We start from the raw sequence: 53,314 nt of genomic DNA on the forward strand, positions 1-53,314 counted from the left end.
TGCGCCAACGCGCTGCGCACGGTCGAGCACCGCGGTGGCCTCGATGCGTTCCTCGTCAAGTCCAAGGACGACGAGCTGAGCCCCCGGGCGCTGCTGCTCAAGAAGGAAGTGCGCGCGGCCCTCGCCGCCTAAGCCACATTTCTCATACAGTTTCGAACCGCGCGGTGGCCCCGGGTCCCGCGCGGTTTGCTTTTTCCGGCCTTTGCACTAAGAAGGCCACCGCTGCGCCGGTCTGATGCCGGAGGGCAGCTTCAACAAAGGTGCGTCATGCTCGCTCGCTTTACCCACCCGAGGTTCGTCCTCGCGGTTCTCGCCATGGTCGTTGTCGTCACGGCCTCCAATATTCTCGTGCAGTATCCGGTGCAGTTCGATCTGGGCCCGCTGCATCTGGGTGACCTGCTGACGTGGGGCGCCTTCACCTATCCGTTTGCCTTCCTCGTCACCGATCTCGTCAACCGGCACGACGGCGCGGGCCGGGCCCGCATCGTCGTGGTCTTCGGCTTCGTGGTGGCACTGGTGCTGTCGGTCTACCTCGCCACGCCGCGCATCGCGATCGCTTCGGCGACGGCTTTCCTCGTCGGCCAGTTGCTCGACATCGCCGTGTTCAGCCGCCTGCGCGCCAGCCGCAACTGGCTGTTGCCGCCGCTCACCGGCTCGCTGCTGGGGTCACTGCTCGATACGCTGATCTTTTTCACGATCGCCTTTGCGCCGGTGCTGGGCTTTGTCGACCTGCTGTTCGGCATGGAAGACGGATCACTGGGGTTCGGCGCGCCCTGGCTGGGCCTCGGCCCCGAAGTGCCGCTCTGGACTTCGCTGGCCACCGGCGACTTCCTGGTGAAGTTCCTCGCGGCGCTGCTGCTGCTGGCGCCCTATCGCCTCCTGATGGGCCGCATCATGCCGCTGCCCGAGATCGGTGCGGCCGCAGCCAGACCCTAGGGCCTGGCGCTCAGGTGCTCGTGGACGATGCGCCAGCCGGCGCCGGTTCGGGCGAGCACCGTGGTGCCGCGGCCTGATCCGGACTGCGTGCCGGCGCGCCAGTTGAAGCGGTAGGTGCAGGCAGCTGCCGTATCGCCTTCGGCAATCCAGTCGATCTCGTCGAGCCAGTAATGCTCGTCGCTGCCGAACGCGGCCCAGGTGCGCTCGAATGCCCGTCGGGCCGCGGCGAGGCCGCGATGGGTGCCGTCGGAAAACCAGAAGCTCACGTCGGGCGCCAGCAGATCGAGCAGCAGGTCGAAGTCATGGGCGTTGATCCGCTCGCCATAGGCGGCGAGGGTTTCACGGGCGTTCACGGCGTTTCCGGCAGCGAAAACTCCAGCAACAGGTTCCGCTCCCAGTCGTTGAAGTTGTTGTCCGAGATCAGCGTGATGCGTGTCAGCCCGTCGGGGCCGGTATGCACCGCGAGCCCCTCCATGTTGTCGATATCGCCGCCCGACGCATGCAGCAGCACTTCGCCCCGCATATGGGCGCCGGGGCGCACCTCGGCGGCGGGAATGCGCTTGAGATGCATGGTGAAGCTGAGCAGCACGACGCCGCGCTCGAGCACCAGCAGGTCGCCATTGGGCAGGAAGGCGCAGTCGGTGGGGTTGGTGCCGTCCGACGAAATATAGCTCAGCGGCCCCTTGTCGTTCTGTCCCAGCAGCCAGGCCGAGTGCTGGCCATCGTCATCGATCACGCCTTCGGTCAGCAGCAGGGTCGAGCCGGCAATCGGCGAGGCGGGCGGCGCGATGCAGAGCGATTCCAGGCTGGCATTGGTGCGCGTCTCGGTGAGCCAGTCGGGGATCGTCACCTCGCGGGCGGGGCCGGCGGGCATGGCATCGACAAGCTGGAAGTCGGCGACGCGCGTGAGGTTCTCGAAGCCCACGCGCAGCGCGGCCGGCTGACCGTCGCGGACAATGACGGCCAGCGCTTCGGCATCGCGGGCAAAGGCCCGCGGCAGTTCGTTGCCCTTGGAGTTCTGGATCGGGTTGACGCGCACGCCGACGAGGCTGAGTGGGCGGTGCTGCTCGTCATAGATCAGCTGGCCGGAAACGAAATTGCCACGGTCCGAGACCATGACCAGCCGGCCATCGGGGCCGGTAAAGCCGAGGCCCGACAGTCCGCCAAACGTGTCGGACGGGCTCTGCATCTCGATGCCGCCCCGCCAGATGACGCCCTGCACCGTCTCGCCGATACCGGCGCCCATGAAGCTGGTGATCGGCACCGCCACGACGGTTTCGGGCACCGGCTCGCCGGCGCCCTGCGCCTGCGCTGCGGACGTCAGCAGGGCCGTTCCGCCGGCACCAATCCAAGCTACCAGCAAACCTGCGGCAAGACTGCGCGCAAGGGGTGCCGGATAGCTCATCCGAAGCGGCCTCTCCGCTGCTTTTCGGCCGGCGGCTCCTCGTCAAACAGCGAGGCGAGTTCGTCGGTCAGCGCGCCGGCCAGTTCCTCGGCGTCGAGCAGGGTCACGGCGCGGCGATAGTAGCGCGTCACATCATGGCCGATGCCGACGGCCACCAACTGGATCGGCGAACGGGTTTCGATGTCTTCGATCACCTGACGCAAATGGGCCTCGAGATAGTTGCCGGCGTTGACGCTCTGGGTGGAATCATCCACCGGCGCGCCATCGGAAATCACCATCAGGATGCGGCGGTTTTCGGGCCGCGACATCAGCCGCTTGCGCGCCCATTCGAGGGCCTCGCCGTCGATATTTTCCTTGAGCAGGCCTTCACGCATCATCAGGCCGAGATTGCGCCGGGCATGCCGCCAGGGTTCGTCGGCGGCCTTGTAGATGATGTGGCGCACATCGTTGACTCGACCCGGATTGGCCGGCCGGCCGGCCTCCAGCCAGGCCTCGCGGCTCTTGCCGCCCTTCCAGGCGCGCGTGGTAAAGCCGAGGATCTCGACCTTGACGCCGCAGCGCTCCAGCGTGCGCGCGAGGATGTCGCCGCAGATCGCCGCAATGGTGATCGGGCGGCCGCGCATCGAGCCGGAATTGTCGATCAGCAGCGTCACCACGGTGTCGCGGAAGTCGGTGTCGCGTTCGACCTTGAAGCTGAGCGCCTGCATCGGGTCGGTCACCACGCGGGTGAGCCGTGCCGTGTCGAGCAGGCCTTCCTCGAGGTCGAACTGCCAGCTGCGGTTCTGCTGTGCCATCAGGCGACGCTGCAGCTTGTTGGCCAGCCGCGCCACGGCGCCGGCGAGGCTTTCCAGCTGCTTGTCGAGCGCACCGCGCAACTGCTCCAGCTCCTCGACCGGGCAGAGGTCGGAGGCCTTGACGATCTCGTCGTACTTCTGGGTGAAGATCTTGTAGTTGAACTGGTTAGCGAACTCGGAAGCATTGGCGCCGGGCGGCGGATTCGGCGCGTCCTCGCCGGCCTCGCTCGATTCCTCTTCCTCGCTCTGGTCGAAATCGGCCTCGGCACCCTCGACCTCGCCGGTCTCTTCGGACTGGCCCGGGGTCTGGTCTTCGTCGGCCTCGGCGTCTTCACTGTCGCCTTCGCCCTGTTCAGGATTCTTCTCGTCGTCCTTGCCGCGCTCGGGTTCCTGGTCGTCCCCCTGCTCGCCGTCCTCGCCCTCGGCGTCGTCGAGGTCGCTGTCGGGCACGAGGCTGAGGTCACGCAGCAGCTGCCGGGTGGCGCGCGAGAACAGGTCCTGGTCCTCGAACTGGTCGAGCAATGTGGTCAGCGAATTGCCGGCCTTCTGCTCGATTTCCTTGCGCCAGAGGTCGACCAATGCATGGCCCGAGGGCGGCACGGGAATGCCGGCGACGCGCTCGCGCAGGATGAGGCCAAGAGCCTCGGCGATCGGTGCATCGGCCTTGTCGTCGACCTGCGCGAAATTCTGGCGGAACAGCCGGTCTTCGAGCATCTCGTGGATATTACCGCCCATGCCGGGCATGCGCACGGCCCCCAGTGCCTCGACGCGGGCCTGCTCGAGCGCATCATAGGCGGCGCGGGCATCGGGCTCGGCCGGCGCGCGCTTGCGGTGCACGTCGGGGTCGTGGCTGGCGAGCCGCATGGCCATGGCATCGCCCTGGCCGCGGGCAATGGCAATGTCACGCCGGGTCGGCAGCCGCGGCAGGTTGGCGAGCCGCGCCTTGTCGCTGGTCAGGATCGGCCGGTCGGCCGAGAAGCTGACCTCGAGTTCGCGCTTGCCGCCGACGGCGCGCACAGTGGCGCCGACCGCGGCCTTGAACGGCGCGGTCGGATCCGGGCGGTTGCCTTTTCCGCGGGGAGGTTGTGCCATGATGCTAGGCGGTGACGGCCAGATTGGCGGCCGATTCCGGCAGGTCCTCGCCAAACACGCGCTGGTAGAACTCGGCCACAACGGGGCGTTCGAGCTCGTCGCACTTGTTGAGGAAGGTCAGCCGGAACGAGAAGCCGACATCGCCGAAGATCTGGGCGTTCTCGGCCCAGGTGATCACCGTACGCGGGCTCATCACGGTCGACAGGTCGCCGTTGATGAAGGCCGAACGGGTGAGATCGGCGAGCCGCACCATGTTGCCGACGATCTTCTTGCCGGCCTCGTTCTGGTACTGCTTGGCCTTGGCCAGCACGATGCCGACTTCCTTGTCATGTGGCAGGTAGTTCAGCGTGACCACGAGGCTCCAGCGGTCCATCTGGCCCTGGTTGATCTGCTGGGTGCCGTGATAGAGGCCCGAGGTGTCGCCGAGACCAATGGTGTTGGTGGTCGAGAACAGCCGGAACGCCGGGTGCGGGACGATCACGCGGTTCTGGTCGAGCAGGGTCAGGCGGCCCGATTGCTCGAGCACGCGCTGGATCACGAACATCACGTCGGGACGACCGGCGTCGTATTCGTCAAACACCAGCGCGATGTTGTTCTGCACGGCCCACGGCAGGATGCCGTCGCGGAATTCGGTGATCTGCTTGCCGTCCTTGAGGACGATGGCGTCCTTGCCGACCAGATCGATACGCGACACGTGGCTGTCGAGGTTGACGCGGACCAGCGGCCAGTTGAGGCGCGCCGCGACCTGCTCGATATGGGTGGACTTGCCGGTGCCGTGGTAGCCCTGCACCATGACGCGGCGGTTGAAGGCGAAGCCGGCGAGGATGGCGAGCGTGGTGTTGCGGTCGAACAGATAGTCCGGATCGACGGGCGGCACATGCGCGTCAGGCTCCGCATAGCCCATGACCTTCATGTCGCTGTCGATCTTGAACGTCTCGCGGACTGAAAATTCCTTGTTCGGCAGATTGGTGTAATCGGGCATTTTTCTGAGGCTCTTCAGGGAGAATAGGTCAAGGCGGCTGCCTCGAAGGATTGCGGGCTTCATAGCAGCTAGAGTGCGGCGGTGGTAGGGCGGATTTCGCGGCAGCGTTCGCCCCCTCCCTGACCTGGGCCGGTGGCCCTGGTCGCAGCAGAGAGGGGCTTGGCGGACGGCTATCCCTTCCGCGCCAGCCAGATCAGATGCCGCGAGCCGCCGCGCTTGCCGTTGGCGCGGGCCTTGACCTCTTCGACCTGGAAGCCGGCGCGGCCGAGCCGCCTGGTGAACGCGTCGTCGGCATGGGCCGACCATACCGCCAGCACGCCGCCGGGCCTGAGCGCCGCCCTGGCGGCGGCAAGGCCGGGGGCATTGTAGAGCCGGTCATTGCCGGGCCGGCTGAGGCCCTCGGGGCCGTTGTCGACATCGAGCAGGATGGCGTCATAGCCCGCCTTGCCGGCGGCAATCACCTTGCCGACGTCGGCCTCGATGATCTCCACCCGCGGGTCGTCGAGGCAGCCCTTGAACACCGGCGTCAGCGGGCCTCTGGCCCAGGCGACGATGCCGGGCACCAGTTCGGCGACGACGATCCTGGCGTCCGGGCCGAGCAGGGACTGGGCGCGGCGCAGGGTAAAGCCCATGCCGAGGCCACCGATGAGAATGCGGGCGCCCGGCCTGCCCGACAGCGGCGTGCAGGTGACGTCGGCAAGCACCTCTTCGGAGCCGCTCATGCGGCTGGTCATCAGCGGGTTGGTGCCCACCATGATCCAGAACTCGTCGCCGCGCTGCATCAGCTTGAAGATGTCGCCGCCCGGAACTTTGGCCGTATCGAGCTGAACCCAGGGAATCATGATGCACCTCGTGCTGAGGTCCCGGCATAAACCGTGACGGCGCCCGCGCCTAGCGTCCGGCGGTGCGGGTCTTCGGCAGTCTGGGGCGCATGCCCAGGGTCACCGGCACGCCCTTGAGCCAGAGCTTGAGGGCTTCCCAGTGGATGCCGGCAACCACCTTGAAGGTCATCAGCGGGTAGACGATCGCGGCCTTGAGCAGGGCGGTGTCGGTCAGCGCTTCGCGCCGGCCCTCGAACCAGGCAGTCAGCAGGCCGCCATCCTCGTCGGAGAGGGAAATGCCGGTGAAAACCTCGTCGGCGGGCGGCCGCACGGTGAAGCGATAGTGGCCGGCCAGCGTGTTGAACGGCGACACGTAGAAGGCCTTCTTGTTGGTGTGCTCGATGGCGGGCGCGTCGGGCGCCTCCACCACGTTCTGGTAGAAGTGGTGCTCGCCAAAGGTGTTGCGGACCTCATAGACCAGCATGATGGTGCGGCCATCGGCATCCTCGGCATAATAGACCGTCAGCGGGTTGAAGGCGTAGCCGAACAGCCGCGGATAGCAGAGCATGCGGATGCGGGCGACACGGTCGCCCAGTCCCGCTGCCTGTGCCTTGCGGCGGACGAAGTCGGCGGGGGATGTCCCGTCATGCGCACCGAAATCGCGAAAGGCGATGGAAAACAGGTTGAACCGGTTGGCCGAAAACAGCTTCAGCCGGTCCGACAGCTCGTCGATCCGGTCGAGGTCCACCAGCATGGTGAAGACGCTGTATTTGAGGCTGTGGCGCCTGGGCCGGGCGCGCTTGTGCGCAACCGTGCCGTGATAGAGCGCCCCATCCTCGTGGCGTTCGGTCATTCAGCTGCCATCACGGGTTCGTCCCAGTTGTGCGCAATGCGGTCGCGCTGGCCCTTGGCGGCCCAGGGGCGGCTGACGGTGCCGATGCGCTCGGCGACCTCGAGGCCGGCCTGCAGGCCGTCCTCGTGGAAGCCATAGCCCAGCCAGGCGCCGGCAAACCAGGTGCGCTGCACGCCCTGGATGCGCCACATGTCGCGCTGTGCCCCGACCGCCTCGCCATCGAACAGCGGATGCTCGTAGTCGATGACGCGCTGCACGGTGCCCGGCGCGAAATCGTGCATCGGGTTGAGCGTGACAAAGAGATTGGTCTGCGTCGGCAGTGGCTGCAGCAGGTTCATCCAGTAAGTCAGGCTCAGATGCGCTTCGGTGCCGCTGCCGGTGCGCAGGTAGTTCCAGCTCGACCACAGCTTCTTGCGCTGCGGCATCAGGCTCTCGTCGGTATGGAGCACCGCGCGGTTCTTGGTAAAGCGGAAGTGCTGCAGGATGGCGCGTTCGTCGGCGCTGGCGTCGGCCAGCAGGCTCAGCGCCTGGTCGGCGTGGCAGGCAAAGACCACTTGGTCGAAACGGCCCTGATCGCCGGTGGCGAACAGCACGTCGGCACCGGTGGCATCGCGGGTCACCGCGGCGATGTGGGCGTTGGTCAGCACGCGGACATTGCTCTGCCCCAGCATGCGCTCGACATAGGTGCGCGAGCCGCCCTTGATGGTGCGCCAAATCGGCCGCTTGCTGGAATCGGCGATCAGCAGGCCATGATTGGCGAAGAAGTTGATGAAGGTGCGGGCCGGGAATTCCAGCATTGAGCGTGCCGGTGTCGACCAGATGGCGGCGCAGATCGGCAGCAGGTGGTCCTCGATGAAGGCCTCTGAATAGCCGTGCCGCTTGAGAAAGGCACCGATGCCGACATCGGTGGCCAGCTCGGCGGCATGGCGCTCGGCATGCTTGAAAAAGCGCAGGATGTCGCCAACCATCTGCCAGTGGCGCGGCCGAAAGATGTTGCGGCGCTGGCCGAAGAGGCCGTCGACGTCGCGGCCGCAATATTCCATCCGGCCACTATCGGTGGAGACGGCAAAGCCCATGTCCGAGGGCGCCGTGTCGACGCCCAGATGGTCGAGCAGGGCGGTCAGGTTGGGATAGTTCTGTTCGTTGTAGACGATGAAGCCGGTATCGACGGGCACCGGCCCGTCAGGGGTCACGGCGTCGATGGTGTTGGTGTGGCCACCGACACGGGAGGCATTGTCGATGAGTGTGACATCGGCGCTGCGGGAGAGCAGCCAGGCGGCCGACAGTCCCGAAATTCCCGACCCGATAACTGCAACGCGCATGCAAACCTGCTTCTTTTCGTGCTGAACTTGATCACAGCAACGTTTGCTGAGGGGATAGAAGTTTCTCCTCGCGCAAAAAAACTGCTCAGGAAGCGGCGGTCGGGCGGAGGCGAAAGTGGCTGACGCCCCATTCGGTCCCGTTCGCATGACCGAAAAGTCCGGCCGTCGCAAGGAAGAACAGGCGCCAGCGTCGGCGCCAGAGAGGCGCCTGATCGCCATAGACCTGCTGCAGGATGGGGTCGATCAGGTCCCCGTGCGCATCGAAATTGTCGAGCCAGTGCAACGCCGTACGTTCATAGTGGCGGCCATTCCATTGCCATTCGCGCTGGACCGAAAACAGCTCCGGAAACTGCTTGATCAAATCGTGGCTGGGCATGATGCCACCGGTGAAAAAGTACCGCGCGATCCAATCGGCATCGTCGGTTTCGTCGAACCGGTAGGGGGCCAAGCGGTGGGTAAAGATGTGGATGAAGATCAATCCGTCCGGCGCGAGCCAGTTGCGGACCCGGCGGAGCAGCGTGGTCCAATTGCTCATGTGCTCGAACATTTCGACCGACACCACGCGGTCGAACTGACCCTCGGGGCAGAAGCTGTTCATGTCTGCGGTGATCACCTCGACATTGCCGAGGCCGCGGCGCATCGCTTCGGCAACGATATGCCGGCGCTGCGGGCGCGAATTGGAGACGGCGGTGATCCGCGCCCTGGGGAAGCGTTCCGCCATCGTCAGGGTCAGCGACCCCCAGCCGCATCCCAGTTCCAGGATGCGCTGTCCGTCATGCAGGTCGGCATTGGCCATGGTCTCTTCGAGCGCGGCCAGTTCGGCTTCCGCCAGCGTTTCCCTGCCCGTCGGATAGAGGCAGCTCGAATATTTGCGCCGCGGGCCGAGGACGTGGCCGAAGAACGCCGGCGGCAGCTCGTAGTGCTGCTGGTTGGCCGCGTCGGTATTGCGGGCCACCGGGTGCTGACCCATGGCGCTGGTAAAGGTCGCGAGATCGGGGTTTTCCGTCACCAGCCGGCGGCGGGTGGCGCCGACCAGAAAATCGATGCCGGCGCGGGTGATCGGATCGGGCAGGCTGATCCGTTCGGCGGCGCCGATGACGGAGGCGAGAAGGCTCATGGTGCTGCGTCTCCGGCCGCTGGCGAGGGCGTCTTGGGGATCGGCCAGAAGGCCCGGACGCGGCGCTTGTAGCGGGCAAAGGCGTCGGGCCGGGAGCGCATCATATGGGCTTCGAGCGGCGGAATGCCCGAGGCGTGCACCAGCAGCCAGTACATCAGGATCGGTGCCGCCAGCGCGATCCAGCCATAGCCATAGCCCAGCCCGATCAGCGGATAGGCGAGCCAGTAGAACCACTCGAAAAAGTAGTTCGGATGCCGCGACAGGCCCCAGAGACCCACGTCGCAGACCTTGCCCTTGTTGGCCGGGTCGCGCTTGAAGGCATTGAGCTGCGCGTCGCTGAGCGCCTCGCCGCCAATGGCGATGAGGGCCACCAGCACACCGAGCACATCAGGCAGGCCGAAGGGCTGGGGATTGTTCGCCGCCGCCATCACGGCAAGGGCGAGCACCAGGCCGCAGGCCGCCTGGATCTGCAGGAACAGCAGCAGCTGCGATCTGTAGCGGTCGCCCCAGTCGCTCCTCAGCTGGGCATAGCGCGGATCGTCGCCGCCCTTGAGCGTGCGGGCCAGAATATGGGTGCCGAGCCGCAGCGACCACACGGCGACGAGCCCCGCCACCAGCCAGTTGCGGATGCCGGGGGCGGTGCCCTCGATCGGGGTCAGCGCCGCGACAACGCCGGCAATGCCGACCGCATAGGACCAGAAGGCGTCGGTGAAACCGGAATTGCCGGTGACCAGCACCGTGCGCCAGGCGACGGCCATGATGGCGGCAAGCCCGACAGCCAGAAGAATGATCAAGAGGAGAACGCTCATGCGGCCTCGCCGTGGCCGAATTGTCGGCCGGCGGTTGCCTCTTTGACAAAGCGTTCAGTGTGACGGAAGGCGGGCGCGAGGAAGCGCAGCGCCGGGGAAAAGCTGCCGATCAGGCTCTCGTGGCTGACATGGGGATAGAACTCCGCGCGCACGCTGGCGCCTTCGGCATTCAGCCGGGCGGCGAGGCGGCTGGAATTGCCGGGATCGACCACCTTGTCATTGCTGCCCGACACCAGCAAGGAGGGTGGCGCGTCGGCGCGGGCAAAGCTGATCGGCTGGGTGCGCGAACGGTTGCTGTCGAGGCCGAAAATGATGCGGCGCGTATCGGTATCGGGGACGAAATCATAGGGGCCGGCAAGGCCGACCAGGCCGCGTACGGCGCTGCGGCCGATGCCGCTGGCCTGCAGCCATTGCGGGTCGAGCGCCAGCATGGCAGCGATATGGGCGCCGGCGGAGTGACCGATCAGCACCAGGCGTCCGGCATCGGCGCCGAATGCGGTGGCGTTGTCGCGGGTCCAGCGCACGGCCCGGGCGCCGTCCTCGAGAAAGCCGGGGAAGCGCACCTGCGGATAGACGCGATAGTCGGGAATGACGGTAACGATGCCGGCCTCGGCCAATGCCGCGCCGACGAAGCGATACATGTCGCGGTCGCCTTCTTCCCAGCCGCCGCCGTAAAAGAATACGGCCACCGGGAGGTCGCTGCCACTTCTGGGACCATAGATATCGAGCTTGTGGCGCTCGGTCGGCCCGTAGGACACGTCGGTGGTGGTCGCTACCGGCGCTGTCGCGGCAAGGCCGTTGAGCAGCGACAGCGGCGACAAAGCTGCGGTAATCGTCTTGAGCTGCACGGACACATCCTTCCCCAATCCCCTGCAATAACGGCGCAGGGGCGCGAAAGTTTCCACGCGGGAGCTCAAATGTGACGAATTCGCGGCGGCGCCGCGCTCGCCGCCCCTAGCGGGCGACGAAGCCCTTGGTCTTGAGGTGGGCGTAGGCGGCGATGATGGCGCGCAGACGCTCCTCGGACGACTTGTTGCCGCCATTGGCGTCGGGGTGGTGCAGCTTCACCAGCTTCTTGTAGGCCTGCTTGATCTCGTCCGACTTGGCGCGGCCCTGGATGCCCAGGGTCTCCAGTGCCACCCGGTCGTTCTCGTGCAGCGGCACGACGCGCTCGGGCTGCGGACCGCGCTGCTGGGCACGGGCGTAGCGGGCAAAGATATGGAGCGGATCGTTGATGCGCTTGGTGGGATCGCGGGCGTCGCGCCGCGGCATGCGCGGACCGGCCGAACCGGCCTTGGCGCCAAAGCCCCAGCTCGGGCGGCCGTCGGTTTCCTTCCAGCGGCTGACGCGCTCTTCCATCTCTTCCGGGCTCATGCCGGAGAAGAAGTTGAAGGCGTGATTGTAGTGCTTGACGTGCTCGAGGCAGAAGTTGTGGTACTCGCCTTCCTTGTGGTTGGCTTTCGGCGCGCGGTATTCACCGGGCAGGGCGCAACCCTCCCAGGCACAGCCGGGCGTTGCCACGCGAGGTTTTTCCTCGCGCCGGCCCTTGATCCTGATCTTGTCGAATAACTTGGATTCCAGCTTCATCAGTCCTAGTTACGTTTCAGCCAACCCATCACTCCGGAACCGGTATCCATATGTCCGTTCGCGATACGATTGTTGAAAAACTTTCCCAAAAATTTGCCCCAACCCATCTTGAAGTGCTTGACGAGAGTGACCGACATAAAGGGCACTCCGGTTCGCGGCCGGGCGGCGAGAGCCATTTTCGCGTCAGAATCGCGACCCCGCAGTTTGACGGAAAGTCGCGCCTGCAACAACACCGGGCGGTCATGGAAGCGCTGGACGCCGAGTTGAAGGGTGGCGTGCATGCACTGGCGATCGAGGTGTATGGAGCAGATGGACCGGTCGTCCCGGCCAGCCTCTGATGTAGGGATCCCCTACGAGAATCGCCACTGGCTTCTGGAAAACGCCCCGAATGGGGCATTGCTATGGCCTGCCGATAACGCCTTCCCGCGGTTTGCCGAATTGCCCCGGCTTCAGGTGACGCTCAAACTGTCGTGACCGAAGTCGGGCAAAGCCGTGGCACCCTGCCACGCGGCGGGCGAATTGTTGCCGTTTGGAGTTTCTAGCCCTTGTCTTGCAGACAGACAGGAGGGCGACATGTCCATTTTGCGGAAGGCGGCCATCGGCGCCGTGGCGCTGGCGTGCATGGTCTCCGGCGGGGCGATGGCCGGGGACAATGTGCTGATGCTGGTGATGGGGGGCGAGGCCTATGACGGCCCGCCCAAGTTCGAGGTGGCGTTCGGTGGCCATGTGATCGGCAGGGCCGCCGTGGAGTCGGCGATCGACACCGACAATGACGGCCGCTTCGCCGATACACGCGACAAGGCCGCGCATGTGCAGTCGTTCCAGTTCGACATTCCCGACGATATCTTCACCCCGGGTGCGGAAGTCAGCGTGCGGCTGACCAACGAGGCCTATGGCGGCGAGGGTTCGAACCGCGACCGCAATCTCTTTCTCGCCTCGGTCGCGGTGAACGGCCGGGCGGTGACGCTGTCGGGCCTGACCACCACCGATGCCAACGGCATTGCGCCCAACGAGACGCTGGGCGAGTTCCTGGTGCTGCTCGACGGCAACCAGCACGGCATCTCGAAGGCACCGCGCGGCGGCTGGCCGAAAGCGGTCGGGGCGATTGCGCCGGCCAAGTTCGTGGCCGAGCGCCTGCCGGTCAGCGGCCTGCAGGAACTGAGCGTCCCATCCATGCAGGAAGCCCGCACCCGGCAGGCGGCGGAGGGCAAGACCATGGAGGGCAAGACCATGGACGTGGCGCTGCTGACGCCGGACGCCAGTTGCCAGATCGACGACATCTACAATGTCATCGGCTTTAACGAGAACTCCAACGATCTGACACCGCGGCTGATGAAGCGGCTCGACCAGATCGCCGGCGCCATCGGCACGCAGGAATGCACGGCGATGATCACCGGCTATTCCAGCACCCAGGGCGATTACGCCACCAATGCGCTGTTCTCGGTGGAGCGGGCGCAGAACGTGCTGCGCTACCTGCGCCAGCAGGGCATCAGGTTCGCCAAGGCCACCGCCACTGGCGTCGGCGAAACCACCCAGTTCGGCGACGAGCTCAACGCCAACCGCCGCGTGGTGATCACCATCCGGCCCTAGGCAGGGCGCGGTCTAGCAGTAGGGATTGCCCGAGCGGCACGCGCTGTTATAGCCCGTGCCGATGGCGTTCACGCTGGTGATGAACTGGTCGAAATTGCGGGCGTCCTGGGCGCTGTTGGTCGAGGCGAAGCTGTCGCCCGAGCCCGACCCCGAGGAACTGCCGCTGTAGGAACCGCCATAGCTGCCGCCGCCATAGTGGGACATGCCGCCGGCCAGATCGATCATGAAATCAAGAAAGTCCGATACGGCGCCGGAGGCGGATGAATCGAACGTGCCGGCGGCGGCCTGCCGGTTGGCGGTTTCGGCATTCTGAATGTTGTAGAAGGGCTGGCAGGCCTCCTGATAGCCCTTTTCCAGGCAGCTGGTCATCAGCAGCGCCTTGGCACCGGCATAGTCCTCCATGCCGAAGCGCGCATAATACTTCATGTAGGCCAGGTTGAAGCACATATCCTGCTCGTCATAGCCGCAGTGCCGTTCGTAATAGTCGCGGGCCATGTCGATGTCGCGCTGCGCCGGCTGGGCCGCCATCGATATCGTGGCAATGGCGTGTCCGCGGCAGGAATTGGGGTAAGCCAGCAGGCAGCCCGAGCGGAAATCCTCCTGCGCCCGGCGATAGTCGCGCTTCAGCCCGTGCCGGCCCTGCAGCCAGTTCAGCCCCGAATTGTAGCAGGCCTCGTAGTCGCCGGCGACGCAGAGCTGGTCGAACAGCGACATGGCCTGGCCGATCTCGCCAATCTCCTGCAGTGCCAGCGCCCGCTCGTTGATCCGGTCCTCGAAATCCCAGAGCCGCGAACTCGCCTCGACCGACATTTCGCTGCCCGCCTTGGCGGCCCGATAGTAGCGCTCCGTCGCCGCAATGCTGACCGGCACGCCCATGCCGACCTCGTGCATATAGCCCATCGTCAGCTGGGCCCGGGCATTGCCCGCCTCGGCCGCCTGGCGGATCAGCGGCACCCCGGCGTCGAAGTCCACCGGCACGCCGGCGCCGGTGATCAGCATCTGCCCGGCATTGAACGCCGCCTGCAGGTCGCCGAGTTCCGCGGCGCGCCGGTAGTAGCCCAGCGCGGCCGGCGCATCCTTGGGGCCGCCGATCCCGGCATCGTTGTAGAGGCCCATGTTGAACAGCGAGACGAGGTCATCGTGCTCGGCGCCCTTGCTGTACCAGTGCCGCGCCAGCATCTTGGATTGGGCGACACCGAGCCCGTTCGAATAGAGGTGCCCGAGCATCGGAAAGGCCGGCGCATAGTCTTCCCTGGCGAGCGCATCGAGCACCTGGAACGCCGTCGCATAATCCTCCGCCTGATAGGCCGCATTGGCCGCCAGCGCCCGTTCCCGCTGCGCTTGCGGCTCGGCCGCGCCGGCCTGGGCCAGGGCAATCAGACTTATCAGGATGCAGGCAAGCAGGCGGCGCATGGCGGGCTCCGGATCGGACTTTACGCCAGCTAACGTCATTTCCGCAGCGAAGTCATGGTTTTCGACGATTTTCAGCTGCGCCCCGCGCCTTCACCCACCAGCCGTCGTGTCACCTCCCCCCTTGCGGGGGGCTTTTGGACCGTGGCGCAGGTCGGCTGCGTGAAGGCGGCGCTAAGCCCAAGGCAGGACTGATCTGACAGCCGTTTCCAGCAGGCAATTGATCGGGTGATTTCGTGACCTTGTGGAGAACAGTGCGAGGTCAAGTGTATTGCGAGCGAGCATGAGTTGCTGGTAGGTGATCGATCGTACAGTCTTATCTACATGGAGACCAATGACCCAATATCGAATAGATCTCGATCGGGACCTTGTCGACGAACTAACCGCTTTCTTCATCCGAATGGGGCCAGACGGTTATATCGTGAAACACTACGTTGGGTTAGTTGACGGAAAGGTCCGTGCCGAAGTGCGGGCGGACGAACACCCCCCGCCCCATTTCCATATCAATTACGACGGCGAAGATGCCAGCTACGACATCCAGACGGGGCGACGGCTACCCAATGTACGCGGGCTAGAGCGATACGATAGTGTGGTGCACGGATGGTGGAAGAGGAACCGCATTAGGATCGTGGAGAAGTGGAACTCCTCGCGTCCTTCGGATTGCCCGGTTGGGACCATGCAGATACCCGCTGGTTGGATCTGACGCCTAGCAAATGTTGGCGTATGGCGTGAGCGCACATGCAATATCCCGCTGCAAGCACTTGGTGTTGGCCGGTCGAGCCTAACCCAGCGCCAACTCAGCCCCTATCGCATCTCGTCCAGAAACTCCCGCACCACATCGGGCTGCACGTTCTTTTCGATGAACGCCTGGCCGATGCCGCGGGTCAGGATGAAGGTCAGGGCGCCGCGCACCACTTTCTTGTCCTGGGCGATGGCGTCCATCAGCACTTCGGTGGGTGGCAGCGTGCCGGGGATGTCGGCCATGCGGGTCGGCAGTCCGGCGGCCTGCAGATGGGCGGCGATGCGGCCGGTGTCCTGGCTGGGGGCGAGGCCGAGCCGGGCGGAAAAGCCGTGCGCCAGCACCATGCCGATGGCGACGCCTTCGCCATGCAGCAGCCGGTCGGAAAAGCCGGTGGCCTTTTCCAGCGCGTGGCCGAAGGTATGGCCGAGGTTGAGCAGGGCGCGGACGCCGGTTTCCTTCTCGTCCTCGATCACCACGCGCGCCTTGGCGGCGCAGCAGCGGGCGATCATTTCGGCGCGCAGCGCCATGTCGCCGGCAAAGATGTCGGCGCGGTGCTCCTCGAGCCAGAAATAGAACGGCTCGTCGTCGATCAGCCCGTATTTGACCACTTCGGCATAGCCAGCGGCGAATTCGCGCAGCGGCAGGGTGTTGAGGGCCGTGAGATCGGCCAGCACCAGCCGGGGCTGGTGAAAGGCGCCGATCAGGTTCTTGCCGTGCGGCGAGTTGATGCCGGTCTTGCCGCCGACGGAACTGTCGACCTGCGCCAGCAGCGAGGTCGGGATCTGCACGAAATCCATGCCGCGGCGGGTGATCGAGGCAGCAAAGCCGGCGAGGTCGCCGATGACGCCGCCGCCCAATGCGATCACCAGGTCGCCGCGTTCGAGCCGCGCGGCCAGCAGGCCCTCGACCGCCTCGCCGAGCCTCTCCCAGCGCTTGGTGGCCTCGCCATGCGGCAGGGTGATGGTCGAAAACTCGAGGCCGGCTGCGTTGAGGGAGGCGGCGAGCCGCGGCAGTTGCGCCTTGCCCACGGCATCGTCGGTGATGACGCCGAAGCGGCGGCCCGGAAAGCGGGCCTTGAGCAGTTCGCAGGCACTGTCGAGCACATGCGCGCCGATCAGGATGTCATAGGCGCGCTCGCCCAGCGCCACATGCACGGTGGCCAGGTAGGGGTCAGTCATGGGCGGGGCTTTCAAAGGTCCGGGTGGAGCCCAGATAGGTCAGCAGCGCGTCGATGACGTCACTGGCCACCTGGTCCTGTGGCACATCGGTCGAGACCACCGTGACATCGGCCTCGGCATAGATCGGATAGCGGGCATCGATCAGGCCCTTGAGCGTTTCGCGCGGATTGGCGGTCTTGAGCAGCGGCCGGTTGGAACGGCGCGAGACGCGGGCGAAGAGCAGTTCGAACTCGGCCTTGATCCAGACCGACAGCGCCTGCTGCTTGATCAGCGCCCGGGTGTCGGCGTTGATGAAGGCGCCGCCGCCGGTGCCCAGCACGATATTGGTGTCCTTGAGCAGCCGGGCGATGACCCGGGCCTCGCCGGCGCGGAAATCGGCCTCGCCATGGTTGGCGAACATGTCCTCGATGCTCATGCCGGCGGCGGTCTCGATTTCCTCGTCGCTGTCGACAAAATGGCGGCCGAGGCGATTGGCGAGGCGGCGGCCGACGGTGGTCTTGCCGGCGCCCATCATCCCCACCAGCACGAGGGGCCGGTCACCCAGCAGGCTGAGCAGCTCGTCGCGCTTCTGCTCGCGAATTGAGGGCGAATGCGTCACTCTTGATCTCCCGGCAGCGCGTTGAACCGTCAGCCACCGCCAAAGTCAAGCAAGAGCGATGTTTGCGCAGTTGACCGGCGCCCGCCCGCCCGGCACGATCATGGTCATGAAACAGCTTCTCGCCGCCGTTGCCGGACTGCTCCTTGCCTTTCCCGCCAGCGCGGCCGAAGGCGTGATCACCGATATCAACTGGTACCAGATCGATGCCTATTGCGCCCTGCAGCGGGCCGGCGCGACCTTCACCTACGATGACCCGGCGACCTGGACCTTCGTCTTTTTCTCGCAGCTCAAGGATGGCGAGGAGCCGGGCACCAGCTTTGTCTCGATCAACAGCCAGCTGCGCCAGCTCGAGCCGGTTGAAACGGTCGCGGGCAAGGACGGTGAAACGCGCCGCTTCCGCACCTTTGGCCCGAACCCGTCCGAAGTGACGCTGACCATCCATCTGGTGGCCAGCGGCGAGGAGGATTTCGACTATGCCGGATTTCTGGCTGTCGAGGGGCCCGAAGGCAGCGAAACCATCGATGTGCAGGGCGGCTGCGGGGTCTGACGGTTTCTCAACCAATGCCGGCTAGACTGTCTCGTGCCCTTGATCGCCTGCGCGAAACAAGGGACAACGTGCCTTCCAAATCAAACCCTGGTTTGCCATGCCTACCCTGATCCGCCTCGTCGTCGTCCTGCTGGTACTGGTCGGGCTCGCCTATGGCGCCATGTTCGGCATCGTCGCCATGGTCGATCCGGGCGAGAAGGATGTGACGGTGCGCATTCCGTCCCGCGATCTGGTGGCCTCGCCTGACCGGGCGCCCATCGTGCGGCGCGAAATCGACACGTCGCGACCGGCACCGGTCGAGCAACCCGCAGCTGGCGACAGCGAACCGGCACCGGCGCCGGGGACCGGCGAACCGCTTCCGGCCCCGTCCGACGCTGCCGCAGCAGATGGCGACGTGGTCACGATCGCGCCGCCCGGCGTCGAATGAGCGGCGCGCATCTCGTCGACGCCTTTCTCGAGATGATGAGCGCCGAGCGCGGTGCGGCCAGGAACACCATCGAGGCGTACCGGCGCGACCTGGGCGACTATGCCGGCTATCTGGCCGGCAAGGGCGCCGGGCCGCAAACGGCCTCGCGCGAGCAGGTGGTGAGCTATCTGGCGTTTCTCGACGCGCAGGGGCTGGCGGCCTCGTCGAGTGCCCGCAAGCTGTCGGCGATCCGGCAATTCCACAAGTTCCTCTGCGCCGACAATCTGCGCGCCGATGATCCGACGCGCATCGTGGCCAGCCCGCGGGCGCGCCGGCCGCTGCCTAAGGTGCTCTCGATTTCCGAAGTCGACCGGCTGCTGTCGCTCGCCGAAGCCGAGGCCAATGCGGAAATGACGGCGGCCAGACAGGCCTCGGCGCTGCGGCTCTATGTGCTGCTCGAACTGCTCTATGCCACAGGCATGCGCGTCTCCGAACTGGTCGGGCTGAAGCGCTCGGCGGTGATGCGGGACGCGACCTTTCTCACCATCATCGGCAAGGGCAACAAGGAGCGGGTCGTGCCGGTCAATGACCGGGCGCGCGACGCGGTGCGCGCCTATGTGGCCACCCTGCCGCCCGGCATCTGGCTGTTTCCGGCCAAGGGCGAGGACGGCCACCTGAGCCGGCAGGTCTTTGCCCGCGACCTCAAGGGTCTGGCGGGCCGGGCTGGCATCGGCACCGCCCGCATTGCCCCGCATGTGCTGCGCCACGCCTTTGCCAGCCACCTGCTGGCCGGCGGCGCCGATCTGCGCGTCGTGCAGACCTTGCTGGGGCACGCCGATATCTCGACCACCCAGATCTATACCCACGTCCTCGACGAGAAGCTGCGGACGCTGGTCGAGACGCACCACCCGCTCAGCGACAAGGGCTGATGCGCAAGCTCATCTACCTGCTCGTCGCCTTCGTCGGCCTGACGCTCTATGCCGCCGGACACCTCGGCTGGGTGATCTGGACGCATGCCGACATCAGCGAGGACGGCCCGGCCGATGTCGCTCTGGTGCTCGGAGCGGCCACCGACGGGGTGCTGCCGAGCCCGGTCTACGAGGAACGGTTGCGTCATGCCGTCGATCTCTATCAGCGCAGCCGGGTCAGCCGCCTGCTGCTCACCGGCGGCCGGTCCGCGGGCGATCCGCTGTCGGAGGCGGAGGTCGGGCGCGACTGGGCGGTGGCGCACGGGGTGCCGGCCGATGCCATCCTGCTCGAGACGAAGTCGCGCACCATCATGGAAAACATCACCTTCGCCAAGGCGCTGCTGGACGAAGCCGGCGCGGGCAAGGTGCTGATCGTCTCCGATCCGCTGCACATGCAGCGGGCGATGTGGATGGCCCGGGCCTTCAAGCTGGATGCGGCGCCGTCGCCGACCCCGACCAGCCGCTACCAAACGCTGGGCACGCAGCTGCCCATGCTGATGCGCGAGGCGTGGTTCTCGCTCAACTGGTTCCTGTTCCAGCACTAGCGGGCGTTCATGTGGCGTTCATCCACATGGCAATCAGGCGGCAAATTTCAGGCGCGGCGGCGTTGTCCCCGCTCCCGCGACTCAAGTTCGAGCATCAGGGCGTCGAGCTTGCGCAGGATATCGGTGAGCGAGGCAGCAGGCGCGACCGGGGCTGCATGCTGATGCGCCTGTTCGGCCGACTTGCGGCGGAGATGCCGCTCGCGCCGCGCCGCATGCGCCCGCTCGAGCATGCTGCTCATCGCGGCAATTTCCGGGTCACTGGGAAAAACATGTGCGCAAACAGGGCAGTAGACGGAGGCTTGCGGCTTCGTCAGGGACACGGCTTCCAGAAACGGGTGGTCGCAATGCGGGCAGGCCAGTTCCACCACGACGGTGCACATGAGGATGAACTCGTTCGGTGCGGGGGGCAGCCCCGCCATCACCATCAGGCTGCCACGGAACGATGTCGCATTGGTTAAGGCTATCAAACCCCTGCAGAAAAACGCCGTTCTTGACTCGGCGGGCCCGCATCGCCACTTTCCGGCCATTCTGAGGCGTCACACGGGGCGCCTCAATTGTGGCAGGGTGGCATGCAGTCCTATCTCGATTTCGAAAAACCAGTCTCCGACCTCGAAGGCAAAATCGCCGAACTGAAGGCGCTTGCAGCGACGGATCAGGCGGTTTCGATCGATGAGGAAGTCTCGCGGCTGACCTCGCGGGCCGATGAGGCGCTGGTCGATATCTATCGCAAGCTGACGCCCTGGCAGAAAACCCAGGTAGCGCGGCATCCGCAGCGGCCGCATTTCTCCGACTATATCGCCGGGCTGATCACCGACTGGATGCCGCTGGCCGGCGACCGCAAGTTCGCCGAAGACGCGGCGCTGCAGGCCGGTGTCGGGCGCTTCAACGGCCAGTCGGTCGCCATCCTCGGGCAGGAAAAGGGCTCGTCGACCGAGACCCGGCTGCGGCACAATTTCGGCATGGCGCGGCCTGAAGGCTATCGCAAGGCCGTGCGGCTGATGGACATGGCCGATCGCTTCAACATCCCCATGCTGTCGTTTGTCGATACGGCGGGCGCCTATCCCGGCATCGGCGCCGAGGAACGCGGTCAGGCCGAGGCAATCGCGCGATCCACGGAGCGCTCGCTCGAACTGGGCGTGCCGAATCTGGCGATCATCATCGGCGAGGGCGGGTCGGGCGGCGCCATCGCCATTGCCACGGCCAACCGGGTGCTGATGCTCGAGAACGCCATCTATTCGGCGATCTCCCCCGAAGCGGGCGCCTCGATCCTCTGGCGCGACGCCGCCAAGGCGCAGGACGCCGCCAACAACATGAAGATCACCGCCACCGACCTGCTCGGTTTTGGCGTGATCGACGGCATCATTCCGGAACCGGCGGGCGGCGCGCATCGTCACGCCGAGCACGTGCTCAACGGCACGCGCGACGCGATTGCCAAGTTCCTCAAGGACTTCGAAGGGCGCACCCGCCTGGAACTGCGGGAGCACAGGCGGGAGAAATTCCTCGCCATCGGCACCAATTTGAGTTGATGCGACGGGCCGGCCGGCCCGTGATAAGGATTCGGTAACCGTCAGGCCTTACCGCCTGCTAACCCAAAGGGATTATCCGGAGGGTAAAGGAACTCCAAATTCCGCGTGATGACTTTACGGGCAGACCTCTCTTGATGACCTTGTTCCGCCGGATCGCCGGCCTGATGCTGGTTCTCGGGCTTTTCAGCCTGCTTGCCGCCTGTTCGGGCATCAAGCCGGGCAGCACGCGCGCCATCCAGCCGCTCAAGGAAGCGACCCTTTCCAAGCTGCGCTCGATGGGCTCCGGGCCTGAAAAGGGCATGGTGATCCGCATCTTCAAGCAGTCGTCGGAGCTGGAAGTCTGGAAGGAAACCCCGGGCGGCTACAAGCTCTTCAAGACCTATGAAATCTGCGCCTGGTCGGGCGAACTGGGGCCCAAGATCAAGGAGGGCGACCGCCAGTCGCCCGAAGGGTTCTACACCATCACACCCGGGCTGATGAATCCGAACTCGAACTACTATCTGGCCTTCAACACCGGCTTTCCCAACAAGTTCGACCGCGCCTACGGCCGCACCGGGTCGGATCTGATGGTGCACGGGGATTGCTCGTCGCGCGGCTGCTATTCGATGACTGATGAGTCGATCGCGGAGATCTATGCCCTGGCGCGCGAGGCGTTCAAGGGCGGCAATCCGAGCTTCCAGCTGCAGATCTTCCCCTTTCGGATGACGCCGCAGAATCTGGCCAAGCAGGCCAAGAGCCAGCACATGTCGTTCTGGCAGAATATCAAGGAAGGCTACGACCGGTTCGAGCTGACCAAGCGCCCGACCAACTGGGACGTCTGCAATCGGCAGTATGTCTTCGACGTGCCCGGCGGCACCGGTGTTCTCGACGCCTCGGCAGCCTGTCCTGCCGGTGTCGGCCCGACGCGCATGACGGCGGAACTGCTGGCCAAGCAGGCCGCCGATCAGGCCGCCATGGAAGCCGAACTTGCGTCGCTGGAAAAGAAGGCCGCCGATGAAAAGGCCGCCGCCGAGAAGGAAGCTGCGGCCTATGCGGAAGCCAAGGCACGCGGCGACGCGATCGGCAATTTTGTCGGAGGTCTGTTTGGCGGTGGCAAGGATGCCGACGTCAAGAAGTCGGTCGATCCCACGATCAAGGCACCTGTTCCCGCGCCACGCCCGCAGCGCGGCTAGCGCCAGATCGGGTCTCCGCCATGCGAATGCCTCAGTTCGGCGCTTTCGCTGTTGGATTGCCCATTCTGGGCGCTCTCTGGCTGGTCGGTATCGCCTGGCCGCTGTCGGAGGGCTACCCCTCCATCCTGCACTGGCTCAGGGATCGCGTCATCGCCTCGAACGAACCCAGATTTGATCGCGAGAGGCTGCGCGCTGATCTGCGTGTCGCAGGCTTTTGGTTCGGCGATCCGGTGCATGTGCGCATCTTCAAGCAGGAGAAGCGTCTCGAGGTCTGGCTGCAGCGCGACGATGGCCGTTATGCCCTGTTTCGCGGCTACGACATCTGCAAGTTTTCGGGCGGTCTCGGGCCCAAACTGCGCGAGGGCGACCGGCAGGCGCCAGAGGGGTTCTACCGGGTCAGCAAATTGCAGCTCAACCCCAACTCCCGGCACCACCTGAGTTTCAACCTCGGTTTCCCCAATGCCTATGATCGGCAGCTCGGGCGGACCGGTTCGGCGCTCATGGTGCATGGCGGGTGCTCGTCCATCGGCTGCTACGCCATCACCGACCAGAAGGTCGACGAGGTCTATGCCCTGGTCGAGGCCGCTCTGGAGGCGGGGCAGGAGGGTGTCGACGTGCATGCCTTCCCGTTTCGGCTGACGGACGCGGCGCTGGCTGCCGAGGCCGGCAATCCGTGGCTCGGCTACTGGCGCAACCTCAAGCAGGGCTACGATCTGTTCGAGGCACAGGCCCAGCCGCCGCAGGTGGCTGCCTGCAAGGGCGAGTATCGTTTCGGTGCAGATGCAGGAGGTCCGGCTTGCACAGCAATCGCCGCATGGTCCTGATGAACCGCGTCATCCCGTTTCTGGCCGCGCTGGTCGGCCTCGTGGCGCTGGCCGGGGCCGTAGTGGTGCAGAGCAACGTCACGGCGCAGAATGCCGCCGTCCGCGCCGAACTCGACAGGGTGCGCATGGAGATGAACCTTGTCGTGCAACGCAATGAAAATCTCTCGACCCGGCTCGATGCACTGGGCGAACTGCCCGGCGACGGCACGGCCGAAGCGCTGCTGGCGCTGCAGGACCGGATGGTCAGGCTGGAGAGCGCAACGCAATCCGGAGCAATCGGTACGCCGGCGCCGCCGCTCACCGGCACCCCATCGGCTGCCGTGATCGATCCCGATCTGCCCACCACCGACTGTATCCCGCAGGGCACGCGGTTCATGGTCAGCCTGGGCGACAGCTTCCCGATCTGCCAGAGCCGGATCGTGGTCACGGCGGCGGCCATTACCGCTGAAATGGCGGCACTCGACAGCGGCGTCACGCTGGTTACCGGCACGCCGTCCCCCCTGCCTGGGGGCAACTGCACCGCCAGCCTGCTCTCCACCGACGCTGCCGGCTTCGCCGAACTGCGCGTCGATTGTCGCTAGTCGCCAATCAGGCAACAGCCGGCGCAGCAGCAATGCGAAAGCGCCCACCATGATGCCGCACCGCCCTCAGCAGTTCACTGGCGGACGAACTGTCGCCCGCCCGGATGCCATGCGGTCAGGGCTGGACCGTTTGTGGGCTTTACCAACCAGCAGCTTCGGATCGACGGGTGGAACGAATCTCCGGCTGGCCCATTCCCACCCCATCAATCACGGAGAGTTCATATGCCTATCGAGCGCGAGACAATCGTCACTGACCGCGGCGGCGGCGCCGGCTCCGGAGTCGTCATCGGCATTCTTGCCGTCGTCATTGTGCTGCTGCTGATCGGCGGGATCACGATCTTCAACGGCGGGTTCAGCTTCGGCGGCGGCTCGGTCGACGTACCGACGGTCACCGTTACCGAATAGCAGTTCCGCAGGCCACTTCGGACCTGACATGTCGGATATCTTTGAAGCGAGCGGGAAGTAACCCGCTCGCTTTGTTGCGTTGCGATACAGCATGGAGAGGCCGGGTTCCGGTCTGGCCAGCCTGGCGCCGGCCTTAGAACGAACCGTGGCAGTGCTTGAACTGCCATCGACAAGTTAAATAATCAGTATATTCAAAATGTTGTGGTCTTTGCAAAATTCGTGCCTATGTTTTGCCTATCTTTTCTAGGCGGGTTGATGGGACAAGGCACCGACGGGGGCAAGCATACTTGGTTCTATGTGGCGGGCGCTGCTACCCGACAGCGTCCGCCAAGGCGTATCAATCGTCATCGCCATAATATTTGGGAGGGCAAGGGACCTCAGACTCGACGATGCTAGTATCTACGGGGGTGACTATCGACTGCGGTACTCCATTGGCGTCGAAGTGGCCAATGAACGCGCCGCGACGAGTTGGATTGGGCACAGTGTGCCCACCCCCGGAGTTAACAATGGTCTGAATGATCATAGTGCAGGCTTCGCAACTGTAGCCGGCATAGACCTGAGTTGGGGCTATCGAGACCAAAGAAACTAACCCTGCAGACGCAGCAAGCGAAAAAATGGTTCGCATTCTACTCTCCTACTACTTTGACTCGGGACACAAGGGGCGTGTTCCATCGGCCGCAATCACGTGGGAGACGCGCCAGGTGACGCGCGGCGTCACCTATGGTTAACAAAATCCTAATTTATGTTGATATCAAGGTTATTCAGCTTGAAAAACTCGATTAGCGCTGATTCGCGTTAGGCTCATTGCTTTCGTCGGATCGTGCGCCAGAGGGATAGCTGACCGTGCCGCTGCTAGTGCTGCTCGCGCCAGAAGGCAGGAGTGACGCAAAGGGCGACTTGGATCGCATTGCAGCGATCTGGGCATCATTTATGCCGTTGGCCACTTGGTGCCAGCGAAGAATTTGGGACCAATGTCCTACCTGCCTTCTGAGGTTGCTGAGAGGTGTAGCTTGTTGTCCGACGAATAATGAGCGAACACTGCTTGCACCGTGACACTTCGCAGAGGGAGAGGCGTTTATGTCTGGTCGTGCTCAACTCATGGCCGCTGGTATCGCGGCGACTCTTGTTTTTGGTTTTTCCTCTCAAACTCTCGCAGGCCCAATTGAGGATGCAGTCGAACTGTCCAGTCAGGGCGACTATTCCGGAGCACTTGATGCTCTCAGACCTGAAGTTGAAATTGGCTATCCCGACAACCCAGAAGCCTGGGACATTGATGCAAGAATTGCCTTCGTAATCGTTGCGGACAAGCTTAGTGACCAACTCTGGAGCAGCTCGGCCTCTACCGAAACCGTCCGTTCTCACGCCGCCGATTTCACGATGGCATATGAGATTGCGAAGTCTCATGCGGAGAGCGATGTTTTTGTGAACGTGGGTATGCGCTACTATCTCGGCAAGATGTACCTTACCGGTACCGGCGTGACCGAAGACACGGAGGTCTCCGAAGGCCTGCTTCGGGAAGTAGCTGACAGTGGTGATCCCCAATACGATGCGCGTGCCAAGGACCTGCTTTGTTACGAGCTCGCCCTAGATGAGTACTGTTAGAGCGCGGGCCTTGGTCGCTCATTGCATCACTCGGCATTGCGTAGCTGGTTGGTGTCGACCTCAAACATTAACGAAATGTTAAATTCCTGTTGAACACGGCTTGCTTGTCGGTTGGTATCGGATGATTTTTGAACGCAGAACGCACGTTGCGGCGGAGGATAGCTGACAGTGCCGCTCATGGCAGGAGTGTAGGTGTGGAAAGGGGCGGGGGCTCTGAGGAGTTTCGAATTGCACTTGCCGAACAGCAACTGTCCGAGCGCGTAACGGCGGTTGCGCTGCTGGCATTTTCGCACGACGAGCTTGAGGTGATGTCCGCCGAGCAGAGCGCGCTACTGAGAGTTCTGTTGAAGCGCCGACTGCTCAGGGACGGCGTAGAGCCAAGCGTTGCCGATGCGCTTCGCATTCGGCAGCAGTTTGAAGACTATTGCGACCGCCGCCTTGGAGGCGCAGCCGCGTTGCGTCTGGCGGCACAGCTGCGCTAGCTGGGTGACCAGCAAACGACATGCACCGTGCATTGGCTCTAGTGGCCAGCGCTAACATCACAAAATTCAGAGAACATGATGTTGCGCGCTATCCGTATGAAATCGAACCATAAACTGCGCTGTTTTCTTCGGTTGCTCTAGCCAACATAAGAAAACATGCTGTTTGCGTTGGGATCATTATCCGAGGCAAACAGGATGAAGCAGGCGCAGGTACTGACCGATAAGGACACGAAGCGGGTGCTGGCGCATATTGCCCGCAACTCGTTTGCAGCCCGCAACCGCTGCATGCTGCAACTGAGCTGGCTGTCGGGGATGCGAGTGGGCGAAATAGCAGCACTCAGCATTGGTGACGTTATTGATGCTGACGGCCGCATACGCAGCCAAATCCAGCTTCGGGCCGACCAGACCAAAGGCGACGCAGCTAGGACGGTGCTGCTGAACGCACAAGCGCAAACCGAGCTTTCGATCTATTTGGCAAAGCTGCACCAGCCAAAGCCGAACGACCCCTTGTTCCGTAGCAGGGTCAACAAGCGCTTTTCGGCCAATAGCCTGTGCCAAGTGTTCTTGCGCATCTACGACGAGGCCGGGTTAGACAAGGCAACGTCACACAGCGGCAGGCGGACATTCATCACGACGTTGGCGCATAAGGGCGTCAACGTCCGGGTGCTAGCCGAACTGGCTGGTCATCGGTCGATTGCGACCACACAGCGCTACATCGAGTTGAATGAGAACGTGCTTCGGGCGGCGGTGGAGCTTCTTTGATGCTGGTCCGTCTGGCGTCGTCTAGTTCGACGGTTAACTGCTGGCCCCATTGCTGAGAATTTCATAACGTGCCCCTACAAGCATGAGGGTGCCGTATGAGAAAAGAAGACAAGTACGTAGCAATTGATCGGGCTGTATTGAACGACCTAGCTGTCAAAGTGCTAGAACTCGATCCGAAGCCGCTCGACAAAAGGCGGAAGCGCAATGCTCACGGAGGTCTCCGCGACCTGATTGATCCAGCCATAGTAGATGCTATCGAGGCTGAAGAGACACTCGCAGCTCAGACTCGACGTCTCAGAAGCGAGATAGCGAAGCTCTTAACCGGTGCGCATTCTCCTGAAGTTAAGTCAGCTCTCGCCACCTGGATTGTCTCGAACTGGGGCAGCGTGACCCAAGGGACGGAGAAGATACCTGGCTGGATAGCCGAGTTCGGCGATTTCGACCCGGCTCGAATAAACGAGTTCAAGGCGAGGCGATTTCATCGCTGGATGTCCTCATGGACAAAGATCATCTCCTTTGTCGACCACAAGAAATACCCGATCTACGATACAAATAACGCCGTGGCCCTTAACGTGCTGATGGAGCCGCTAAGCGCCGCCAACCTTTTTTACATGCCGGTTGGAAGAGCCAACTACGTAAGGCATGCCAAGGCTAAGCTGCTCAAGAAGCATAAGGCAGGTCCTCGCGAGCACGCCGACCTTGGTGGCTACCAGGACTATGAGTATCTCATGGGGCGTATCGTAGAGGTCGGCAAGCTGGAAGACGTGCTAGCGGCGGAGCAATTGCTTTTCACCCATTCAGTGGGAGTGGCGAGAAGCTACTTCACAGCGGATGAGTTGGTGACGGTCGAAGCCTCCATCGCTGAGGAGAAACGAATTGCCAAACTAAAGAAAGAAGCGAAAGACAAGGAGAAAGAAGCAGCTAAAGTAGGACATGCCTAAGGCAAGATGGCCGTGTTCTTCCCGTACAGCGACCGCGCTTCCGTCTCGAACTCGTCCAGTTTTGCGACGCGCTGCTCAAACGTGTCGTTGCCAATTTCTCGCTCGTCGTCGCTGTACCTAAATAGACTCCATAGCCCGACTGTTGTCTTCACCAAGTCATCGCCCAAAACGCTGATCTGACCCTTTGCTGTGCCACTATGCATAAGCCGACTGAGAATGTCAGCGAGTTCATAAGTTTCCTGAGCGCGCTTTGCGTAGGCTATGCGCCGCAATGAACTTTCAAGTTTCCTCAGGCGAGTGACAGCATCCAGTTTCACCCAGACATTGTGCGCGGTGAGAATGGCGAGCGAGACCTCATCGAGGTTGTATTTTGAACCGTTTCCAGCTGGCGCTAGAATGTCGCCGAACAGCACGCCTTTGTCATATTTGCCTAGAATTGGACCCTCTACATCGGGATAAGTGCGGTTTGAGGGGAACGCGTTTCGGTCATCGCTATCAAAACGTGACGATCTGATCTGGAATGGCGCTGACGCGATGTCTGCGCCCTTCCCATCTACGACACGCTCGTAGATCGTTCCGTATTGTCCAACCGACTTGAACTCGCTTGAAGAGTCACTTGTGACGACCAGTGGCGCTCGTGGCCCGTGTTTCGAACCATAAGCACGGGAAACCGTTCGACGCATGACATCGCAGATGATTGCGACTTGCGGACTGCCTTGGCCGAGAATGTGCAGGTATTCGGGCTGGTGACCTTGGTCCAGCATGTACAGCAGGACTTTTAGCGCCAGGTGCAAGTCATGCGACATAGCGCTGCAAAAGCACCATCCAACAGCAAAGCCCTCGTCGTTGAACCACCGAGTAGCTTCAAACCAGCGACACGCTTCGTCGAAGTCGTTGCCATGCAGCGTGTTGAGGAACTTTATCTTGCCAGTTGAATGACCGGCATAGTCCCGCAGATTATTGTTGGAGAGCTCCTGTGCATGCTCAAAGCCAATCTGCCGACCATCAATCTTGGTCCAAGTGGGGACATCAAGGACAACGGCTAGATCAGCTATGGCCTCTTGCCATTTGAGAACGCGCGGCAAGATGGATGGCAAATCGCTCAGTCGCCATTGGCCTTTCGCAATCTGGAAACCACCGCTGTCGGCCAGCAGGAACGTACTATCCCGGTTCCTGTCGAACAGCACGTGATCGAGTGCTGGCGCTTTGTCGAGGTCGAGTTCTGCATGGCCAGCTGAATAGAGCGCATAGGGATGGTGAAAGCGCGCCTTCTGCCCATTGTACCAGTTGAACTCGTCCAGCCGTTTGAAACTGCCATGCGGGACATTGTCACGGTAGGTGTAGATCGACTGCCCAAATGTCTTGGTCCACGACGGCTGTATAGACGGCAAATAGGGTTCAATACGCGCATCAGAGTAGTGCACGGCTACGCGACTTCGATCATGAACATGTACAGGACGCCGCTGGCGTTTATGGCGCCAACCCGCAAATGCGTATCGATCTGGTCGAGCGTAATCTCCGGTGCAATTCGCAGCAGCTTAGTGCAGGCTTTCTTGAGCAAACTGAATTGCTTGCGCTTGAGGTTGACCTGTCCGGTGACCTTGTTCTTCGAGGATTTCAGCGACAGCTTCGCGCTTCCAAGCTTGAATGTCGCAATGGCCGCGTCTGGTTTAAAGTCCAGCAGTGGCGTAAGTCCCGCTTTGTCGAATGCGGAACCGTCCTGCCACGCAGAGCTTTGTACGGCATGGGTGCCGACAGGTTCACCCTTGAGGGGAATATGAAGGGCGTCGTCGATTGCCTTGCCAATCGTGATCACCTTGCCGCTTTCTTCGAACCAGCGACCCAGACTTGTCGCGACCTCGGGCTTGACGGAAGCGACCAGCGTTTTTCCGTCAAATTTCACATCGCGGATGATTTTGGCGATCGGCATCAACGAAGCGAACACACGGGCCCAAGTGGCCACTGGTAACGTGACCGTTTTGCCGCTGAGGAAGTCATGATCCGACGAAGCAGACAGCACTGCGACGGCGACTTCGGTGACGACTGTGAAGTGAAGCCGATCCTCACGCACCTCGTAGGTCGCCAGTGACTTGTCGTCCTTGTCGGAGGTAACCAGCTTCAGGGCTCGTTGTAGATCTGGCAGCAGCGCCAGGAGCTGCTTTTTTTGAGGCACAAGGGGCGTACCAATCTTCGTCAGCACCGCTGCAGGGTTGCTCATTGAGGGCGGCACAAGCCCGTAGACCACCAACTGACCACTTTGAAATTTGGCAATCAGTTCAACATCCTCACCTTCGGCCAACTCGATAGATGGCGGGAGGGTGAAAGCCGTAAGTGGCACAGTCTGGTTTGCGAACAATTTGCTCGCCTCTTTCCGCCCAAGATCGATGGCTGTCGTTGTATCCCTCGGCGCAGCACCCAGCTTCTGCATTGCCGATGCAATGCTTTTTTGGACCAGCTTTTTGAACTCGTCCGATGACTTACCTTGCTGATGCGCTTGCTCAATCAAAGTGCCGTAGCGCCATATCTTCTGACGGATGGCGTCGTTGTCCTTGTTGGAAACATCATCGAACGCCAATCGAGAAATGCGTTGGTAGACGGACGGGCTTTTGGACGTAATCCCCATGTCCTGCAGCTTTGTGTCGATCAATGCGGGATGACCAGCATATCGAAGTGCGAACTCGTAGAGGGCGACAGCAAATGTAGCGGCGGACGAGCTAAGCTTGTCGCCTGCCGATACGAACTTCTTATGCGCAGCTTCGAAGCTTGCATCGTCAGCGCTGGCGGTGACAGCCAACTTCTTTAATTCGTTGACGAGGTCTTTGGAAATAACAGGCGCTGGCGTCTTCATTCGTTCCCCCACTCGTGGGAACCTGTCATGGCCATATCGGGCTGCCAATCCAGTTCAATGCCGATTTCAAAAAATTCAGTGTAACACGTGTTACATCCGAATTTTAACATCCACTGTGTCCTAGCCCACGCTTCGCGCGTGCTGCTCAACTTCGCTCGTCTGGCTTCGCAAGCGTCGCCGTCTCACTCGTGAGCCTTGTCTTCGACCTTGAGTGCTAGCGGCTTTACTGTTGGCTTTCTGCTTACCTTGCTTCACTCATGGCAAAGCTACAGCGCTGGCCATGTGCGCTCTAGCCGACCATTCCTCATGCCTCTGGACGAACTCATGCGTCTCAGCGACTGCACTGCTAACGAGTGACAGGAAAGGCTGTGTTCACAAGGTCGATCGTGCCGACCAGGTTGTTGTCTGATCGGCCAAGCGTCTTCAAGATGTAGCCGAGATAGTTGTCCCGCGTTTCGGACGCCTGCACGAGATAAGGCACGAAGGCATTCTCGTACTCGTCGCCAAGTTCATTCATCCACATCCATGTGGCCCAATTGACGATCTTGGACTGTTCATGGCCGGGCGGCGTGGCCAATAGGCCGTGTGCATGCCAGCCGACGCCTTCCGCGTACTCAATCGTCACCAGACGCCATATCTTGATGTGCTTGTCTCGGTGCGCTGACTTGAGCACACGCCGATCCAGCTTGTTGAGATAGTGTTTCAGCTTTTTCTGGAGCCAATGTGCGGTCCAACCGACTTTGTCCGCATCGACTAGGTCGCCTAACTCTGCTCGTCGCATCTGGTTTGGCACGTGCCAGCAAATGCTGATGTCCATGTCGAGTTCGTGTGATGAGACCCAGCTCATCCATTCTCTTTGAAGATCGCTCACTGGATGTTGTGCTCGCACGCGTAGCGGTCGCGTTCCTCTTTGCTGAACACATGGCACTGGCTAGCGGGCCCAAAAGTGTTCTGCCTGTACGGCACTAAGTTCTGTCGCTGATGCCCACCCCATCGGTTATTTGATGGTCCCTGTAGCCATGCTGGCAGGTCTGATCTTTGTGACCAGTTCTTCTGGGACTTTGTCGTCTTCTTTCTCATCGAATATCTCCTCGTCTCGATAAATACGTGCGCAGCGACACTTAGGAAGTGCGCATAGGTATTTATGTCCGTGACCGCAGACACGGCGGAAAACAGGTGGAAAAACAGATGATTGAGACGATTTATGAGGAATTGAAACGATTGGGTGCGGTCAGCAGCCGAACCGTTTTCAGCGAGGAATGGCTAGGTATGGAAGGCAGCTACTTTCGCGGCAAGCGCACCAAGGAACGCGGCCCGAGCCCGAAGGCATTGGCGACATGCGCGGTGCGATTGCGCAAACGCGCACGCTTGCTGCAGGACAGCGCCTACCCACAGGTGAGGGTTGTTGCAGGCCGATATGATCTATTGGCCAACCAGTGTCTGGATGGGCTGTTGGCTGCATGTGACGGCGAGGACAGCGACCATGCGTACTGATGAGGTCGTCTATGACATAAGGCAGCAGCTATTCGATCTGCGAGCAGAGATCGAGGAGATCACCGTCGTCGTGCGCGCGTTGCGCAGGCGGCAAGCGGCAGCTGGTTATGATCAAGCGGCGGCTAGACTGTCAGCAGCGCAGGCTCGGGTTCGGCAACTGTCCGCACCACCACGTAGGCCCTTGGGCATGCCAGCGCCGAGCAACTTTTAATCGACATGGACAGCCGAGTCCGCTTTGGCGCTTAGGTCACTGGCTTTTGTCTGACGCGAAGTGGAAACTAGGGTAGGTAGCGGTTTTTGATCCTAATACCTGACTAGCGATCGTTCAGCAGAATTCCAGCCGAGGGCAGCTACCACCCCAAAATATGCCGTTGTTATCACGCCCGCTGCGATGGCCGCTCCCGACCCCAATGCGGGCATTGAAAGTTCAAGCTAGTAATCCCGAAAGCGGACCACTAGTCGCTGCTATCCGGCGCAATTATTGCGCCGGATACGGCTATTGCGCCGCATACCGCGCCCGATTGTTGCGCGGAGCATGCTCGAGCTCCGCCATGCCGAGCAGTTCAAGGACCGGAGTCACGTAGTTCGCAAACCGACCGCGATAGCCTTTCCTGAGGCCGTAGTAGCCGCCCACTGGATTGTCAGAGGACCGCGCCCAGGCCTCGATGGTGCCCTCCTGCACAGGCTTGCCCTCATCGGCGTTTCCGAGCGGAACCCAGTCGCCCTGCTCCCTGAGCATTGCCGCCAAATGGTCGATGGCCTCAAGTCGGTAGGAAAGGCGCGTCTTTCCAACTTCGACCACCAGGGCAGGTGGAGACGCATCTGCCTCGCGCCACGCCCGGAATTCGGACGACAGCGACGGCGTCTTAAGGAGCCAAGGGTCGTCCTTGAGGCCACTTCCGTAGGTCACGATATGCGTCATGAATTTACCTCTGCCGCACTCGCCAAAGCGTCCGCGAACTGGATGAATGATGGATCAAGGTTGGGCATGAACTTCCTGATTAGATCAGCCAAAGGCCCCGCGTAGACCTCCCGCATGCGGAATTGAGTCGAAGTACCCTCGGGATCAAGCGTAAAGGTCCGTGTTCCCGTGAACAGGCCAAAGGGCATTCCGCCCTTCCATACCATGCGGCGGTTCGGCTCAAGGTCGGTAACTGTTAGCGAAAATGGCCGATTCGGGGAGACCGATGTCCAGAGCGCCAGCTTTGCGCCTTGAGCGATCTCGCCTTCAAGACGAGTAATCCCGAAAGGACCGCTGGCCAGTGTCGTGCTGTCCACCAGTAGGTTCCAAATCCGGTTGGGAGCGGCTTTGATTGTTCGCTGCACGTCAAATTCAAACATGGGCTTGCCTCATCTAGTAGCCCATTCATAATGGCACTAATGCGACAACTTTTGTCATGGTTGAAATGCGCGCCTCGCGACTGCTTCATATTTTGCTGCTCCTCCAGAACCGCGGTCGACTGACTGCCACTGCGTTGGCCGCCGAGCTTGAGGTCGCTCACCGTACAGTTCTTCGGGACATGGACGCCCTTACGGAAGCTGGCCTACCCATTATTGCATATCAGGGCAATCAAGGTGGTTTCGAACTGGGTTTCAGTTATCGCACGCGGCTGACCGGGCTCGCTGCCGATGAGGCAGAGGCGCTCGCCATATTGCTTGACGCACCCACGCCCAGGCTTGGTGAACTCGGCATGGCTGATGCAGCGCGAAGGGCGATCAGCAAGTTGAAGGAGTCCTTACCTGACCAAGTCCGGTTGAAGGTCAAGCTGAGCAGCGAGCAGTTTCGGTGTTACGCACCACTGCCGGACTCGATTGATCCACGCATACCTGCGCTCGCCGCCGCCATTCGCAACGGACAACTCGTGCGACTTGACGCTCGCTCAAACTCGTCGCGTCACGTCCAACCGGTCGCGCTGATCCATGACGCCGAAGGCTGGAGCGTTGTCGATGGTCCGTCGTCAGAATGGATTGCGATTTCAGAGTGGAGAGATATCAATGTGTCTGGTCCACCGAGGCCGTGACCGCCGTCGATAGCTTGATGGAACGTGTCGGGAAGCCGACAAATACGTCGACGTGCGCGCTCGTGCACACCAGCGAAGTCTTGGCGGGATCAAACGACTTTTGGACCCGAACAACGTCAAACTTGCAAACGCGGCAAGTGACAAGTCCAGCTCAGTCTCGTCATTTGCATCATCAAGCTGCCTTGGCTGGCGACTGTCCAACCCAGACTTGGCGCTGCTTGCCGCCTTCGTCCGGCATCCACACCTCGGCCCGCCGCGAGGGATCGCCAAAGGTGCGCGCCAGCTTCGTACCATCAAGCGTCGCGTCTTCTTTAGTCTTGAACGGCCCGTAAGCCTTTCCTTCGCAGTCGACCCACCAAGCGTCTTTGACGTGGATTGTGATGAACCAACACGTTTTCATCTCGCCGCCCCCCTGCAACCTTCAGCAGTTGGGCAGCTAGCGTACCGGAGGGCTAGTAGGGACTTTGGCTTTTAAACGGCTTTCTCAACGGCCCAACCGAGCTTGTAGCCGCAGATGATGAGTGGTGCAGCTAGTCAACTCGGTCTTGCGCTCTGAAGCAGTTGCCGAAGCCGAACGAGCTCTTTCGAAAGCTGAAGCAATTCTGCAGCTTGGATCGTATTCGATTTCGGGGCGACACGCAGCAAATCGGCCTCTTGAGCTTTCAACCCGTCATCGACGATCCGCAGGATTTGGAGATCTAGAGCATCCAATTTGGTCTTGCCGCGGATTCTGTCGAGGTTGTTCCCAATCGTTTCCATGTTTCGCCGCAACTCGGCAATCATCACTTCTGTCTGTGCATGCGACATTTCTGCTCCACAACGCATGGGCACCATCCCCCGGCAATCGTTCTCCGAAGGTGGAAATCAGATCACGAGCGTCAGACCCCGATCTCGGGGTGAGCGGGGTCTGACTCATAGTACGCAGCGGTTTGCGCGACCGCTGCGTCAATAAATATATATCAGTCGGTTAAATTATTCGCGACGTTGTATAAGCGCTCGACCTAAGCGTTGTTGCCTGCATTGCCCTACGATGCCCGTACAGCGTCTGTGCACCGTCCGCCCGCTAGTCGCATAGCAGCCCCGCCAAAGCTGAAGCTGTAGGGCATCGCTGCGAGGCCGCAGTTGCAGTCACCTTGACGCCCTCTTGGCGTGACACGCGTCGACGGCGTCACATGTCTCTTTCGGTAGGAATACCAGATAGATGACTGCATGTTCGTGTCACCAAATACGGTGATGGAGAGCATGGAAATGAACGCACTAAGTGGACTGACATTTGCGGCAATGCCGCGTCTCAATGGCCTGACGCCGCAGCAGAAGCGCAGAAACAAGCTGATTGCCCATTTGCGGGAGCAATTGGCAATGGTCGAGGCCGAAGTTGAGGGCCGTATCCATGTCGTCAAGAAGCGGCGCTGGGAATATGGCACCGACGGTCAAAAAAGCCTCGTTGAGGTCAACAAGCGTCTTAAGCAGTGGTGGCGCGTGAATGCAGACGGCAAGCTGCTATTCGTCGTGCGCTATGGCGCCAAGGCTATCGAGTTCGAGAAAGGCAAGGACGCCATTCTCATCGATGATCTTGAGGGTCTCAAGAAGGTGCTGCCGACATTGATCGCTGCCACCGAAGCTGGTGAGCTGGACGTTCAGATCAATGCGATCACCAAGACCGCACCGATCGTTGCAAAACGCGCCTGAACACAGACCACGTTGAAGGGGTGCGGTTCAGGCCGCACCCCTATTGTTTGTGGTCACGGCCACTGTTTTGAGGCCAGTTTCCCGCTTGTGTAGGCGATCAGTTGGCGTTTAGTGCCCGTTCCCGTTCCCGTTCCCGTTCCCGTTCCCGTTCCCGTTCCCATTACTGCCAGCGTTGCTATTTCCGGAATTGCCATTGCCATGGCCGCCGGCATTGCTGTTTCCAGAATTGCCATTGCCATTGCCATTGCCAGCGTTACCGTTACCGTTACCGTTACCGTTACCGTTGCCGTTGCCGCCAGCATTACTGCCCGAACCTTCAGACTTTCTAATCTGACCCGGCGCCAGTGCACTCATCGCCAAACCGCGTTCTGACGTCATGATCTGTTTGCCAGCTGGGTTGAGAACGACTGGCAGTTCACCATCACCTGTCACTTCCAGACCGCTGCTATCCGTAGTTTGTGCTACCTGTTGTCTTGCAAGGGTAACAGTCTGGCCGGTATCACCGTCTCGGACCGCAACATGGCCACGCTGAACGCTAACGCTCCCTGAGTGTTCGTCGGCGACCACAGTGAAATGGGTTCCCTTGACGACGGCCGCCATGAATTTCGTGACGACTTCGAAGTGCTGTACGTTCCTAACCTCAGCCTCCACCTCCACCGTTCCGAAATATTGCTTCACGGTAGTAAATTGCTGGCCATTGCGATCTGCGATCCGAATAGCTGTCTTGGGTCCGAGATCGATGGTTTCTTGGCCGCGCTGCAGTGAAATGCGGCTGCTATCCAGTGTTTGAATAGCGCGGTCGTCCGAAATGGTATCGCCGCGTTTAAGCGGCTGCCATTGCTCGCCTACCAAAACCGCCGCGTTGCCGCGCAGCTTTGCCACGACCCATTCGTCCGCAATTGCCCAACTAGGCAACCACATCGCTGCTGCTGCCATTGCGAGCGGTAGAAGCTTTGATTTCTGGAAGTTGCGCATTTTTGGAGCCCCCCAAAGTGACGTCTGCCTGGAGCTAGACACATGAGACGCATTCAGAGCGTTAACAGCGGAGCGCGATGTCAACTTTGGACCGCACCAATTGGGGCTAAAGTTACCTGCGCCCTAATATGGTGCACACAAGTCTATTACATTGGACACGCATTTCGATGCGGCCACCAAGACGAAACAAATCGTTGCAAAGCGGAGCTGAGGCTGCTGTCGAAAGTGAAGGGGCGCGGTTTGATCCGTGCCCCCTCTCCTAGGATGCTTTACCGGGTGTATCGTTCGGGGAGCTAGTCCAGCGTGCCCAAGGCAAGGATGTTGCCTTCCGAGTCCCTGAACCAGGCACCCTCGCGATTTCCGATCTTGGCTACGCCGTCGACGGTCTTGAGGTCGGCAAAGTCGTACTCCTCAAACACAACGCCACGAGAACGCAGGGTTGTGACGTCTGCCTTCAAATTCTTGGTGGCGAAAGTCATCAGCGTATTGGGAGCCTGGCCGGCCATGGGCGTTGGGTAGATCAGAAACCCGGTGCCTTTGCCTGCATCATACATCATACCCATGAGGTCGGTGCTACGCGGCTCCAGACCGAGTTTTTCGGCGCACCATCGCTTGGCACGAGCTAGGTCGGACGCTGGGATGGTGGGGTAAACGCTATGCTGAAACATCATTGGTGCCTCCTGGCACGACGTAGATAGCCTTTCAATTGTAGGACTGCTGCATTGGACAATCAACGCAGTTGCCGACGGACTTCTACGACGGGTAATCTGTGGCGAAGGTGAAGGTCAAAGCACACGTTTTTCCCTGCCGTCGCTCCACAAGTAAACCTCCACCTCCTCCCCAGTGTGCTGCTCGCGCTTGGCCTCGTTCGTTGCTACTCGCATTGCTTCGTCGACTGTGGCGAAGTCGCGGTTTTGCCCGCCATCGGCAATCACCCACCGATTTGAAACGCTCAAGATGTCTAGTCGCTTCACCAGCATTCGCCGTCTCCAAGGACGATACAGGCCTGAACGCTATCGGTTCTCGCAGAGGACTGACTTGATCCCAGTCAAGATGAGCGGCCTTTGAGCAACTGCTCACCCACTTCTCCGCGCTAGATCTCTCTGAGCCTGTGCGTGTCTTTAAGCTTGCCGCCCAACGTCGTCGCCATCATCTTCGGCGTCGCCTGCTTGCCATAGTACTGCTGTATCATCTCGACGCTGGTGCCCATGTTGCGCGCCACGTCGTAAATGCCGATGCCGTTGCGCAGTGCGAGAACAGCATAGAAGTGACGCAGGCTGTAAAGCGAGAAGTTGTCGCCGCTGGAGCTGGTCTTTCCGTCGGCCATGTCCAAAACGACGTTGAATTGGTCCACCAGTGATATGATCTTGTTGCCGTTGGACATGGTGAAGAACCAATCATCCGGCTTGTTTGCGTCCTTGCTTGCCAGCACCCGCTCAACATGCGGCACCACCGATGCGACCGGTATCACATCGCGCTCACCTGTTTTGCCACGCACGACGAAGCGGTAGTTGATGCGGTTTTCTCGGTCCGTGAACCGGATGACATCGCGAACCTTGAGATTGTTGGCTTCACCAACCCGCATGCCGGAACGGGCCAAGATCACCACATAGTCTTCCAGCAACTGCCGTGTGTGGAGGTGTTTTGGGTTGTCGCAGGCTTTGATCCAACGTTCGATGGCGTGCAACACACCGCGATAGTCACCGACCTCAAACGCAGGTCGCACACGCTTCTTCTTGGGCGTGAAGGTAAAGGTCGGCAGCGGCAATAGTCCGCGAAAGCCTTGCTCATGTGCCCACCGGATAATCGCCTTGTGGTGTCCAATTCAGCTGGCGAACGAGCGGTCAGGCCTCTGCATTGCCCTACGACGCTTGTGTAGCGCCTGTGCAGCGTCCGCCCGCTACTCGTATAGCGGCCCCGCCAAAGCTGAAGCTGTCGGGCATCTTTGCGAGGCCGCAGTTGCAGTCACTTTGACGCCCTTTTGGCGTGACACGCGTCGACGGCGTCATATGCCTCTTTCGGTAGGAATACCAGACAGATGACAGCATGCTTATGCCATCAACACGATGGAGAGCATGGAAATGAACGCACTAAGTGGACTGACATTTGCGGCAATGCCGCGTCTCAATGGCCTAACGCCGCAGCAGAAGCGTAGGAACAAGCTGATTGCCCATTTGCGGGAGCAACTGGCAATGGTCGAGGCCGAAGTTGAGGGCCGTATCTATGTCGTCAAGAAGCGGCGTTGGGAGTACGGCACCGACGGCAAAAAAGCCTCGTTGAGGTCAACAAGCGTCTCAAGCAGTGGTGGCGCGTGAATGCTGACGGCAAGCTGCTGTTCGTCGTGCGCTATGGCGCAAAGGCCATCGAGTTCGAGAAGGGCAAGGACGCTATTCTCATCGACGATCTTGAGGGTCTCAAGAAGGTGCTGCCGACATTGATCGCTGCCACTGAAGCTGGTGAGCTGGACGTTCAGATCAACGCGATCACCAAGACCAAACCGATCGTCGCAAAGCGGAGCTGAGTTTGTGAGAAGGTGCAGCACATGCTGCACCTCTCTGAAGTGAGGTTTAGCTAGTCGGGACAGACATCTGCAATCAAAATTCCCTCGACGGGCAGGTTCTTAGTCAACTGGACGAGATTGCAGCACGGATCATATCCAGCAGCCACAACTAGACTTCCCAAGCTCTCGTCATAGCGAAACCCGGCGTCGCCCACACTGACGACACAGTCGTTTTTGGTCGTTCCTTCGACCGGCAACGTAAGCGACCTCACGCCGTCCAGGCTGTCGCAAAATCCGCCTGGTCGCTTATAACCTTCAGCTCCATTTGGGCCACAAAGTTCGCTCTGGGATGAAGATGCCGTCCTAGTGGCGGCCGACGCGCTAATTGGGGTGGCAACGAGCATCGCTGCCGCCAGTCCGTATGTAAGCAATTTTGACATTTTGGCCTCCCTAACTCGTTCTGGACGCTATCTCATGTAGCGGTATCCAACTTTCAGGTAGGGCGGCGCATATATCAAGACACGGCCGCTGACTTGGTTTGGCTGCCAATACGCAATGGCCAAGGCCCTTCAACAGGTTGTCAGTTCGAATAAATTCTTTAATGTACGTTATGGGTGCGCGCAATGCGGCCCTCTGAACAAGACTTAGCCGGGCACAGTTGGTGTCCGGCTCCTTTATGGTTCGGTTCGCATCTTGTGAGTGCTCCTAAGCTTTCCGCCCAACGTCGCCGCCATCATCTTCGGCGTCGCCTGCTTGCCGTACTATTGCTGGATCATCTCGACCCATCTTCCGGCCACGTCGTAAATGCCCACTCTGCTCAGTTGCTTCGCCGAGTTTTTTCGACGTCCGGGTGCGCTATAACTAGTCGAGAACTGATCCTTTCCACCGCAGGAAGCGAATGTCGTCGTAGATGATCGGGTGGCGCAGCAGCACGAAAGCTGATACCATTACAAATGGGCATCATCATGACGAGCCGTGCTGCGCCGAATCTTGAGACACAGCGCTTGCGCTTACGCAGCCTGAAAGGTTCCGATCTCGATGCGTTCCAGCAAATGTACAGCGACCCGCTCGTCTACAATTTTCTGACTGGAAAGCCACTATCGCGCGAAGAGGCCTGGGCGCGGATGCTGCGCATGGCTGGACTCTGGGAACTATCTGGCTATGGCTATTGGGCCTTGGAGGACAAGATCACGGGCACGCTGGCCGGGATCGCGGGATACGCGGAATTCCACCGGACGATCGAACCCGACATTGCTGGAAAGCCCGAATTTGGGTGGGCCCTTGCGAGCGCCTTCCACGGCAAGAAGCTGTCAACGGAGGCTGTGACGGCAATCCAGGCATGGGGCGACCAGGCGCTCGATGCTGACGAGACGTCGTGCATCATCGCAACGAAGAACGCCGCATCAATTCACCTCGCCCACAAGATCGGCTTCAGAACCGTGGCCGAAGGTCCTTACAATGATGTGCCGCATCTGGTGCTCCTGCGGCAGCGGCCTTAGGGACCTGACCGCCGGTCCCCTCTTGAAGGGTTATTCCGCCCCTTTCAGCTTGTGAGTGTCTTTGAGCCTGCCGCCCAACGTCGTCGCCATCATCTTCGGCGTAGCCTGCTTCCCATAGTACTGCTGGATCATCTCGACGCTGGTGCCCATGTTGCGGGCGACGTCGTAAATGCCAATACCGTCGCGCAGAGCCAGAACCGCATAGAAGTGACGCAGGCTGTAGAGCGAGAACTTGTCGCCGCTTGAGCTGGTCTTGCGGTCGGCTATGTCGAGAACGATGTTGAATTGGTCCACCAGTGATATGATCTTGTTGCCGTTGGACATGGTGAAGAACCAATCATCCGGCTTGTTTGCGTCCTTGCTTGCCAGCACCCGCTCAACATGCGGCACCACCGATGCGACCGGTATCACATCGCGCTCACCTGTTTTGCCACGCACGACGAAGCGGTAGTTGATGCGGTTTTCTCGGTCCGTGAACCGGATGACATCGCGAACCTTGAGATTGTTGGCTTCACCAACCCGCATGCCGGAACGGGCCAAGATCACCACATAGTCTTCCAGCAACTGCCGTGTGTGGAGGTGTTTTGGGTTGTCGCAGGCTTTGATCCAACGTTCGATGGCGTGCAACACACCGCGATAGTCACCGACCTCAAACGCAGGTCGCACACGCTTCTTCTTGGGCGTGAAGGTAAAGGTCGGCAGCGGCAATAGTCCGCGAAAGCCTTGCTCATGTGCCCACCGGATGATGGCTTTGCCGATCATCAGATCGAACTGCAGCGTCTTGTCAGTCGGGTGAAGCTGAACGTTCCGCTTGGCTGCCTCAGCAGGTCGCGTCGTGTAATAGTCGCGACGCCACTGGACGTAGTCACGCAGCTCTTTGTCGTTGATCGCGGTAATGAGCTTGGTGCCGGCATACGCATGCCAAAACCGCACTACCCGCTCAATCTGGCGCAGCATGCCGGCGGATGTGCGGCCTTGCAGGTGCTCTTTGCGTCGGAACTTTACATAGTCGTCGATGACCGCACTGAACGTCTTAGCATCGATTGGGATGCCATGCTCAGCGCTAAACTCGAACTTGTGGACCAGCTTTTGTGCCGCGCGAATGGCGACCGCTAAGTCGCCTGTCTTGAGACTGCGATAGACATACTTTCCGTCAACACGGATGCGGGCTTGATACGTGCCCTCGCGCAAGAAAACGGCCGCTTTGCCGTCTTCGATATGCGTCAGTTCTGCCATGCGCGTTGCATAGGTTTTGCCTAGGATTGCAGCCTGATTTCACGTTTGCACATATAATGCCTATGTACAACCAGACTGGTAACCCATTGAAAACGCTGCGCTTTAGAACGAACCGTGGCAGTGCTTGAACTTGCGGCCGGAGCCGCAGGGGCACGGCGCATTGCGGGAGACGCCGGCCAGCAGTTTGGGATCGATGGGACGCAGCCGCGGATCGGCATCGGCCTGATCGTTGACGCCGTCGGCTAGCGCGCCGGCGGCGGCCGCGGCCGTGCCCAGCGTGCCGGAGACGCCGGATGCGGCATCATTTTCGCCAGTGGTCGGATCGACATGGATTTCCGAGAGGCGCGAGAAATCGGGCTGCGGCGGCGGCTCGGGCTGCCGCATCTGGATCTCGACGTGGCTCAGCTGGGTGGTCACCAGTTCGCGCAGGTTGTTCAGCAGCGCCTGGAACAGCTCATAGGCTTCCTGCTTGTACTCGTTCAGCGGGTCACGCTGGGCAAGACCGCGCCAGCCCACCACCTTGGAGAGATGGTCGAGGGTGACCAGGTGCTCGCGCCACAGGCCGTCGATTGACTGCAGCAGGATCTGCTTTTCCACCTGGCGCATGATGGCCGGGGTGTACTGCGCGACCTTGGCTGCGGCCTTCTCGTCGGCCATCTTGAGCAGGCGCTCGCGCACCTGTTCGATATCGATGCCTTCTTCTTCCGACCAGGCTTTGATCGGCGCATCGATATTGAGGTAGGTCTTGGCGGCGGCCTCGAGCTGCTCGTGCTGCCACTGCTCGGGATAGGCGCGCTCCGGCATCGACTTGGCGATGATTGAGTCGACAACGTCGTGGCGCATGCCGTCGATGGTCTCGGAGACGTTGTCGTCGTCCATCAGTTCGAGACGCTGTTCGAAGATCACCTTGCGCTGATCGTTCATGACGTCGTCGTATTTGAGGATATTCTTGCGGATATCGAAGTTCCGCGCCTCGACGCGGCCCTGGGCGCGCTCGATGGCCTTGGTGACCCACGGGTGGGTGATGCTTTCACCCTGCTCGAGGCCGAGCTTGCCCAGCATCGAGTCCATCAACTCGACCGGGAAGATCCGCATCAGGTCGTCCTGCAGGCTGAGGAAGAACTTGGAGCGGCCCGGATCGCCCTGGCGGCCGGCGCGGCCGCGCAACTGGTTGTCGATGCGGCGGCTTTCGTGGCGTTCGGTGCCGACGATGAACAGGCCGCCGGCGGCCAGCACCTTGGCCTTGTCTTCGGCAATGGTGCGCTTGATTTCGGCGATCTTGGCGTCGTACTCGGCGCCCTCGAGGCCCTGGGCTTCGCGTTCGATACGCATTTCGAGGTTGCCACCGAGCTGGATATCGGTGCCGCGGCCGGCCATGTTGGTGGCAATGGTCACGGCGTTGGAAACGCCGGCATCGGCAATGATCTGGGCTTCCTGCTCGTGGTGGCGGGCGTTCAGCACGGCGATGTTCTCGACGCCCTTCTTGCGCAGCAGTTCGGCCAGCATCTCGGATTTTTCGATCGAGGTGGTACCGACGAGGATCGGCTGGCCGCGCTTGCGGCAGTCGGCGATCACATCGGCGATCTCATCGAATTTTTCGGCGGCCGTGCGGAAAATCGCGTCATCCTCGTCAACGCGCTTGATCGGCACGTTGGTGGGAATGGTGACGACGTTGAGGCCGTAGATATCGCCGAATTCCTCGGCTTCGGTCGCGGCCGTGCCGGTCATGCCGGCGAGCTTCTTGTAGAGCCGGAAATAGTTCTGGAAGGTGATCGAGGCCAGTGTCTGGTTCTCGGCCTGGATCTTGACCTTTTCCTTGGCTTCCAGCGCCTGGTGCAGGCCTTCCGAGTAGCGGCGGCCCGGCATCATGCGGCCGGTGAACTCGTCGATGATCACCACTTCGTCGTTGCGGACGATGTAGTCCTTGTCCTTGGCGAACATCTTGTGGGCGCGCAGCGCCGAATTGAGGTGATGCACCAGGGCGACATTCTCGATGTCATAGAGCGACTGGCTCTTGAGCAGGCCGAAATCCTGCATGTTGGCTTCGAGCCGTTCGATGCCCTGGTCGGTAAACGTCGCTGTACGCTGCTTTTCGTCGATCTCGTAATCGCCCTCTTCGAGCAGCGGGATCAGCTTGTCGGCCGTTTCATAAAGCGCCGAGCGGTCGTCGGACGGGCCGGAAATGATCAGCGGCGTCCGCGCCTCGTCGACCAGGATGGAGTCGACTTCGTCGACGATGGCATAGTGGTGGCCACGCTGCGCCATCTGCTCGCGCGTGTATTTCATGTTGTCGCGCAGGTAGTCGAAGCCGAATTCGTTGTTGGTGCCGTAGGTCACGTCGGCGTCGTAGCTCTTCTTGCGCTCCACGTCGTCGAGACCGTGCACGATGATGCCGGTGGTCAGGCCGAGGAAATTGTAGAGCTGCCCCATCCAGGCACTGTCGCGGCGGGCCAGGTAGTCGTTGACCGTCACGACATGGACGCCCTTGCCTTCCAGAGCATTGAGATAGACCGGCAGGGTTGCCACCAGCGTCTTGCCTTCACCGGTGCGCATTTCAGCGATCGAGCGCTCGTTGAGCACCATGCCGCCCACCAGCTGGACATCGAAATGGCGCATGCCAAGCACGCGCTTGGAGGCCTCCCGCACCGTGGCAAAGGCGGGAACCATCAGGTCCTCCAGCTTCTTGCCGGCAGCCAGCGCAGCCCGGAATTCCTCGGTCTTGGCCTTGAGCTGTTCATCGGTGAGCTTGGCAAATTCCGGCTCGAGCGCGTTGATGGCGTCGACCTTGGGCTGGTACTTCTTCACCTGGCGATCATTGGCCGAACCGAAGATCGCCTTGGCGAGCGCAGCTAGTACCATCGACTATTTCCTCTGATCTCTTGACCGGGGCGGCAGACGAGCCGTCAAAACCCAGCAATGCGGCGGGTTCTGGCCCGTCGATCCTCTTTGAAAAGCCTGCGACATGTAAGAGCGGTCCCTTGGCTTGTCAACGGAAGCAAAATCGGCCAAACCACCGCCTCGCGCCAGCGGGGGCCGTGCGCAAGACATGGAGATACGACCTATGCAGTTTCAACGTCAGCCCGCATTGCGCCTGGCCTATTCGACCGTTTCCGCCCTGCTCGTCGGGACTTTGCTGACGCTGGCGCCGGCACGCGCCCAGGATGCAGCTGCGCCAGCGGCGGAAATCACGCCGCAGACCGTTGTGGCCACCGTCGGCGGCGATCCGATCACCGAGGCCGACATTTCTTTTGCCGCCGAGGATCTGCAGCAGGAACTGCAGCAGATGCCGGCCGAGCAGCGCAAGCCGTTCCTGATCACTGTGCTGATTGACATGAAAGTGATGGCCAAGGCCGCGCGTGAACAGAAGATGGACGAAACCGACCTCTTCAAGATGCGCCGCAACTACCTTGAGGAGCGTGCGCTCCGTCGGGCCTATTTCGGCGAGAAGATCGCCAGTGCGGCGACGCCGGAAGCGCTGCAGGCGGCTTATGACACCTTCGTTTCCACCTTCCAGGGCCGAGAAGAGGTGCACGCGCGTCATATTCTCGTGGCCACCGAAGATGAAGCCAAGGCCATCAAGGCCGAAATCGACGGCGGCAAGGATTTCGCCGAACTGGCGGCCGAGAAGTCGATCGATCCCTCGGCCAAGCAGAATGGCGGCGATCTCGGGTTTTTCGGCAAGGGCATGATGGTGCCGCAGTTCGAGGCCGCCGCATTCGCCATGGAGCCGGGCGCTGTCTCCGATCCGGTGCAGTCCGATTTCGGCTGGCATGTCATCAAGCTGGACGAGAAGCGCATGAGCCAGCCGCCGACCATGGAGCAGGTCGTGCCGCAGTTGCAGCAGCAGCTGCTGTTCACCAACTTCGAGGCTGCCGTGGCCAAGCTGAAGGAAGGCGTGGCCATCGAGATCCCCGATGCGGCGCTTGCCGAGGGGGTCAGGCAGCAGAGCGACCAGCAGGCCCTGGGAGCGCAGTAGTCAAAAAGGGTCCGGAAACGGGCCCTTTTTCTTGTTTGTCGAGACCGGTGCGTTGCACGCCGGACAGCGGACAGCGTGCGACCCAGATAAATTCCCGCCCTCATGTGGAACCAATTGAACCAAACGGCGTTTTCGGCCGGGGTGGGGCTGTATGAGACTGGACGAGATTGCAACCGGTATGAACGAGGAACGCACCGCGGAGTCGCTGACAGATGCGGAGCGTTATCGTGTTCTGGTCGACGCGATTGCGGACTATGCCATCTACATGCTCGATCCAGACGGGCGCGTTGCCAGCTGGAATCCCGGAGCCCGCCGCTTCAAGGGCTACGAGGCCCATGAGATTCTGGGGCACTATTTCGGCCGCTTCTATACCGAAGAGGACCGCGCGACGGGCCTCCCCGAGCGGGCCCTGCATACCGCCGCGACGGTGGGACGATTCGAGAACCAGGGCTGGCGGGTGCGCAAGGACGGCACACGGTTCTGGGCCAACGTCGTCATCGATCCGATCTGGTCACCTGATGGCGGTCTCATCGGCTACGCCAAGATCACCCGCGATCTCACCGACCAGCGCGAGCAGCAGGAAGCGTTGCGGCGGAGCGAGGAGCAGTTCCGGCTGCTGGTCAACGGGGTCACCGACTATGCGCTCTACATGCTCGACGCAACGGGCCTGATCTCGAGCTGGAATTCCGGAGCCGAGCGCATCAAGGGCTATCGCCCCAGCGAAGTGATCGGCCGGCATTTCTCCATCTTCTACACCGATGAGGACCGCGAGGCCGGACTACCGCAGCAGGCCCTCGACACGGCCGTCAACGTCGGTCGCTTCGAGCGGGACGGCTGGCGCGTGCGCAAGGACGGCAGCCGGTTCTGGGCCAGCGTCGTCATCGATGCGATTCACAATGACGAGGGTGAGCTGATCGGCTTTGCCAAGATCACGCGTGACATCACTGAACGTCGCGATGCGCAGCTCTCCCTCGACCGGGCGCGCGAGCAGTTGATGCAGGCGCGAAAGCTGGAGGCGATCGGGCAGTTGACCGGTGGCGTGGCGCATGACTTCAACAACCTGCTCACCGCCATCCTCTCAAGCCTCGAGCTGGTGCGGAAATATCTGCCGCCGGACCAGCGCATCCTGCGGCTGATCGAGAACGCCGAGGAGGGCGCGCGGCGCGGCGCGACGCTCACCCAACGTCTGCTCGCCTATGCCCGTCGGCAGCCGCTGCAGATGCAGTCCGTGCACGTGCCGGGTCTGATCGAGGGGCTGTCGGCGCTCATCATGCCTTCTTTGGGCCCGGATGTGCGGCTCGACACCCGGTTTGAAGACCAGAACCTCAGTGCAGTGACGGATGCCAACCAGCTCGAGACGGCAGTGCTCAATCTTTGCGTCAATTCGCGAGATGCGATGCCGGACGGCGGGTTTATCACCATTTCCGGCCGGGCGGTGACCCTCGGCGAGGGCAATTCCCTGGGCCTGACGCCCGGCGACTTCGTCTGCCTGTCGGTCACCGATCAGGGGGAAGGCATGGACGCCGAGACCCTGGCCAAGGCGACCGAGCCGTTCTTTACCACCAAGGGCGTCGGTAAAGGATCGGGGCTGGGCGTGCCGATGGTCCATGGCCTGGCCGCGCAATCGGGCGGCAAGCTGGTTCTCAGCAGCATCAAGGGGCAGGGCACGACCGCCGAGCTCTGGTTGCGCTCAGCCGATATGCCTGCCGAAAGCACTGCGGTCCGGCCTGAGGAGGCTGTCCCGGACGCCGGCAAGACCCTCAATGTACTGGCCGTTGACGACGATGCCCTAGTGTTGATGAACACGGCGATGATGCTTGAGGATCTCGGGCATACGGTCACGGAAGTGACCAATGGCGAGCAGGCTCTCAAAGTCCTGCGATCTGGCGAAACCATCGATCTGGTGATCTCTGATCATGCCATGCCGGGCATGACCGGCAGCCAGCTGGCTGCTGCCATCCGCGAATCCTGGCCCGACCTGCCGGTGCTGCTGGCCACCGGCTATGCCGAGTTGCCGAGCGGCGGCGATATGGAACTGCCCCGGCTCTCCAAGCCCTTCTCCCAGAAAGATCTGGCCAGCGCAGTGGCCGATATCCTGCGCCGCTGAGGCTGTGATGCAGTCGGTTGCGTTCTCCGCCCTCTACTGCCGCCTAATTTCCCCGATCCGTTCGCAACCGGCGGCGCGCGGGTGTTGCGTGGCATCGCGCGATGGGGCAAACGGTTTGGGCACTTCCATCCAAGGACGGCATCATGGCCCACCCCGTATCCCCGCTCGCCCCCCAGGACTATCCCGAACTGCCGGAGGTGGCTGGCGTCCGCTTTGCCACTGCCGAGGCCGGGATCAAATACAAGGGCCGCACCGACGTGCTGCTGGTCTCCATGGAACCTGGCACCGTCGTGGCCGGCGTTCTGACGCGTTCGAAGTGTCCGTCGGCGGCCATCGACTGGTGCCGTGAACGCCTCGCCGGCGGCAAGGCGCGGGCCTTGCTGGTCAATTCGGGCAATGCCAATGCCTTCACCGGGCAGAAGGGCCGCAGCGCCACCTCGGCATCGGCCGGTTTCGTCGCCAAGGCACTCGATGTCAGCGCCGATGAGATCTTCCTCGCCTCGACCGGCGTCATCGGCGAACCGCTGGATGCCGACAAGTTCGCTGACGTCACCGTGGACATGGCCGGCCGCCTCGGCGCCGCGCCATGGATGGACGCCGCCAAGGCCATCATGACCACCGATACCTTTCCCAAGGTGGCGACCGCCACGGTGGAGTTCGACGGTGTGCCGGTGGTCATTTCCGGCATTGCCAAGGGCTCGGGCATGATCGCGCCCGACATGGCAACCATGCTCAGCTTCGTTTTCACCGATGCGCCGATCTCGGCTGCCGTGCTGCAGGGTCTGCTGCAGCCGCAGATCGACAAGAGCTTTAATGCCATCACCGTCGACAGCGACACCTCGACGTCGGACACCTGCCTCGTCTTTGCCACCGGCAAGGCCGGCATCACGCCGATCGTCAATGGCAACGACCCCCGCGCAGCGATCTTTGCCGAGGCTCTGGGTGACGTGCTGCACGAACTGGCAATGTGGACGATCAAGGACGGCGAGGGCGCGACCAAGCTCGTGACCGTCAACGTCACCGGAGCCGTCAGCAACCAGAGCGCGGTGCGCATCGCCCAGTCGATCGCCAATTCGCCGCTGGTCAAGACCGCCATTGCCGGCGAAGACGCCAACTGGGGCCGTATCGTCATGGCCGTCGGCAAGGCCGGCGAGCCAGCCGATCGCGACAAGCTGGCCATTCGCTTCGGCGAGTTCGTGCTGGCCCAGAACGGCGAGCGGGCGCCCACCTACGACGAGGCCGCCACCAGCGCCTACATGAAGGGGCAGGAGCTCGAAATCGGCGTCGATATCGGCCTCGGCGATGGCGTGGCGACGATCTATACCTGCGATCTGACGCACGGCTATATCGACATCAACGGCAACTACCGGAGCTGATCGTGCACCCCTCGGTTGCCGAGATCGAGTCGGCCACGCTGACGGCCTGGCCGGCATTGCAGACAGCGCACGACCGGCTGTGGCTGTGGCGCGGCGCCGGCGGCTACTCGAAGCGCGCCAATTCGATCCATTGCCTCGATCCCTCCGACGATGCCGATGCCGATGCCCGGCTGGAGCGCATGGTGGCGCTGTCGCGCTACAATGAGATCCCGCCGGTCTTCCGGGTCACCCCGCTATGCGCGCCCGGCGTGCAGAGGGCCCTCGACGCGGCTGGCTGGGTGACATTCGAGCCCAGTCTCGTCCTCACCCAGGCCATGCCCGAAGGTGACTACCCGGTCCGCGCCAGGGTCCGGCAGTGCGACCCGCGGGACCCCGAGTGGCATGAAGCGCAGGGCGCGATGAGCGGCTACAATCCGCATACGCTGGCCCTGCTCAAGGCCATTCTGCATGCCTCCGCGGCCGAAAACTGCGGCCTGCTGGCGCTGGACGAGAACGACGTACCGGTCGCGGCAGCACTCGCCACCGTCGCCAGCGGCATTGCCGTCTTCCTCAATGTCGTCGTCAGCCCGGCCCAGCGCGGCAAGGGCTATGGCCGCGATGTCATGTCCGCCGCGCTGAACTGGTCGCGTAGCGCCGGGGCCACGTCGGCGGCCATCCAGGTGCTGGCCGGCAACGATCCGGCGGTCAGCCTCTACACGTCCCTGGGCTTTACGCAGGCCTATACCTATCACTACCGGAAGCCCGCTGAATGAAGATCCTGCTGGTCGTTGCCTGCGCCCTGATCGATGCCGACCGCCGTGTGCTGATCGCGCAGCGCCCGCAAGGCAAGCAGTTGACCGGGCTCTGGGAATTTCCGGGCGGCAAGCTGGAGCAGGGCGAGTCGCCGGAAGCGGCGCTGATCCGGGAACTCGAGGAAGAGCTGGGGGTGTCGACCAAGACGGCCTGCCTGGCGCCGCTCAGTTTTGCCTCGCATTCTTACGAAAGCTTTCACCTTCTGATGCCACTTTACGTCTGTCGGAAGTGGCAGGGAACGCCGCAGGCGCGTGAGCACAGTGCCCTCAAATGGGTCAGGCCACAGGCCCTGCGGGACTATCCCATGCCGCCGGCAGACGAACCGCTGATCGCACCACTCTGCGATCTGCTCTAGGGGTGGGTGCGAAGATGCGCAGCAAAGTCGTCCAGTTTGTCGAAGATCAGAATGGGGCTACGGCGATCGAGTACGGACTGATCGCCGGTCTGGTGGCTGTTGGCATCATCGTGGCCCTCACCACTTTCGGCAGCAGTCTGCTGACGATGTTCGGCTTCATCAGGGACGAAGCCGGCGGCGCCATGGACGCGGCCAGCGCAACCTAGTCGCGCCCTAGCACATCCTTCAGACTGACCTGCGCGCTGCCGGGCCTCAACGGCTTCTGCTGGCTTTCGTCCGGAGCCCAGCCACTCATCCAGATCAACTCGAGCGTCGCCCGGATCCGTCCGTCCGCGTCTGAAAACTCCGCTGCATAGGCCTCTGCGGCCGCAGCGAGCAAGCGCGGCGTCATCAGGCGGCCCGGCTTGTCGGCCAGCGGGTTGCTGGCCCCGAGTGCGCGGATTTCCTGCATCAGGGCGAACGGGGTCGCATAGCGCACGGTATGCGTCTCGACATCGGCAACGGGCAGGGCGAGCCCGGCTCGCTGCAGCAAGCCTCCGGCGTCCGACAGCGGAATGAAGGGCGCCACCCTGGCCGAGGCGCCGCCCGTGCTGGACTCGGCGCTGAGGAAGGCGTGGCGCAACTCGAACAGGCTGTCGCCGCCGATCGCCACAGCAATGAACAGGCCGTCCGGCGCCAGGTGATGGCGAATGCGGGTCAGGAAACCGACGACATCGTTGATGACCTGGAGATCGAAGATCGACACGATCAGATCGTAGCCGGTGCGTGGCAGCGTCAGCCGCTCGGGGTCGATCCCGGCGTCCAGCACCGTCGAAATCCGTTCGAACTCGAAGCTGCCGTCGCGTGAATTGCCGCGCAGCGGCATCTGCGATGCGTCGGGCGAGAGGATGGCGGCCTGCCTGAAGGTCCGGGTCACCACCTGCAGCCGCTCGGCCAGATCGTCGAGCACCAGCCGCGTGACGAAATCCTCGCTGGCCGGGCTGCGTCGCTGCAGGCGCTGGAGGATCAGATCGCGGTCGAAAGTCTTTGGTGGAAGGGCCATGGGAGACACGCCGTTTCTGTGGCAGGGTCGCGGTTATGCAGAGCGATGCTGGGCTTGTCAAAGTCGGGACGGGGGTGGTGCGCGGATTGAGGGCGCTGGGCGGCGTCATGCTCGATCAGCTCTATCCACCTACCTGCTTGCACTGCGATGCTCCCGTTGCCATCCCCGATGCGCTTTGCGCCGCCTGTTTCGTGCAGTTGCGGCCGATTACGGCGCCACTTTGCCCGCGGCTCGGCATTCCTTTCGAGGTGTCGCTGGGACCGGACGCCGTGTCGGCAGAAGCCATAGCCGATCCGCCACCCTTCGACAGAGCCCGTTCGGCGGTGCTCTATAACGATGTTGCCCGCAAGCTGGTCAGTCGCCTCAAATACGGCGACCGGCCGGAACTGGCGCGCTTCTGTGCCCGGCTGATGGCGGCTGCGGGGCACGAATACTGGGCCGCCGGGCCGGTGCTGCTGCCGGTGCCGCTGCATCCGTGGCGGCAGTTCAGGCGGCGCTACAATCAATCGACCGAACTGGCGCGGCTGCTTGGCCGGCTCACCGGCCTGCCGGTCGATCCTCTCCTCGTGAGGCGGCAGCGAAATACCCGGCAGCAGGTGGGGCTGACGGCGGACGCCCGGGCCCGCAACGTTGCCGGCGCCTTCGTGGCGTCTCCGGATTGTCCGTCCCGGCTGAAGGGGCGGAACGTGGTGATCGTCGATGACGTCATTACCACCGGTGCTACCGTCAAGGCAGTGACGCGGGCGCTGCAGAACGTCGGCGTCGAACACGTCGACGTGCTCAGCTTTGCCCGGGTCACCGTTGCCGACGGCTTGTCCTGATCACCGGCCACCCCATATGAATGTTCAGCAACAAAACAGGTGACCGCAATGTCCAAGGTCGAAATCTATACCACTCAGTGGTGCCCGTATTGCCACGCGGCCAAGGCGCTGCTCGATGAAAAGGGCGTCACCTATGACGAGGTGAACGCCGAACATCCCGAAGTGCGGGCGAGCATGGTGCAGCGCGCCAATGGCCGCCGCACCGTGCCGCAGATCTTTATCGGCGAGACGCATGTCGGCGGCTATGACGACATGGCGGCGCTCGATCGCCGCGGCCAGCTCGATCCGCTGCTCGCCTCCTAGGTCCCCTCATGCGCGTTGCCGTGCTGCAGATGCGCTCGGGCACCCAGCCCGGGCCCAATCTGGCTGAACTCGACAGGCTGGCCGGCGAGGCCGTGGCGCAGGGCGCGGCCTATGCGCTCAGTCCCGAAGTCACCGTGGCATTTGCGCAGAACCGCGACGGGCTGAAAGCTGTGGCGGGTCCGTGGGAGGATAATCCTGCCATTGCCGCAGTCGCCGGCATCGCCCGCCGCCATCGGCTCATTCTTCACCTTGGCTCGCTCGCCGTCGCTTTGCCGGATGGCCG

At 62.0% G+C, this 53,314-nt stretch carries 63 protein-coding genes (2 of these 63 cut by a window edge); 33 read left to right on the forward strand and 30 right to left on the reverse strand.

Annotated elements, in window-relative coordinates:
• Both rpmB and AC0L4C_RS07760 read left to right on the forward strand, forming a co-directional pair.
• On the forward strand, positions 1 to 132 hold the 3' end of the coding sequence (rpmB, locus tag AC0L4C_RS07755; protein WP_473403050.1) for a 50S ribosomal protein L28. It extends 153 nt beyond the left edge of the window; only the last 132 of its 285 coding nucleotides appear in the window; its start codon lies off the left edge, out of view; the stop codon is at positions 130 to 132.
• Between the two features lie 135 nt (positions 133 to 267).
• The gene (locus tag AC0L4C_RS07760) at positions 268 to 936 is read left to right on the forward strand and encodes a queuosine precursor transporter (RefSeq protein WP_473403051.1); all 669 of its coding nucleotides are present in this window, start codon (positions 268 to 270) and stop codon (positions 934 to 936) included.
• On the opposite strand, the gene AC0L4C_RS07765 is transcribed toward AC0L4C_RS07760, so the two are convergent.
• From AC0L4C_RS07765 to AC0L4C_RS07815, 11 genes are all read right to left on the reverse strand, one after another.
• Entirely contained in the window at positions 933 to 1,289 is a 357-nt protein-coding gene (locus AC0L4C_RS07765; protein ID WP_473403052.1) for a YybH family protein, read from the reverse strand. The two genes, AC0L4C_RS07760 and AC0L4C_RS07765, sit on opposite strands and share 4 nt — an antisense overlap.
• Positions 1,286 to 2,341 carry an esterase-like activity of phytase family protein gene (locus tag AC0L4C_RS07770; protein ID WP_473403053.1) on the reverse strand — a complete coding sequence of 352 codons (1,056 nt, stop codon included), beginning with the start codon at positions 2,339 to 2,341 and terminating at the stop codon, positions 1,286 to 1,288. Before AC0L4C_RS07770 ends, AC0L4C_RS07765 begins: the two co-directional genes overlap by 4 nt.
• Positions 2,338 to 4,227 carry a cobaltochelatase subunit CobT gene (gene cobT / locus AC0L4C_RS07775; RefSeq protein WP_473403054.1) on the reverse strand — a complete coding sequence of 630 codons (1,890 nt, stop codon included), beginning with the start codon at positions 4,225 to 4,227 and terminating at the stop codon, positions 2,338 to 2,340. Before cobT ends, AC0L4C_RS07770 begins: the two co-directional genes overlap by 4 nt.
• A 4-nt stretch (positions 4,228 to 4,231) precedes the next feature.
• Entirely contained in the window at positions 4,232 to 5,209 is a 978-nt protein-coding gene (gene cobS / locus AC0L4C_RS07780) for a cobaltochelatase subunit CobS (RefSeq protein WP_473403055.1), read from the reverse strand.
• A 170-nt stretch (positions 5,210 to 5,379) separates the two neighbouring features.
• The gene (locus AC0L4C_RS07785; RefSeq protein ID WP_473403057.1) at positions 5,380 to 6,051 is read right to left on the reverse strand and encodes a polyamine aminopropyltransferase; all 672 of its coding nucleotides are present in this window, start codon (positions 6,049 to 6,051) and stop codon (positions 5,380 to 5,382) included.
• 49 nt (positions 6,052 to 6,100) lie between these two features.
• Positions 6,101 to 6,883: a DUF1365 domain-containing protein gene (locus AC0L4C_RS07790; RefSeq protein ID WP_473403058.1), complete on the reverse strand. Its 783-nt coding sequence runs from the start codon at positions 6,881 to 6,883 to the stop codon at positions 6,101 to 6,103.
• Positions 6,880 to 8,205 (reverse strand): NAD(P)/FAD-dependent oxidoreductase, encoded by a 1,326-nt coding sequence (locus AC0L4C_RS07795; RefSeq protein ID WP_473403059.1) that lies wholly within the window; start codon positions 8,203 to 8,205, stop codon positions 6,880 to 6,882. The genes AC0L4C_RS07790 and AC0L4C_RS07795 overlap by 4 nt, the downstream gene beginning before the upstream one ends.
• 85 nt (positions 8,206 to 8,290) lie before the next feature.
• Positions 8,291 to 9,322: an SAM-dependent methyltransferase gene (locus AC0L4C_RS07800; RefSeq protein WP_473403060.1), complete on the reverse strand. Its 1,032-nt coding sequence runs from the start codon at positions 9,320 to 9,322 to the stop codon at positions 8,291 to 8,293.
• A complete protein-coding gene (locus AC0L4C_RS07805; protein WP_473403061.1) occupies positions 9,319 to 10,131 on the reverse strand; it encodes a DUF1295 domain-containing protein in 813 nt (270 codons plus the stop codon). Before AC0L4C_RS07805 ends, AC0L4C_RS07800 begins: the two co-directional genes overlap by 4 nt.
• Entirely contained in the window at positions 10,128 to 10,979 is an 852-nt protein-coding gene (locus AC0L4C_RS07810; RefSeq protein WP_473403062.1) for an alpha/beta hydrolase, read from the reverse strand. Before AC0L4C_RS07810 ends, AC0L4C_RS07805 begins: the two co-directional genes overlap by 4 nt.
• Positions 10,980 to 11,085: 106 nt before the next feature.
• Positions 11,086 to 11,718: a J domain-containing protein gene (locus tag AC0L4C_RS07815; RefSeq protein ID WP_473403063.1), complete on the reverse strand. Its 633-nt coding sequence runs from the start codon at positions 11,716 to 11,718 to the stop codon at positions 11,086 to 11,088.
• A 50-nt stretch (positions 11,719 to 11,768) separates the two neighbouring features.
• Between AC0L4C_RS07815 and AC0L4C_RS07820 the strand changes: the two genes are divergently transcribed.
• Together AC0L4C_RS07820 and AC0L4C_RS07825 are read left to right on the forward strand one after the other, a co-directional pair.
• On the forward strand, positions 11,769 to 12,056 hold the full coding sequence (locus AC0L4C_RS07820; protein WP_473403064.1) for a BolA family protein: 288 nt from the start codon (positions 11,769 to 11,771) through the stop codon (positions 12,054 to 12,056).
• A gap of 235 nt (positions 12,057 to 12,291) precedes the next feature.
• A complete protein-coding gene (locus AC0L4C_RS07825; RefSeq protein ID WP_473403065.1) occupies positions 12,292 to 13,308 on the forward strand; it encodes an OmpA family protein in 1,017 nt (338 codons plus the stop codon).
• Positions 13,309 to 13,320: 12 nt separating this feature from the next.
• Here the strand turns inward: AC0L4C_RS07825 and AC0L4C_RS07830 are convergent, their stop codons facing one another.
• Positions 13,321 to 14,721, reverse strand: coding sequence for a tetratricopeptide repeat protein (locus AC0L4C_RS07830; protein WP_473403066.1), 1,401 nt, complete (start codon positions 14,719 to 14,721; stop codon positions 13,321 to 13,323).
• 397 nt (positions 14,722 to 15,118) lie between these two features.
• Between AC0L4C_RS07830 and AC0L4C_RS07835 the strand changes: the two genes are divergently transcribed.
• On the forward strand, positions 15,119 to 15,421 hold the full coding sequence (locus tag AC0L4C_RS07835; protein ID WP_473403477.1) for a DUF4160 domain-containing protein: 303 nt from the start codon (positions 15,119 to 15,121) through the stop codon (positions 15,419 to 15,421).
• A gap of 101 nt (positions 15,422 to 15,522) precedes the next feature.
• Here the strand turns inward: AC0L4C_RS07835 and aroB are convergent, their stop codons facing one another.
• Both aroB and AC0L4C_RS07845 read right to left on the reverse strand, forming a co-directional pair.
• Positions 15,523 to 16,638 carry a 3-dehydroquinate synthase gene (gene aroB / locus AC0L4C_RS07840; RefSeq protein ID WP_473403067.1) on the reverse strand — a complete coding sequence of 372 codons (1,116 nt, stop codon included), beginning with the start codon at positions 16,636 to 16,638 and terminating at the stop codon, positions 15,523 to 15,525.
• A complete protein-coding gene (locus AC0L4C_RS07845) occupies positions 16,631 to 17,236 on the reverse strand; it encodes a shikimate kinase (protein WP_473403068.1) in 606 nt (201 codons plus the stop codon). Before AC0L4C_RS07845 ends, aroB begins: the two co-directional genes overlap by 8 nt.
• Positions 17,237 to 17,342: 106 nt before the next feature.
• On the opposite strand from AC0L4C_RS07845, the gene AC0L4C_RS07850 reads away from it, so the two are divergent.
• The 4 genes from AC0L4C_RS07850 (at position 17,343) to AC0L4C_RS07865 (ending at position 19,702) form a co-directional block, all read left to right on the forward strand.
• On the forward strand, positions 17,343 to 17,783 hold the full coding sequence (locus AC0L4C_RS07850) for a hypothetical protein (protein WP_473403070.1): 441 nt from the start codon (positions 17,343 to 17,345) through the stop codon (positions 17,781 to 17,783).
• A gap of 97 nt (positions 17,784 to 17,880) precedes the next feature.
• Positions 17,881 to 18,210: a hypothetical protein gene (locus AC0L4C_RS07855; RefSeq protein ID WP_473403071.1), complete on the forward strand. Its 330-nt coding sequence runs from the start codon at positions 17,881 to 17,883 to the stop codon at positions 18,208 to 18,210.
• Positions 18,207 to 19,118, forward strand: coding sequence for a site-specific tyrosine recombinase XerD (locus tag AC0L4C_RS07860; RefSeq protein ID WP_473403072.1), 912 nt, complete (start codon positions 18,207 to 18,209; stop codon positions 19,116 to 19,118). Before AC0L4C_RS07855 ends, AC0L4C_RS07860 begins: the two co-directional genes overlap by 4 nt.
• Positions 19,118 to 19,702: a YdcF family protein gene (locus AC0L4C_RS07865; protein WP_473403073.1), complete on the forward strand. Its 585-nt coding sequence runs from the start codon at positions 19,118 to 19,120 to the stop codon at positions 19,700 to 19,702. Before AC0L4C_RS07860 ends, AC0L4C_RS07865 begins: the two co-directional genes overlap by 1 nt.
• Positions 19,703 to 19,749: 47 nt before the next feature.
• Here the strand turns inward: AC0L4C_RS07865 and AC0L4C_RS07870 are convergent, their stop codons facing one another.
• Positions 19,750 to 20,229 (reverse strand): hypothetical protein, encoded by a 480-nt coding sequence (locus AC0L4C_RS07870; RefSeq protein ID WP_473403074.1) that lies wholly within the window; start codon positions 20,227 to 20,229, stop codon positions 19,750 to 19,752.
• A 42-nt stretch (positions 20,230 to 20,271) separates the two neighbouring features.
• Here AC0L4C_RS07870 and AC0L4C_RS07875 point away from each other — a divergent pair, with 42 nt between their 5' ends.
• The 9 genes from AC0L4C_RS07875 (at position 20,272) to AC0L4C_RS07915 (ending at position 27,997) form a co-directional block, all read left to right on the forward strand.
• Positions 20,272 to 21,228: an acetyl-CoA carboxylase carboxyltransferase subunit alpha gene (locus AC0L4C_RS07875; RefSeq protein WP_473403075.1), complete on the forward strand. Its 957-nt coding sequence runs from the start codon at positions 20,272 to 20,274 to the stop codon at positions 21,226 to 21,228.
• A 134-nt stretch (positions 21,229 to 21,362) separates the two neighbouring features.
• Entirely contained in the window at positions 21,363 to 22,400 is a 1,038-nt protein-coding gene (locus tag AC0L4C_RS07880) for a L,D-transpeptidase family protein (RefSeq protein ID WP_473403076.1), read from the forward strand.
• A gap of 20 nt (positions 22,401 to 22,420) precedes the next feature.
• Positions 22,421 to 23,224 (forward strand): L,D-transpeptidase family protein, encoded by an 804-nt coding sequence (locus AC0L4C_RS07885; protein ID WP_473403077.1) that lies wholly within the window; start codon positions 22,421 to 22,423, stop codon positions 23,222 to 23,224.
• Positions 23,197 to 23,805, forward strand: coding sequence for a hypothetical protein (locus AC0L4C_RS07890; protein WP_473403078.1), 609 nt, complete (start codon positions 23,197 to 23,199; stop codon positions 23,803 to 23,805). Before AC0L4C_RS07885 ends, AC0L4C_RS07890 begins: the two co-directional genes overlap by 28 nt.
• A gap of 222 nt (positions 23,806 to 24,027) precedes the next feature.
• Positions 24,028 to 24,210, forward strand: coding sequence for a hypothetical protein (locus AC0L4C_RS07895; RefSeq protein ID WP_473403079.1), 183 nt, complete (start codon positions 24,028 to 24,030; stop codon positions 24,208 to 24,210).
• 1,077 nt (positions 24,211 to 25,287) lie between these two features.
• Positions 25,288 to 25,812, forward strand: coding sequence for a hypothetical protein (locus AC0L4C_RS07900; RefSeq protein ID WP_473403080.1), 525 nt, complete (start codon positions 25,288 to 25,290; stop codon positions 25,810 to 25,812).
• Positions 25,813 to 26,006: 194 nt separating this feature from the next.
• Entirely contained in the window at positions 26,007 to 26,294 is a 288-nt protein-coding gene (locus tag AC0L4C_RS07905; protein ID WP_473403081.1) for a hypothetical protein, read from the forward strand.
• Positions 26,295 to 26,489: 195 nt separating this feature from the next.
• Positions 26,490 to 27,056, forward strand: a complete 567-nt coding sequence (locus tag AC0L4C_RS07910; RefSeq protein WP_473403082.1) for a tyrosine-type recombinase/integrase — start codon at positions 26,490 to 26,492, stop codon at positions 27,054 to 27,056.
• A gap of 95 nt (positions 27,057 to 27,151) precedes the next feature.
• Positions 27,152 to 27,997 carry a hypothetical protein gene (locus tag AC0L4C_RS07915; RefSeq protein ID WP_473403083.1) on the forward strand — a complete coding sequence of 282 codons (846 nt, stop codon included), beginning with the start codon at positions 27,152 to 27,154 and terminating at the stop codon, positions 27,995 to 27,997.
• On the opposite strand, the gene AC0L4C_RS07920 is transcribed toward AC0L4C_RS07915, so the two are convergent.
• The 3 genes from AC0L4C_RS07920 to AC0L4C_RS07930 all read right to left on the reverse strand — a co-directional run bounded on the left by AC0L4C_RS07920 (position 27,994) and on the right by AC0L4C_RS07930 (position 31,662).
• Complete coding sequence (locus AC0L4C_RS07920; protein ID WP_473403084.1) at positions 27,994 to 29,421, reverse strand: hypothetical protein; 1,428 nt, start codon at positions 29,419 to 29,421, stop codon at positions 27,994 to 27,996. The two genes, AC0L4C_RS07915 and AC0L4C_RS07920, sit on opposite strands and share 4 nt — an antisense overlap.
• A 2-nt stretch (positions 29,422 to 29,423) precedes the next feature.
• Positions 29,424 to 30,845 (reverse strand): hypothetical protein, encoded by a 1,422-nt coding sequence (locus AC0L4C_RS07925; RefSeq protein WP_473403085.1) that lies wholly within the window; start codon positions 30,843 to 30,845, stop codon positions 29,424 to 29,426.
• Between the two features lie 346 nt (positions 30,846 to 31,191).
• Positions 31,192 to 31,662: a hypothetical protein gene (locus tag AC0L4C_RS07930; RefSeq protein WP_473403086.1), complete on the reverse strand. Its 471-nt coding sequence runs from the start codon at positions 31,660 to 31,662 to the stop codon at positions 31,192 to 31,194.
• 371 nt (positions 31,663 to 32,033) lie between these two features.
• Between AC0L4C_RS07930 and AC0L4C_RS07935 the strand changes: the two genes are divergently transcribed.
• The gene (locus tag AC0L4C_RS07935; RefSeq protein WP_473403087.1) at positions 32,034 to 32,339 is read left to right on the forward strand and encodes a DUF6626 family protein; all 306 of its coding nucleotides are present in this window, start codon (positions 32,034 to 32,036) and stop codon (positions 32,337 to 32,339) included.
• A 496-nt stretch (positions 32,340 to 32,835) separates the two neighbouring features.
• Here AC0L4C_RS07935 and AC0L4C_RS07940 read toward each other — a convergent pair whose 3' ends face one another.
• Both AC0L4C_RS07940 and AC0L4C_RS07945 read right to left on the reverse strand, forming a co-directional pair.
• On the reverse strand, positions 32,836 to 33,261 hold the full coding sequence (locus tag AC0L4C_RS07940; protein ID WP_473403088.1) for a DUF6855 family protein: 426 nt from the start codon (positions 33,259 to 33,261) through the stop codon (positions 32,836 to 32,838).
• The gene (locus AC0L4C_RS07945) at positions 33,258 to 33,680 is read right to left on the reverse strand and encodes an SRPBCC family protein (RefSeq protein WP_473403089.1); all 423 of its coding nucleotides are present in this window, start codon (positions 33,678 to 33,680) and stop codon (positions 33,258 to 33,260) included. The genes AC0L4C_RS07940 and AC0L4C_RS07945 overlap by 4 nt, the downstream gene beginning before the upstream one ends.
• Positions 33,681 to 33,736: 56 nt before the next feature.
• On the opposite strand from AC0L4C_RS07945, the gene AC0L4C_RS07950 reads away from it, so the two are divergent.
• Positions 33,737 to 34,360 (forward strand): helix-turn-helix transcriptional regulator, encoded by a 624-nt coding sequence (locus tag AC0L4C_RS07950; protein WP_473403090.1) that lies wholly within the window; start codon positions 33,737 to 33,739, stop codon positions 34,358 to 34,360.
• A 172-nt stretch (positions 34,361 to 34,532) separates the two neighbouring features.
• Here the strand turns inward: AC0L4C_RS07950 and AC0L4C_RS07955 are convergent, their stop codons facing one another.
• A complete protein-coding gene (locus AC0L4C_RS07955; RefSeq protein ID WP_473403091.1) occupies positions 34,533 to 34,760 on the reverse strand; it encodes a hypothetical protein in 228 nt (75 codons plus the stop codon).
• A 134-nt stretch (positions 34,761 to 34,894) separates the two neighbouring features.
• Positions 34,895 to 35,167 carry a hypothetical protein gene (locus AC0L4C_RS07960; RefSeq protein WP_473403092.1) on the reverse strand — a complete coding sequence of 91 codons (273 nt, stop codon included), beginning with the start codon at positions 35,165 to 35,167 and terminating at the stop codon, positions 34,895 to 34,897.
• 435 nt (positions 35,168 to 35,602) lie between these two features.
• On the opposite strand from AC0L4C_RS07960, the gene AC0L4C_RS07965 reads away from it, so the two are divergent.
• Entirely contained in the window at positions 35,603 to 36,049 is a 447-nt protein-coding gene (locus AC0L4C_RS07965; RefSeq protein WP_473403093.1) for a DUF6641 family protein, read from the forward strand.
• A 108-nt stretch (positions 36,050 to 36,157) separates the two neighbouring features.
• Here AC0L4C_RS07965 and AC0L4C_RS07970 read toward each other — a convergent pair whose 3' ends face one another.
• From AC0L4C_RS07970 to AC0L4C_RS07985, 4 genes are all read right to left on the reverse strand, one after another.
• Positions 36,158 to 37,024: a FecR domain-containing protein gene (locus AC0L4C_RS07970; RefSeq protein WP_473403094.1), complete on the reverse strand. Its 867-nt coding sequence runs from the start codon at positions 37,022 to 37,024 to the stop codon at positions 36,158 to 36,160.
• 293 nt (positions 37,025 to 37,317) lie between these two features.
• Entirely contained in the window at positions 37,318 to 37,695 is a 378-nt protein-coding gene (locus AC0L4C_RS07975) for a VOC family protein (protein WP_473403095.1), read from the reverse strand.
• Positions 37,696 to 37,809: 114 nt separating this feature from the next.
• Positions 37,810 to 38,004: a hypothetical protein gene (locus tag AC0L4C_RS07980; protein ID WP_473403096.1), complete on the reverse strand. Its 195-nt coding sequence runs from the start codon at positions 38,002 to 38,004 to the stop codon at positions 37,810 to 37,812.
• A 113-nt stretch (positions 38,005 to 38,117) separates the two neighbouring features.
• Entirely contained in the window at positions 38,118 to 38,792 is a 675-nt protein-coding gene (locus tag AC0L4C_RS07985; protein WP_473403097.1) for a tyrosine-type recombinase/integrase, read from the reverse strand.
• A 313-nt stretch (positions 38,793 to 39,105) separates the two neighbouring features.
• On the opposite strand from AC0L4C_RS07985, the gene AC0L4C_RS07990 reads away from it, so the two are divergent.
• Positions 39,106 to 39,339: a hypothetical protein gene (locus AC0L4C_RS07990; protein WP_473403098.1), complete on the forward strand. Its 234-nt coding sequence runs from the start codon at positions 39,106 to 39,108 to the stop codon at positions 39,337 to 39,339.
• Positions 39,336 to 39,545, forward strand: coding sequence for a hypothetical protein (locus AC0L4C_RS07995; protein ID WP_473403099.1), 210 nt, complete (start codon positions 39,336 to 39,338; stop codon positions 39,543 to 39,545). The genes AC0L4C_RS07990 and AC0L4C_RS07995 overlap by 4 nt, the downstream gene beginning before the upstream one ends.
• Positions 39,546 to 39,595: 50 nt before the next feature.
• Here AC0L4C_RS07995 and AC0L4C_RS08000 read toward each other — a convergent pair whose 3' ends face one another.
• Positions 39,596 to 39,964 (reverse strand): hypothetical protein, encoded by a 369-nt coding sequence (locus tag AC0L4C_RS08000; protein WP_473403100.1) that lies wholly within the window; start codon positions 39,962 to 39,964, stop codon positions 39,596 to 39,598.
• A 513-nt stretch (positions 39,965 to 40,477) separates the two neighbouring features.
• Here AC0L4C_RS08000 and AC0L4C_RS08005 point away from each other — a divergent pair.
• Complete coding sequence (locus tag AC0L4C_RS08005; protein WP_473403101.1) at positions 40,478 to 41,023, forward strand: GNAT family N-acetyltransferase; 546 nt, start codon at positions 40,478 to 40,480, stop codon at positions 41,021 to 41,023.
• A 30-nt stretch (positions 41,024 to 41,053) separates the two neighbouring features.
• Here AC0L4C_RS08005 and AC0L4C_RS08010 read toward each other — a convergent pair whose 3' ends face one another.
• Both AC0L4C_RS08010 and secA read right to left on the reverse strand, forming a co-directional pair.
• Positions 41,054 to 42,259 carry a tyrosine-type recombinase/integrase gene (locus AC0L4C_RS08010; protein ID WP_473403102.1) on the reverse strand — a complete coding sequence of 402 codons (1,206 nt, stop codon included), beginning with the start codon at positions 42,257 to 42,259 and terminating at the stop codon, positions 41,054 to 41,056.
• 102 nt (positions 42,260 to 42,361) lie between these two features.
• On the reverse strand, positions 42,362 to 45,118 hold the full coding sequence (gene secA / locus AC0L4C_RS08015; protein ID WP_473403103.1) for a preprotein translocase subunit SecA: 2,757 nt from the start codon (positions 45,116 to 45,118) through the stop codon (positions 42,362 to 42,364).
• A 202-nt stretch (positions 45,119 to 45,320) separates the two neighbouring features.
• Here secA and AC0L4C_RS08020 point away from each other — a divergent pair, with 202 nt between their 5' ends.
• The 6 genes from AC0L4C_RS08020 (at position 45,321) to AC0L4C_RS08045 (ending at position 51,071) form a co-directional block, all read left to right on the forward strand.
• A complete protein-coding gene (locus AC0L4C_RS08020; protein WP_473403104.1) occupies positions 45,321 to 46,235 on the forward strand; it encodes a peptidylprolyl isomerase in 915 nt (304 codons plus the stop codon).
• 151 nt (positions 46,236 to 46,386) lie between these two features.
• A complete protein-coding gene (locus AC0L4C_RS08025) occupies positions 46,387 to 48,342 on the forward strand; it encodes a hybrid sensor histidine kinase/response regulator (RefSeq protein ID WP_473403105.1) in 1,956 nt (651 codons plus the stop codon).
• A 143-nt stretch (positions 48,343 to 48,485) separates the two neighbouring features.
• Positions 48,486 to 49,718, forward strand: coding sequence for a bifunctional glutamate N-acetyltransferase/amino-acid acetyltransferase ArgJ (gene argJ / locus AC0L4C_RS08030; protein ID WP_473403106.1), 1,233 nt, complete (start codon positions 48,486 to 48,488; stop codon positions 49,716 to 49,718).
• Positions 49,719 to 49,720: 2 nt separating this feature from the next.
• The gene (locus AC0L4C_RS08035) at positions 49,721 to 50,470 is read left to right on the forward strand and encodes a GNAT family N-acetyltransferase (RefSeq protein ID WP_473403107.1); all 750 of its coding nucleotides are present in this window, start codon (positions 49,721 to 49,723) and stop codon (positions 50,468 to 50,470) included.
• A complete protein-coding gene (locus tag AC0L4C_RS08040) occupies positions 50,467 to 50,865 on the forward strand; it encodes a (deoxy)nucleoside triphosphate pyrophosphohydrolase (protein WP_473403108.1) in 399 nt (132 codons plus the stop codon). Before AC0L4C_RS08035 ends, AC0L4C_RS08040 begins: the two co-directional genes overlap by 4 nt.
• A gap of 14 nt (positions 50,866 to 50,879) precedes the next feature.
• Positions 50,880 to 51,071, forward strand: coding sequence for a Flp family type IVb pilin (locus AC0L4C_RS08045; RefSeq protein ID WP_473403109.1), 192 nt, complete (start codon positions 50,880 to 50,882; stop codon positions 51,069 to 51,071).
• On the opposite strand, the gene AC0L4C_RS08050 is transcribed toward AC0L4C_RS08045, so the two are convergent.
• Positions 51,068 to 51,907 carry a class I SAM-dependent methyltransferase gene (locus AC0L4C_RS08050; protein ID WP_473403110.1) on the reverse strand — a complete coding sequence of 280 codons (840 nt, stop codon included), beginning with the start codon at positions 51,905 to 51,907 and terminating at the stop codon, positions 51,068 to 51,070. The two genes, AC0L4C_RS08045 and AC0L4C_RS08050, sit on opposite strands and share 4 nt — an antisense overlap.
• A 77-nt stretch (positions 51,908 to 51,984) precedes the next feature.
• On the opposite strand from AC0L4C_RS08050, the gene AC0L4C_RS08055 reads away from it, so the two are divergent.
• The 3 genes in view from AC0L4C_RS08055 to AC0L4C_RS08065 are tightly spaced (at most 48 nt apart) and all read left to right on the forward strand, a layout consistent with a single transcriptional unit that may run on beyond the window.
• Entirely contained in the window at positions 51,985 to 52,728 is a 744-nt protein-coding gene (locus tag AC0L4C_RS08055) for a ComF family protein (protein WP_473403111.1), read from the forward strand.
• A gap of 48 nt (positions 52,729 to 52,776) precedes the next feature.
• Positions 52,777 to 53,031 (forward strand): glutaredoxin 3, encoded by a 255-nt coding sequence (grxC, locus tag AC0L4C_RS08060; protein WP_473403112.1) that lies wholly within the window; start codon positions 52,777 to 52,779, stop codon positions 53,029 to 53,031.
• Between the two features lie 8 nt (positions 53,032 to 53,039).
• Positions 53,040 to 53,314 carry the 5' end (the start) of a carbon-nitrogen hydrolase family protein gene (locus tag AC0L4C_RS08065; protein WP_473403113.1) on the forward strand. Its footprint extends 562 nt past the window's final position, so the window shows 275 of its 837 coding nt (coding positions 1-275); it begins with the start codon at positions 53,040 to 53,042; its stop codon lies off the right edge, out of view.

It is taken from the genome of Devosia sp. J20-27 (genome assembly GCF_055808595.1).

Excerpts from the sequence above, each read along its gene's own strand:
- AC0L4C_RS07760 (WP_473403051.1), top strand. The coding sequence starts at position 268 with ATGCTCGCTCGCTTTACCCACCCGAGGTTCGTCCTCGCGGTTCTCGCC.
- AC0L4C_RS07770 (WP_473403053.1), bottom strand. The coding sequence starts at position 2,341 with ATGAGCTATCCGGCACCCCTTGCGCGCAGTCTTGCCGCAGGTTTGCTG.
- cobT (WP_473403054.1), bottom strand. The coding sequence starts at position 4,227 with ATGGCACAACCTCCCCGCGGAAAAGGCAACCGCCCGGATCCGACCGCG.
- cobS (WP_473403055.1), bottom strand. The coding sequence starts at position 5,209 with ATGCCCGATTACACCAATCTGCCGAACAAGGAATTTTCAGTCCGCGAG.
- AC0L4C_RS07785 (WP_473403057.1), bottom strand. The coding sequence starts at position 6,051 with ATGATTCCCTGGGTTCAGCTCGATACGGCCAAAGTTCCGGGCGGCGAC.
- AC0L4C_RS07790 (WP_473403058.1), bottom strand. The coding sequence starts at position 6,883 with ATGACCGAACGCCACGAGGATGGGGCGCTCTATCACGGCACGGTTGCG.
- AC0L4C_RS07795 (WP_473403059.1), bottom strand. The coding sequence starts at position 8,205 with ATGCGCGTTGCAGTTATCGGGTCGGGAATTTCGGGACTGTCGGCCGCC.
- AC0L4C_RS07800 (WP_473403060.1), bottom strand. The coding sequence starts at position 9,322 with ATGAGCCTTCTCGCCTCCGTCATCGGCGCCGCCGAACGGATCAGCCTG.
- AC0L4C_RS07805 (WP_473403061.1), bottom strand. The coding sequence starts at position 10,131 with ATGAGCGTTCTCCTCTTGATCATTCTTCTGGCTGTCGGGCTTGCCGCC.
- AC0L4C_RS07815 (WP_473403063.1), bottom strand. The coding sequence starts at position 11,718 with ATGAAGCTGGAATCCAAGTTATTCGACAAGATCAGGATCAAGGGCCGG.
- AC0L4C_RS07820 (WP_473403064.1), top strand. The coding sequence starts at position 11,769 with ATGTCCGTTCGCGATACGATTGTTGAAAAACTTTCCCAAAAATTTGCC.
- AC0L4C_RS07825 (WP_473403065.1), top strand. The coding sequence starts at position 12,292 with ATGTCCATTTTGCGGAAGGCGGCCATCGGCGCCGTGGCGCTGGCGTGC.
- AC0L4C_RS07830 (WP_473403066.1), bottom strand. The coding sequence starts at position 14,721 with ATGCGCCGCCTGCTTGCCTGCATCCTGATAAGTCTGATTGCCCTGGCC.
- AC0L4C_RS07835 (WP_473403477.1), top strand. The coding sequence starts at position 15,119 with ATGGGGCCAGACGGTTATATCGTGAAACACTACGTTGGGTTAGTTGAC.
- aroB (WP_473403067.1), bottom strand. The coding sequence starts at position 16,638 with ATGACTGACCCCTACCTGGCCACCGTGCATGTGGCGCTGGGCGAGCGC.
- AC0L4C_RS07850 (WP_473403070.1), top strand. The coding sequence starts at position 17,343 with ATGAAACAGCTTCTCGCCGCCGTTGCCGGACTGCTCCTTGCCTTTCCC.
- AC0L4C_RS07855 (WP_473403071.1), top strand. The coding sequence starts at position 17,881 with ATGCCTACCCTGATCCGCCTCGTCGTCGTCCTGCTGGTACTGGTCGGG.
- AC0L4C_RS07860 (WP_473403072.1), top strand. The coding sequence starts at position 18,207 with ATGAGCGGCGCGCATCTCGTCGACGCCTTTCTCGAGATGATGAGCGCC.
- AC0L4C_RS07865 (WP_473403073.1), top strand. The coding sequence starts at position 19,118 with ATGCGCAAGCTCATCTACCTGCTCGTCGCCTTCGTCGGCCTGACGCTC.
- AC0L4C_RS07870 (WP_473403074.1), bottom strand. The coding sequence starts at position 20,229 with ATGGCCGGAAAGTGGCGATGCGGGCCCGCCGAGTCAAGAACGGCGTTT.
- AC0L4C_RS07875 (WP_473403075.1), top strand. The coding sequence starts at position 20,272 with ATGCAGTCCTATCTCGATTTCGAAAAACCAGTCTCCGACCTCGAAGGC.
- AC0L4C_RS07880 (WP_473403076.1), top strand. The coding sequence starts at position 21,363 with ATGACCTTGTTCCGCCGGATCGCCGGCCTGATGCTGGTTCTCGGGCTT.
- AC0L4C_RS07885 (WP_473403077.1), top strand. The coding sequence starts at position 22,421 with ATGCGAATGCCTCAGTTCGGCGCTTTCGCTGTTGGATTGCCCATTCTG.
- AC0L4C_RS07895 (WP_473403079.1), top strand. The coding sequence starts at position 24,028 with ATGCCTATCGAGCGCGAGACAATCGTCACTGACCGCGGCGGCGGCGCC.
- AC0L4C_RS07900 (WP_473403080.1), top strand. The coding sequence starts at position 25,288 with ATGTCTGGTCGTGCTCAACTCATGGCCGCTGGTATCGCGGCGACTCTT.
- AC0L4C_RS07910 (WP_473403082.1), top strand. The coding sequence starts at position 26,490 with ATGAAGCAGGCGCAGGTACTGACCGATAAGGACACGAAGCGGGTGCTG.
- AC0L4C_RS07915 (WP_473403083.1), top strand. The coding sequence starts at position 27,152 with ATGAGAAAAGAAGACAAGTACGTAGCAATTGATCGGGCTGTATTGAAC.
- AC0L4C_RS07925 (WP_473403085.1), bottom strand. The coding sequence starts at position 30,845 with ATGAAGACGCCAGCGCCTGTTATTTCCAAAGACCTCGTCAACGAATTA.
- AC0L4C_RS07930 (WP_473403086.1), bottom strand. The coding sequence starts at position 31,662 with ATGGACATCAGCATTTGCTGGCACGTGCCAAACCAGATGCGACGAGCA.
- AC0L4C_RS07935 (WP_473403087.1), top strand. The coding sequence starts at position 32,034 with ATGATTGAGACGATTTATGAGGAATTGAAACGATTGGGTGCGGTCAGC.
- AC0L4C_RS07940 (WP_473403088.1), bottom strand. The coding sequence starts at position 33,261 with ATGACGCATATCGTGACCTACGGAAGTGGCCTCAAGGACGACCCTTGG.
- AC0L4C_RS07945 (WP_473403089.1), bottom strand. The coding sequence starts at position 33,680 with ATGTTTGAATTTGACGTGCAGCGAACAATCAAAGCCGCTCCCAACCGG.
- AC0L4C_RS07950 (WP_473403090.1), top strand. The coding sequence starts at position 33,737 with ATGGTTGAAATGCGCGCCTCGCGACTGCTTCATATTTTGCTGCTCCTC.
- AC0L4C_RS07955 (WP_473403091.1), bottom strand. The coding sequence starts at position 34,760 with ATGAAAACGTGTTGGTTCATCACAATCCACGTCAAAGACGCTTGGTGG.
- AC0L4C_RS07960 (WP_473403092.1), bottom strand. The coding sequence starts at position 35,167 with ATGTCGCATGCACAGACAGAAGTGATGATTGCCGAGTTGCGGCGAAAC.
- AC0L4C_RS07965 (WP_473403093.1), top strand. The coding sequence starts at position 35,603 with ATGGAAATGAACGCACTAAGTGGACTGACATTTGCGGCAATGCCGCGT.
- AC0L4C_RS07970 (WP_473403094.1), bottom strand. The coding sequence starts at position 37,024 with ATGCGCAACTTCCAGAAATCAAAGCTTCTACCGCTCGCAATGGCAGCA.
- AC0L4C_RS07975 (WP_473403095.1), bottom strand. The coding sequence starts at position 37,695 with ATGATGTTTCAGCATAGCGTTTACCCCACCATCCCAGCGTCCGACCTA.
- AC0L4C_RS07980 (WP_473403096.1), bottom strand. The coding sequence starts at position 38,004 with ATGCTGGTGAAGCGACTAGACATCTTGAGCGTTTCAAATCGGTGGGTG.
- AC0L4C_RS07990 (WP_473403098.1), top strand. The coding sequence starts at position 39,106 with ATGAACGCACTAAGTGGACTGACATTTGCGGCAATGCCGCGTCTCAAT.
- AC0L4C_RS08000 (WP_473403100.1), bottom strand. The coding sequence starts at position 39,964 with ATGTCAAAATTGCTTACATACGGACTGGCGGCAGCGATGCTCGTTGCC.
- AC0L4C_RS08005 (WP_473403101.1), top strand. The coding sequence starts at position 40,478 with ATGGGCATCATCATGACGAGCCGTGCTGCGCCGAATCTTGAGACACAG.
- AC0L4C_RS08010 (WP_473403102.1), bottom strand. The coding sequence starts at position 42,259 with ATGGCAGAACTGACGCATATCGAAGACGGCAAAGCGGCCGTTTTCTTG.
- secA (WP_473403103.1), bottom strand. The coding sequence starts at position 45,118 with ATGGTACTAGCTGCGCTCGCCAAGGCGATCTTCGGTTCGGCCAATGAT.
- AC0L4C_RS08020 (WP_473403104.1), top strand. The coding sequence starts at position 45,321 with ATGCAGTTTCAACGTCAGCCCGCATTGCGCCTGGCCTATTCGACCGTT.
- AC0L4C_RS08025 (WP_473403105.1), top strand. The coding sequence starts at position 46,387 with ATGAGACTGGACGAGATTGCAACCGGTATGAACGAGGAACGCACCGCG.
- argJ (WP_473403106.1), top strand. The coding sequence starts at position 48,486 with ATGGCCCACCCCGTATCCCCGCTCGCCCCCCAGGACTATCCCGAACTG.
- AC0L4C_RS08040 (WP_473403108.1), top strand. The coding sequence starts at position 50,467 with ATGAAGATCCTGCTGGTCGTTGCCTGCGCCCTGATCGATGCCGACCGC.
- AC0L4C_RS08045 (WP_473403109.1), top strand. The coding sequence starts at position 50,880 with ATGCGCAGCAAAGTCGTCCAGTTTGTCGAAGATCAGAATGGGGCTACG.
- AC0L4C_RS08050 (WP_473403110.1), bottom strand. The coding sequence starts at position 51,907 with ATGGCCCTTCCACCAAAGACTTTCGACCGCGATCTGATCCTCCAGCGC.
- grxC (WP_473403112.1), top strand. The coding sequence starts at position 52,777 with ATGTCCAAGGTCGAAATCTATACCACTCAGTGGTGCCCGTATTGCCAC.